This window comes from Marinobacterium weihaiense, assembly GCF_019061305.1.
GTDB lineage: Bacteria > Pseudomonadota > Gammaproteobacteria > Pseudomonadales > Balneatricaceae > Marinobacterium > Marinobacterium weihaiense.
The window spans coordinates 57,672-114,118 of sequence record NZ_JAHQZT010000003.1 but is presented as its reverse complement, the minus strand read 5'-3'; the positions used below and the strand labels follow the sequence as shown (position 1 = coordinate 114,118).

The 56,447-nt window shown below is 61.1% G+C and carries 56 protein-coding genes (1 of these 56 only partly in view); 20 read left to right on the top strand and 36 right to left on the bottom strand.

The window, feature by feature from the left end:
• From KTN04_RS03330 to KTN04_RS03290, 9 genes are all read right to left on the bottom strand, one after another.
• Positions 1-162: the 5' portion of a hypothetical protein gene (locus KTN04_RS03330; protein WP_217333797.1), read on the bottom strand. The gene continues 237 nt to the left of window position 1, outside the view; only the first 162 of its 399 coding nucleotides appear in the window; its start codon is at positions 160-162; the stop codon falls past the left edge of the window.
• Positions 159-632, bottom strand: coding sequence for a hypothetical protein (locus KTN04_RS03325; protein WP_217333796.1), 474 nt, complete (start codon positions 630-632; stop codon positions 159-161). The genes KTN04_RS03330 and KTN04_RS03325 overlap by 4 nt, the downstream gene beginning before the upstream one ends.
• Positions 632-961 (bottom strand): hypothetical protein, encoded by a 330-nt coding sequence (locus tag KTN04_RS03320; protein ID WP_217333795.1) that lies wholly within the window; start codon positions 959-961, stop codon positions 632-634. Before KTN04_RS03320 ends, KTN04_RS03325 begins: the two co-directional genes overlap by 1 nt.
• The gene (locus KTN04_RS03315; RefSeq protein ID WP_217333794.1) at positions 958-1,143 is read right to left on the bottom strand and encodes a helix-turn-helix transcriptional regulator; all 186 of its coding nucleotides are present in this window, start codon (positions 1,141-1,143) and stop codon (positions 958-960) included. Before KTN04_RS03315 ends, KTN04_RS03320 begins: the two co-directional genes overlap by 4 nt.
• A 96-nt stretch (positions 1,144-1,239) precedes the next feature.
• Positions 1,240-1,965, bottom strand: a complete 726-nt coding sequence (locus KTN04_RS03310) for a hypothetical protein (RefSeq protein WP_217333793.1) — start codon at positions 1,963-1,965, stop codon at positions 1,240-1,242.
• A complete protein-coding gene (locus tag KTN04_RS03305; protein ID WP_217333792.1) occupies positions 1,962-3,200 on the bottom strand; it encodes a tyrosine-type recombinase/integrase in 1,239 nt (412 codons plus the stop codon). Before KTN04_RS03305 ends, KTN04_RS03310 begins: the two co-directional genes overlap by 4 nt.
• Before the next feature lie 320 nt (positions 3,201-3,520).
• The gene (locus KTN04_RS03300; protein ID WP_217333791.1) at positions 3,521-4,246 is read right to left on the bottom strand and encodes an anaerobic ribonucleoside-triphosphate reductase activating protein; all 726 of its coding nucleotides are present in this window, start codon (positions 4,244-4,246) and stop codon (positions 3,521-3,523) included.
• A complete protein-coding gene (gene nrdD / locus KTN04_RS03295; RefSeq protein WP_217333790.1) occupies positions 4,243-4,395 on the bottom strand; it encodes an anaerobic ribonucleoside-triphosphate reductase in 153 nt (50 codons plus the stop codon). The genes KTN04_RS03300 and nrdD overlap by 4 nt, the downstream gene beginning before the upstream one ends.
• Positions 4,396-4,422: 27 nt before the next feature.
• Positions 4,423-6,150, bottom strand: a complete 1,728-nt coding sequence (locus KTN04_RS03290) for a ribonucleoside triphosphate reductase (RefSeq protein ID WP_217333789.1) — start codon at positions 6,148-6,150, stop codon at positions 4,423-4,425.
• 193 nt (positions 6,151-6,343) lie between these two features.
• Here KTN04_RS03290 and KTN04_RS03285 point away from each other — a divergent pair, with 193 nt between their 5' ends.
• The 3 genes from KTN04_RS03285 to KTN04_RS17180 all read left to right on the top strand — a co-directional run bounded on the left by KTN04_RS03285 (position 6,344) and on the right by KTN04_RS17180 (position 9,263).
• On the top strand, positions 6,344-7,189 hold the full coding sequence (locus KTN04_RS03285) for an SDR family oxidoreductase (protein WP_217333788.1): 846 nt from the start codon (positions 6,344-6,346) through the stop codon (positions 7,187-7,189).
• 59 nt (positions 7,190-7,248) lie between these two features.
• On the top strand, positions 7,249-7,782 hold the full coding sequence (locus tag KTN04_RS03280; RefSeq protein WP_217333787.1) for a DUF3750 domain-containing protein: 534 nt from the start codon (positions 7,249-7,251) through the stop codon (positions 7,780-7,782).
• A gap of 164 nt (positions 7,783-7,946) precedes the next feature.
• The gene (locus KTN04_RS17180; RefSeq protein WP_217333786.1) at positions 7,947-9,263 is read left to right on the top strand and encodes a methyl-accepting chemotaxis protein; all 1,317 of its coding nucleotides are present in this window, start codon (positions 7,947-7,949) and stop codon (positions 9,261-9,263) included.
• A gap of 4 nt (positions 9,264-9,267) precedes the next feature.
• Here the strand turns inward: KTN04_RS17180 and KTN04_RS03270 are convergent, their stop codons facing one another.
• Positions 9,268-12,168: a transporter substrate-binding domain-containing protein gene (locus KTN04_RS03270; protein WP_217333785.1), complete on the bottom strand. Its 2,901-nt coding sequence runs from the start codon at positions 12,166-12,168 to the stop codon at positions 9,268-9,270.
• Positions 12,169-12,297: 129 nt separating this feature from the next.
• Positions 12,298-13,650 carry an NADP-specific glutamate dehydrogenase gene (gene gdhA, locus KTN04_RS03265; RefSeq protein ID WP_217333784.1) on the bottom strand — a complete coding sequence of 451 codons (1,353 nt, stop codon included), beginning with the start codon at positions 13,648-13,650 and terminating at the stop codon, positions 12,298-12,300.
• A gap of 318 nt (positions 13,651-13,968) precedes the next feature.
• On the opposite strand from gdhA, the gene KTN04_RS03260 reads away from it, so the two are divergent.
• The 3 genes from KTN04_RS03260 (at position 13,969) to KTN04_RS03250 (ending at position 15,204) form a co-directional block, all read left to right on the top strand.
• Positions 13,969-14,484, top strand: a complete 516-nt coding sequence (locus KTN04_RS03260; protein ID WP_217333783.1) for a disulfide bond formation protein B — start codon at positions 13,969-13,971, stop codon at positions 14,482-14,484.
• Positions 14,485-14,544: 60 nt separating this feature from the next.
• Complete coding sequence (locus tag KTN04_RS03255; protein WP_217333782.1) at positions 14,545-14,751, top strand: hypothetical protein; 207 nt, start codon at positions 14,545-14,547, stop codon at positions 14,749-14,751.
• A 147-nt stretch (positions 14,752-14,898) separates the two neighbouring features.
• The gene (locus KTN04_RS03250) at positions 14,899-15,204 is read left to right on the top strand and encodes a c-type cytochrome (protein ID WP_217333781.1); all 306 of its coding nucleotides are present in this window, start codon (positions 14,899-14,901) and stop codon (positions 15,202-15,204) included.
• 71 nt (positions 15,205-15,275) lie between these two features.
• Here the strand turns inward: KTN04_RS03250 and KTN04_RS03245 are convergent, their stop codons facing one another.
• The gene (locus KTN04_RS03245) at positions 15,276-16,205 is read right to left on the bottom strand and encodes a flagellar motor protein MotB (protein ID WP_217333780.1); all 930 of its coding nucleotides are present in this window, start codon (positions 16,203-16,205) and stop codon (positions 15,276-15,278) included.
• Positions 16,206-16,216: 11 nt separating this feature from the next.
• Positions 16,217-16,975 carry a flagellar motor protein PomA gene (gene pomA, locus KTN04_RS03240; RefSeq protein WP_217333779.1) on the bottom strand — a complete coding sequence of 253 codons (759 nt, stop codon included), beginning with the start codon at positions 16,973-16,975 and terminating at the stop codon, positions 16,217-16,219.
• Between the two features lie 81 nt (positions 16,976-17,056).
• On the opposite strand from pomA, the gene KTN04_RS03235 reads away from it, so the two are divergent.
• Genes KTN04_RS03235 through dxs form a run of 4 tightly spaced genes read left to right on the top strand, consistent with a single transcriptional unit; the run spans position 17,057 to position 20,085 of the window.
• Positions 17,057-17,194: a hypothetical protein gene (locus KTN04_RS03235; protein ID WP_217333778.1), complete on the top strand. Its 138-nt coding sequence runs from the start codon at positions 17,057-17,059 to the stop codon at positions 17,192-17,194.
• Positions 17,163-17,411: an exodeoxyribonuclease VII small subunit gene (locus tag KTN04_RS03230; RefSeq protein ID WP_217333777.1), complete on the top strand. Its 249-nt coding sequence runs from the start codon at positions 17,163-17,165 to the stop codon at positions 17,409-17,411. Before KTN04_RS03235 ends, KTN04_RS03230 begins: the two co-directional genes overlap by 32 nt.
• Positions 17,408-18,304, top strand: a complete 897-nt coding sequence (locus KTN04_RS03225; protein ID WP_217333776.1) for a polyprenyl synthetase family protein — start codon at positions 17,408-17,410, stop codon at positions 18,302-18,304. The genes KTN04_RS03230 and KTN04_RS03225 overlap by 4 nt, the downstream gene beginning before the upstream one ends.
• Entirely contained in the window at positions 18,304-20,085 is a 1,782-nt protein-coding gene (dxs, locus tag KTN04_RS03220) for a 1-deoxy-D-xylulose-5-phosphate synthase (RefSeq protein ID WP_254262347.1), read from the top strand. Before KTN04_RS03225 ends, dxs begins: the two co-directional genes overlap by 1 nt.
• Positions 20,086-20,089: 4 nt before the next feature.
• On the opposite strand, the gene ribA is transcribed toward dxs, so the two are convergent.
• The 17 genes from ribA to KTN04_RS03135 form a co-directional block, all read right to left on the bottom strand.
• A complete protein-coding gene (gene ribA / locus KTN04_RS03215) occupies positions 20,090-20,704 on the bottom strand; it encodes a GTP cyclohydrolase II (protein ID WP_217333775.1) in 615 nt (204 codons plus the stop codon).
• 48 nt (positions 20,705-20,752) lie between these two features.
• A complete protein-coding gene (locus KTN04_RS03210; RefSeq protein WP_217333774.1) occupies positions 20,753-21,229 on the bottom strand; it encodes a phosphatidylglycerophosphatase A family protein in 477 nt (158 codons plus the stop codon).
• The gene (gene thiL, locus KTN04_RS03205) at positions 21,226-22,191 is read right to left on the bottom strand and encodes a thiamine-phosphate kinase (RefSeq protein WP_217333773.1); all 966 of its coding nucleotides are present in this window, start codon (positions 22,189-22,191) and stop codon (positions 21,226-21,228) included. The genes KTN04_RS03210 and thiL overlap by 4 nt, the downstream gene beginning before the upstream one ends.
• Positions 22,192-22,208: 17 nt before the next feature.
• A complete protein-coding gene (gene nusB, locus KTN04_RS03200) occupies positions 22,209-22,685 on the bottom strand; it encodes a transcription antitermination factor NusB (protein WP_217333772.1) in 477 nt (158 codons plus the stop codon).
• Positions 22,686-22,687: 2 nt separating this feature from the next.
• The gene (gene ribH, locus KTN04_RS03195) at positions 22,688-23,161 is read right to left on the bottom strand and encodes a 6,7-dimethyl-8-ribityllumazine synthase (RefSeq protein WP_217333771.1); all 474 of its coding nucleotides are present in this window, start codon (positions 23,159-23,161) and stop codon (positions 22,688-22,690) included.
• Between the two features lie 11 nt (positions 23,162-23,172).
• Positions 23,173-24,291, bottom strand: coding sequence for a bifunctional 3,4-dihydroxy-2-butanone-4-phosphate synthase/GTP cyclohydrolase II (gene ribBA, locus KTN04_RS03190; RefSeq protein WP_217333770.1), 1,119 nt, complete (start codon positions 24,289-24,291; stop codon positions 23,173-23,175).
• 17 nt (positions 24,292-24,308) lie between these two features.
• A complete protein-coding gene (locus KTN04_RS03185) occupies positions 24,309-24,980 on the bottom strand; it encodes a riboflavin synthase (RefSeq protein WP_217333769.1) in 672 nt (223 codons plus the stop codon).
• Positions 24,980-26,125, bottom strand: a complete 1,146-nt coding sequence (ribD, locus tag KTN04_RS03180; protein ID WP_217333768.1) for a bifunctional diaminohydroxyphosphoribosylaminopyrimidine deaminase/5-amino-6-(5-phosphoribosylamino)uracil reductase RibD — start codon at positions 26,123-26,125, stop codon at positions 24,980-24,982. Before ribD ends, KTN04_RS03185 begins: the two co-directional genes overlap by 1 nt.
• Entirely contained in the window at positions 26,122-26,607 is a 486-nt protein-coding gene (gene nrdR, locus KTN04_RS03175) for a transcriptional regulator NrdR (RefSeq protein ID WP_217333767.1), read from the bottom strand. Before nrdR ends, ribD begins: the two co-directional genes overlap by 4 nt.
• 96 nt (positions 26,608-26,703) lie before the next feature.
• Positions 26,704-27,960, bottom strand: a complete 1,257-nt coding sequence (glyA, locus tag KTN04_RS03170; protein WP_217333766.1) for a serine hydroxymethyltransferase — start codon at positions 27,958-27,960, stop codon at positions 26,704-26,706.
• A gap of 264 nt (positions 27,961-28,224) precedes the next feature.
• A complete protein-coding gene (locus tag KTN04_RS03165) occupies positions 28,225-29,571 on the bottom strand; it encodes a DUF58 domain-containing protein (protein ID WP_217333765.1) in 1,347 nt (448 codons plus the stop codon).
• On the bottom strand, positions 29,568-30,551 hold the full coding sequence (locus KTN04_RS03160) for an AAA family ATPase (RefSeq protein WP_254262346.1): 984 nt from the start codon (positions 30,549-30,551) through the stop codon (positions 29,568-29,570). Before KTN04_RS03160 ends, KTN04_RS03165 begins: the two co-directional genes overlap by 4 nt.
• Positions 30,548-31,840: a DUF4350 domain-containing protein gene (locus tag KTN04_RS03155; RefSeq protein WP_217333764.1), complete on the bottom strand. Its 1,293-nt coding sequence runs from the start codon at positions 31,838-31,840 to the stop codon at positions 30,548-30,550. The genes KTN04_RS03160 and KTN04_RS03155 overlap by 4 nt, the downstream gene beginning before the upstream one ends.
• Positions 31,837-33,351: a DUF4129 domain-containing protein gene (locus tag KTN04_RS17260; RefSeq protein WP_217333763.1), complete on the bottom strand. Its 1,515-nt coding sequence runs from the start codon at positions 33,349-33,351 to the stop codon at positions 31,837-31,839. Before KTN04_RS17260 ends, KTN04_RS03155 begins: the two co-directional genes overlap by 4 nt.
• Entirely contained in the window at positions 33,338-34,306 is a 969-nt protein-coding gene (locus KTN04_RS03145) for a stage II sporulation protein M (RefSeq protein ID WP_217333762.1), read from the bottom strand. The genes KTN04_RS17260 and KTN04_RS03145 overlap by 14 nt, the downstream gene beginning before the upstream one ends.
• A gap of 12 nt (positions 34,307-34,318) precedes the next feature.
• The gene (locus tag KTN04_RS03140) at positions 34,319-35,014 is read right to left on the bottom strand and encodes an RDD family protein (protein ID WP_217333761.1); all 696 of its coding nucleotides are present in this window, start codon (positions 35,012-35,014) and stop codon (positions 34,319-34,321) included.
• A gap of 19 nt (positions 35,015-35,033) precedes the next feature.
• Positions 35,034-35,537 carry a DUF4234 domain-containing protein gene (locus tag KTN04_RS03135; RefSeq protein ID WP_217333760.1) on the bottom strand — a complete coding sequence of 168 codons (504 nt, stop codon included), beginning with the start codon at positions 35,535-35,537 and terminating at the stop codon, positions 35,034-35,036.
• 189 nt (positions 35,538-35,726) lie between these two features.
• On the opposite strand from KTN04_RS03135, the gene ettA reads away from it, so the two are divergent.
• The gene (ettA, locus tag KTN04_RS03130) at positions 35,727-37,385 is read left to right on the top strand and encodes an energy-dependent translational throttle protein EttA (protein ID WP_217333759.1); all 1,659 of its coding nucleotides are present in this window, start codon (positions 35,727-35,729) and stop codon (positions 37,383-37,385) included.
• A 115-nt stretch (positions 37,386-37,500) separates the two neighbouring features.
• Here the strand turns inward: ettA and KTN04_RS03125 are convergent, their stop codons facing one another.
• Positions 37,501-38,595: a GGDEF domain-containing protein gene (locus KTN04_RS03125; RefSeq protein ID WP_254262345.1), complete on the bottom strand. Its 1,095-nt coding sequence runs from the start codon at positions 38,593-38,595 to the stop codon at positions 37,501-37,503.
• 167 nt (positions 38,596-38,762) lie between these two features.
• Here KTN04_RS03125 and KTN04_RS03120 point away from each other — a divergent pair, with 167 nt between their 5' ends.
• On the top strand, positions 38,763-39,134 hold the full coding sequence (locus KTN04_RS03120) for a PilZ domain-containing protein (protein ID WP_217333757.1): 372 nt from the start codon (positions 38,763-38,765) through the stop codon (positions 39,132-39,134).
• Positions 39,135-39,138: 4 nt separating this feature from the next.
• On the opposite strand, the gene radA is transcribed toward KTN04_RS03120, so the two are convergent.
• Complete coding sequence (gene radA, locus KTN04_RS03115; protein WP_217333756.1) at positions 39,139-40,521, bottom strand: DNA repair protein RadA; 1,383 nt, start codon at positions 40,519-40,521, stop codon at positions 39,139-39,141.
• Positions 40,522-40,705: 184 nt separating this feature from the next.
• Between radA and cysC the strand changes: the two genes are divergently transcribed.
• Both cysC and KTN04_RS03105 read left to right on the top strand, forming a co-directional pair.
• The gene (gene cysC / locus KTN04_RS03110; RefSeq protein ID WP_217333755.1) at positions 40,706-41,263 is read left to right on the top strand and encodes an adenylyl-sulfate kinase; all 558 of its coding nucleotides are present in this window, start codon (positions 40,706-40,708) and stop codon (positions 41,261-41,263) included.
• 152 nt (positions 41,264-41,415) lie between these two features.
• A complete protein-coding gene (locus KTN04_RS03105) occupies positions 41,416-42,693 on the top strand; it encodes an O-acetylhomoserine aminocarboxypropyltransferase/cysteine synthase family protein (protein ID WP_217333754.1) in 1,278 nt (425 codons plus the stop codon).
• A 3-nt stretch (positions 42,694-42,696) separates the two neighbouring features.
• Here KTN04_RS03105 and KTN04_RS03100 read toward each other — a convergent pair whose 3' ends face one another.
• The gene (locus tag KTN04_RS03100; RefSeq protein ID WP_217333753.1) at positions 42,697-43,536 is read right to left on the bottom strand and encodes a LysR family transcriptional regulator; all 840 of its coding nucleotides are present in this window, start codon (positions 43,534-43,536) and stop codon (positions 42,697-42,699) included.
• Positions 43,537-43,645: 109 nt separating this feature from the next.
• On the opposite strand from KTN04_RS03100, the gene KTN04_RS03095 reads away from it, so the two are divergent.
• On the top strand, positions 43,646-44,680 hold the full coding sequence (locus tag KTN04_RS03095; protein ID WP_217333752.1) for a YeiH family protein: 1,035 nt from the start codon (positions 43,646-43,648) through the stop codon (positions 44,678-44,680).
• Positions 44,681-44,743: 63 nt separating this feature from the next.
• Here the strand turns inward: KTN04_RS03095 and can are convergent, their stop codons facing one another.
• Together can and hemE are read right to left on the bottom strand one after the other, a co-directional pair.
• Positions 44,744-45,406 carry a carbonate dehydratase gene (can, locus tag KTN04_RS03090; protein WP_217333751.1) on the bottom strand — a complete coding sequence of 221 codons (663 nt, stop codon included), beginning with the start codon at positions 45,404-45,406 and terminating at the stop codon, positions 44,744-44,746.
• Positions 45,407-45,539: 133 nt separating this feature from the next.
• Positions 45,540-46,604 carry a uroporphyrinogen decarboxylase gene (gene hemE / locus KTN04_RS03085; protein WP_217333750.1) on the bottom strand — a complete coding sequence of 355 codons (1,065 nt, stop codon included), beginning with the start codon at positions 46,602-46,604 and terminating at the stop codon, positions 45,540-45,542.
• Between the two features lie 157 nt (positions 46,605-46,761).
• Between hemE and KTN04_RS03080 the strand changes: the two genes are divergently transcribed.
• From KTN04_RS03080 to putP, 4 genes are all read left to right on the top strand, one after another.
• The gene (locus KTN04_RS03080; RefSeq protein ID WP_217333749.1) at positions 46,762-47,553 is read left to right on the top strand and encodes an AraC family transcriptional regulator; all 792 of its coding nucleotides are present in this window, start codon (positions 46,762-46,764) and stop codon (positions 47,551-47,553) included.
• Positions 47,554-47,696: 143 nt separating this feature from the next.
• On the top strand, positions 47,697-50,846 hold the full coding sequence (gene putA / locus KTN04_RS03075; protein WP_217333748.1) for a bifunctional proline dehydrogenase/L-glutamate gamma-semialdehyde dehydrogenase PutA: 3,150 nt from the start codon (positions 47,697-47,699) through the stop codon (positions 50,844-50,846).
• A gap of 2 nt (positions 50,847-50,848) precedes the next feature.
• Positions 50,849-51,550, top strand: a complete 702-nt coding sequence (locus tag KTN04_RS03070; RefSeq protein WP_217333747.1) for a hypothetical protein — start codon at positions 50,849-50,851, stop codon at positions 51,548-51,550.
• Between the two features lie 121 nt (positions 51,551-51,671).
• Entirely contained in the window at positions 51,672-53,162 is a 1,491-nt protein-coding gene (putP, locus tag KTN04_RS03065) for a sodium/proline symporter PutP (RefSeq protein ID WP_217333746.1), read from the top strand.
• A gap of 71 nt (positions 53,163-53,233) precedes the next feature.
• Here putP and KTN04_RS03060 read toward each other — a convergent pair whose 3' ends face one another.
• The gene (locus tag KTN04_RS03060; protein WP_217333745.1) at positions 53,234-53,896 is read right to left on the bottom strand and encodes a DUF4214 domain-containing protein; all 663 of its coding nucleotides are present in this window, start codon (positions 53,894-53,896) and stop codon (positions 53,234-53,236) included.
• A gap of 188 nt (positions 53,897-54,084) precedes the next feature.
• Between KTN04_RS03060 and KTN04_RS03055 the strand changes: the two genes are divergently transcribed.
• Positions 54,085-56,439, top strand: a complete 2,355-nt coding sequence (locus KTN04_RS03055; protein ID WP_217333744.1) for a 5'-nucleotidase C-terminal domain-containing protein — start codon at positions 54,085-54,087, stop codon at positions 56,437-56,439.
• Positions 56,440-56,447: the final 8 nt, after the last annotated feature.

The following is a 56,447-nucleotide window of genomic DNA, read 5'->3' as shown; positions in this document are numbered from 1 at the left end:
GCCGGACATCAAACCGGCTAGGGTGCGGTCATTGAAAGGCGAGGGCTGCTCGTCGTGATCAGCTATGCGGCGTTGCTCATGGATGGCTATGATTGCCAAGATGAACTCTCCTGCTTCGATCATCAGGCGGGCCTGCTGCTGTGTAGTCGCTTGGGCGTTCATGAAAACACCTCCTGCGCTGCAGCAAGTGACAGGGCCGGTGTACGGCAGGTAATCGCAGCATCAGCCGGCAGCAGCGCACGAGCGCATGCAAAGCTATTTGCTATAACGGTGAATGTGCTGCGGGTACGAATCGAAACGGCGCGGTACCGCTTCAGAGAAGATGCGTTCATGGTGAAAGTCCTTGTAAGGTTACCTTTCCACTCACCAACGCCAATATGGTGAGCGGAACCGTGCGGGTTGGCGTACCGGTACAAGGAACCGGTGTGCCCGAAGGCACCCACACACGGCCCGCTCATAACAGGCATGCCATGCTTTAGACACAAAAAAACCGCACTGATAGCGGTGTGTCCGCCTTGTATTCCAGGACGCCAATCCCAGGCTGCTGATTTTGCAGCAGCGGCTAAACGATAACCACGCACCACCAAGGTGTCAATCATTCCTTCAGTTTGAAAAAAGCTCTGATCTGGCATCACTCACCCCACACAATCGCTTTTGCGGCGTCCATCGAGCTTTCGGCCACTGAGTACTGTTTGTATGAGGTCATGACTCCACCAAAACCCGAGTGCTTAACCAGAACGGAATTAATCACTAGGCCATGACGCCTGATCAGCTCACAGGAGACGGTGCTTGGAAGACAGTGATCGAAGACTGGAGGCTTTTCGGCTTGTAGGCGAGTAATCGAGCCATGCTCCAGCATGAAGCGCAGCACACGTTTATACTTGGCCGCGAGCTTTCTGTTATGCTCACTTTGTGTACTTCGGGTAGTGGCCTCTGTGGCGGGGGCTGCTTCCTTCCTCATGCTGCAGCTCTCCTTTCAGTTTCCCAGGCTTCCACATCAGGCAAACGCCAGCGAGTGCACCCAGGTGACAATTTGACCGGCTTCGGGAATCGGCCTTTCTCGACCCAACGCCAAACAGTGGACTTGTTGATAGTAAAACGGGCGGCAACCTGCTTATCGGTAAGGTATGTATTGGTTTCCATCTTTGGCACCTCGTGCTTATTGATCGCAACGGGGCCAGTATGGAAAGGCGGGACTGTTGGCCACTATCAGGCATGGCCAACCTTTTGAAGGCGGCGCTATTCAGCAATGATCCTGCGTAACTGCCGGACCGATAATCTAAAATCAGGGTGCTTTTCTGCTATCCATCGTGCGGCCTCATTTTCGCTATCCCTGCCCACTCTGCGCATATAGTCACCAGCCAGGATTTTAATATCTCTGTTTCTCTGCTCGTTATCAGCACGTCTACGGCCATTGGGTGAATCAACTGGCGTCCCCTGGTTTGACTCGATCAGGCGGCGCTCTGCATTGTGGTGGATCGCTGCATTTTTTTCGTATGGCTCAACCGTGGCGGCCACGACCTCAGTTCCAAGCGAAATAGACGCCTCGATCAGCGGGAACACTTGCTCCAGACGGTCAGCCAAAGGGCGGACGGCTTCCTGTACCCGTGAAAGCCTCAACAACACCTCAGACGCTCGCTGTTCGCTTGATGTCAGGTTGCACCCTTCTGGCGGGGCATGTTTGGGTAGCCCTTGAGCAACAAGGCAAATCAAATGCCAGGCATGTTCCGGGTATTCAGGATCAACCCATTCAGGCACTGCTGGTTGCTCTCCAGCCCATCTCGGATAAACCTCATCATTGCCTGATAACACGTTCCGAGCATGCGCAGCCCAGCCGTAAAAGCAATCTGCAACACGGGCCCCCGTTGCGCTGGCGCTGGTGAAGGCAGCAACCTCTGCCTTAATTGCTGGTGTGGTGGTTTTATCAAAGAACAGACTCTGCTTGCGCACCTTCTCCCGGCTCATCCCTGCACCTCCCCCCTGATCGGCACAACCTCCCCATTCAGCGTTGATTCGCTCAGGAATTTTGCCCAGTCGGCCATCATGCGGGTACGTTGCGGCAACAGCTCATCACGGGCATAGGCCGCTCGGGTGGCATCGCTGTTGACGTGGGCCAGTGCCAACTCTGAAACCTCATCGGGGTAAGCGGTGCGACTCCGTGCCCAGTCCTTGAAGCACGATCGGAACCCGTGGGGTGTTGCATCCACTTCCATGCGCTTGCAGACAGCAGAAATACTCATATCTGACAGAGGGTTCCCACGGGGAGCGGTGAATAGCAGTTTGCTGCCTTCCATGCGCGGTGTTCTCTGCAGTAGCTCAATAGCAGATTCGGACAGTGGAACTCGGTGATCCTTACGTGCTTTCATGCGCTCAGCTGGTACTGTCCATATCTTGGCGGCCAGGTCGATCTCATCCCAGGTAGCAAAGCGCACTTCACCAGACCTGGCAGCGGTCAAAAGGATGAACTCCAGGGCACGAGCACCCATACCATCACGCTGCCGCAAATCAGCCCAAAAAGCCGGCACCTCCTGCCAGGGCAATGCCTTGTGGTGTTTCACCTTTCTGATTTTGGAAGGTGTCGGCAACAACTGGTCTAGGTTATCCGGCCAACGGGCCGGATTCTCACCAATACGGTGCCCGGATACGGTGGCCCAGCTCAGTACCGATTCAACACGCTGTCGCACCCTGGTGGCGGTTTCAGTTTTGGCCTTCCAGATCGGCTCAAGCACCTTGAGAACATGCGGCAGCTCGATAGCATCAACTGGCAGCTCCCCCAGCTCTGGGAACGCATGACGCTCAAGCGAGTTGATCCAGTCTTGCCGATGCTTCGGGTTGCTGAACTCATCCTTTCGGGCATCATGACAACGGCGGGCCGCCTCTTCAAAGCTCAGGGCCTTAGCCTGCGCAGCCCGTATAGCATCCCTGTGGGCCTTTCGCTCTGCCACCGGATCAATCCCTGCCATGATCTGCTCTTTCACGTCACGCGCTTTCTGACGCGCTCCGGCCAGGGTCACATCAGGAAAACCACCCAGACCGATATCACGGCGCTTGTCCCCTACCTTGGTTCGCAACAACCACGAGCGGGCACCAGTCGAGGTAACCTGTAGTAGCAAGCCTGCCACCCCACCAACCGGATACCGTCCAGGCTCCACCAAACGGCGCACTTCAGTGGCACTCAGTTCCCTTGCTTTCCTAGGCATGGCGCGGCCTCCACCATAATTGAAAATCGAACTCGGAAAACGGCCAGAATACGACCCCTCCAAATACCCCACATAAAACCATATCATTGGGTGCGATTTGGTGCTATTGATTGCGACAACCGAGAGAGGAGAAAAGAATTTAACCCTTTGAAATTAATATAAAAATAAGACTAATTGCGACTTTCTAAACCGGACTGAGACTCCGAATAGGTGGACGCTACCTCCACCAAATTGCATACGCTAAGCGCCTGTTTTTACAGGCGTTTTTCGTTTATAGCTTCCGACCCTAGCGCGCTTCCCTGATCACACCGCCCACATTGCTATCCTTCCCTCCACTCAAACACCGGAAACAACTTTTGCATGGTTTGCTGCAAGGCTGTCAGTTGTCCTCCGGGCAGGATGACGGGCTGTTCCAGTTCCGGGTCCAGGCATTGGCGGCCCTGATTGATCTGGATGGCGTAGCGAGTCACGCCCAGGTCAGCCAGTTCCTGCGCCAACTGGCAGGTTTCTTCGGCGGAAAACAGCCGCCAATCCAGGGTGGTGCGACATTCAAAAGCCACACCGGAATCCAGCAGCAGTTGCAGGCTGTGGCGGTTGGTCCGAGCCTGGTGGCGGCGACCGGTGACCTGTTGATAACGGTGCGCAGGCGCTTTGACATCCAGCCCGACCCAGTCCACCAGTGGCAGCACCGACGCCAGCCGTCCCGGGCTGACACCGGCCGTGTGCAGGCCAACCTTGAAGCCCCGCGCCTTGACCGCAGACATGGCCTCGGCCAGGGCCGGCTGCAGGCAGGGTTCGCCGCCGCTGAAGACCACCGCTTCCAACAAGCCCTGACGCCGCTGCAAAAAATGGTCAATCTCCTCCCATGCCAGCCCCGGGTCTGCCGTCGCGGTCGGAATCAGCTGTGGGTTGTGGCAGTAGCGACAGCGCAGTGAACATCCCTGGGTGTAGAGCACACAGGCCAGGTGGTCGGGGAAGTCGATAGTGGTCAGCGGCGTCATACCACTGACCACCAGTGTCGGTGCGGCGACGCCGATGGCGTTCATCGACGTGGCTCGACAAAGGGACGGCGCTCCTTGTGCTCTTCGCGCTTGCCGGCGTTGAACTGGGCAACCGGTCGATGGTAGCCCATGACACGGGTCCAGACTTCACAGCGCTGACGCTCTTCGGGCTTCAACAAGTGTTCGGCTTTCATGTGATGCTCCTCGGGTAGGACAATGGGTCAGGCGTCGGCAGTGGCCGCTGCGCCCAAAGACAGCTTCTGCTGCAGGCGTTCTTCATCGCAGCGCGGGCAGTACTCGTGCTCCCCCGCCAGGTAGCCGTGATGCGGGCAGATCGAGAACGTGGGGGTCACGGTCAGATACGGCAGCGCAAAGCGGCTCAGAGCCTGCTTCACCAGCTGCTTGCAGGCGCGCACGCTGGAGATCCGCTCCTGCATATACAGATGCAGAACGGTGCCGCCGGTATAACGGGTCTGCAGCGCCTCCTGCTGCTCCAGCGCCAAAAAGGGATCATCGGTGTAGCCTACCGGCAGCTGGCTGGAGTTGGTGTAATACGGGTGCTCGCGGCTGCCCGCTTGCAGGATGTCGGGCCAGCGCTTGCGATCTTCACGGGCGAAGCGATAGGTCGTGCCCTCGCCCGGTGTCGCCTCCAGGTTGTACAGATGGCCGGTCTGTTCCTGAAATGCCACCAGGCGCGCATTGATGTGCTCCAGCAGTTTCAACGCCTCGGCCTGCCCTGCAGCCTGAGTGATATCCAGCTGGTCGTGGCTGAAGTTGCGCAGCATCTCGTTCAGGCCGTTTACGCCAATGGTCGAAAAGTGGTTGCGCAGCGTGCCCAGATAACGACGGGTATAGGGGAAAAGCCCTTCATCCATCAGTTGCTGGATACGGCTACGCTTCAGTTCCAGCGACTCCTTGGCCAGCAGCAGCAGGTGATCCAGCTGCCGGTACAGCCCTTCCCAGTCACCGGCATGCTGATACCCCAAGCGGGCACAGTTGATCGTGACCACGCCGATGGAGCCGGTCTGCTCGGCCGAGCCGAACAGGCCGTTGCCGCGCTTGAGCAGTTCACGCAGATCCAGCCGCAACCGGCAGCACATGGAGCGCACCATGTTGGGCTGCAGGTCGGAGCGGATAAAGTTCTGGAAATAGGGCAACCCGTATTTGGCCGTCAGGGCGAACAAACGCTCGCTGTTGGGGCTATCCCAGTCGAAGTCATTGGTGATGTTGTAGGTCGGAATCGGGAAGGTAAAGACTCGCCCCTTGGCGTCACCAGCGGCCATAATGTCCAGATAGGCGCGGTTGATCAGGTCCATCTCGGCCTGTAGTTCACCATAGGTGAAAGGCATCTCCTCCCCACCGATCACCGGCACTTGCTCCTTGAGATCGTCCGGGCAGTGCCAGTCGAAGGTCAGATTGGTAAAGGGGGTTTGCGTGCCCCAGCGCGGAGGCACATTCAGGTTGTAGATCAGCTCCTGCATGCACTGGCGTACCTGAACATAGGTCAGGTTGTCCTTGCGGACGAAGGGCGCCAGGTAGGTATCAAAGGAGCTGAAAGCCTGCGCCCCGGCCCATTCGTTCTGCAAGGTGCCCAGGAAATTGACAATCTGGCCAACGGCGCTGCTCAGGTGCTGGGGCGGGCCGCTCTCAAGACGCCCCGGCACGCCGTTAAGGCCCTCGAACAGCAGCGTACGCAGTGACCAGCCGGCGCAGTAGCCGGACAGCATGTCCAGATCGTGGATATGCAGATCCCCTGCACGGTGCGCCTCGCCAATAACCGGGGTGTAGACCTCGTTTAGCCAGTAATTGGCGATTACTTTGCCGGACACGTTCAGAATCAGGCCGCCCAGCGAATAGCCCTGGTTGGCATTGGCGTTCACCCGCCAATCGCTGCGCTCCAGATATTCATCAATCGTGCTGCTGACTGCCACGCTGGCATGTTTACCCATCTCCGCACCCACTATATATGGAGTTAAAATAAGGCCTAGACCACAATATGTTGTGCATACTAGCCCCAGAGCACACAACATATCCTTGATGCGCATCAATGGAGACCCGCTGGATTTGCAGGCGTGGATATGCAGCTGGTATGTTGCGCAACACTGAAACCTGCCCCTGCCACTGATGAACATGAGGCCCCCGATGACCCCGTCCATTCTGATTACAGGCTGTTCCACCGGTATCGGCCTGCACTGTGCCATGCGCCTGCGTGCTTCCGGCTGGCGTGTGCTCGCCAGCGTGCGCAAGCCGGAAGACGTCGCCAAACTGAATGCTCTGGGGCTGGAAAGCTTCGTGCTGGACTTGGACAGCTCCGAGTCGATTGCCCGCGGTGTGGAGCACGCCCTGGCCCTGACCGACGGACGCCTGGATGCGCTGTTCAACAACGGCGCCTATGGCCAGCCCGGGGCCGTGGAAGATCTCAGCCGCGACACTTTGCGCGCGCAGTTCGAGACCAACCTGTTCGGCTGGGTGGAACTCACCAACCAGGTGATTCCCGTCATGCGCCGTCAGGGCCATGGCCGCATCGTGATGAACTCGTCGGTTCTGGGGCTGGTGGCGATGAAATACCGTGGCGCCTACAACGCCTCCAAGTTTGCGCTGGAAGGGATTACCGATACCTATCGACAGGAACTGCACGGCTCGGGCATCCAGATCAGCCTGATCGAACCGGGTCCGATCAGCAGCGCCTTCCGAGCCAACGCGCTGGCCGCCTTCAAGCGCAATATCGACTATCGCCAGGGCGCGCATGCCGAAATCTATGCCGGCGTGCTCAAGCGCCTGGAAGGCGGAGAAGAGCAGGATTCGAGCTTTACCCTGCCACCGGAGGCCGTCTACAAGGCCCTGCACCACGCCCTGACTCGCCCCCGCGCCAGGGCGCGCTACCCGATCACCGTCCCGACCCGGCTGCTGGGCTGTCTGCGCCGGCTGCTGCCGACCCGCTGGCTGGACCGCCTGCTGATGCGCGCCGCCGATGACGAGAACGGCTGATCCAACCCCGTTGCAGGGCCAGTACTATACTGGTGAATACCCAAGTACGAGGCCTTGCCATGCCTGTTTCGGTACGCGCATTTGTGATCGCTCTGCTGCTGGCACTGACCGGCTGCTCCAGTGATGGCTGGAAAACGGCCAGCCGTGCCAGTGCCGGTATCGCACCGCCTGCCGCCGACCACCCGGAGGCCGTGATCCAGGCCTACGCAGCCGATGCCTGGGGCTGGCGCGGCCTGTTTGCTGTGCACACCTGGATTGCGGTCAAGCCCCGTGACGCTGAGCACTACACCGTATACGAGGTGGTCGGTTGGCGCGAAAAGCAAGGCCTGCCGGTGCTGCGTACGGAGCAGGACATTCCCGATCGCCACTGGTACGGCGCCCGCCCCGAGCTGATTCTGGATCGACGCGGGGCTGATGCCGGTCAATTGATCCAGCGAATCGAGGCCGCCGCGCGTGACTATCCCTGGAAACACGATTACCGTGTTTTTCCCGGCCCCAACAGCAATACCTTTCCTGCCTGGATCGCGCAACAGGTGCCCGAACTGGGCCTTGAACTGCCCCTGCGCGCCATCGGGTCCGGTTGGGCAGATTAATTCAATCGTGCACTGAACCGCTCCAAATCATACTTTCGTATGTTGCATTTCGGATACAATTGAATATCCACAACCCAACAAATGTTATAGTGTGTTCTGTGCATGCTCCCCCACCTTCCCAGCATGTCCAGAAAACCTCTCCAACCGTAAGCGCCGGACTTGCCATGTCTACACGCAAAATCAAGCAGGAATTATCGACATGCAGGGAGCAACTGTCTGAGGCCCAACAGCTGATCAGTGCCGTGCGCAATACCATGGCCATGATCGAGTTCACGCCCGATGGCTATGTCATCAGCGCCAACAGCCTGTTTTCACAGGTCATGGGCTACCGTGAAGAAGAACTGATCGGTCAGCACCACGGTATGCTGTGCGAACCCCCCCTGACCCGAAGTCCGGCCTACAGCCGGTTCTGGCAGGAACTGGCCCGTGGTCGTGGCGTCAGTGAACGCTTCAGCCGCGTGCACAAGGATGGCCGCGTCATCTGGCTCGAAGCCAGTTATATTCCGGTCATGAATAACAGCGGCCAGGTGACTAAAGTGGTCAAGCTGGCTCAGGATGTCAGTGTCGCGGTGGCCCGCGAACAGGAACACAAGAGTTTCCTGGATGCCATCAACCGCTCCATGGCGGTGATCGAATTCAACCTGAACGGTGAGGTGGTGCGCGCCAGCGAGAATTTCGAGGCCACCATGAACTACCAGGAACGCGAGCTCAAAGGCCGACATCACCGCATGTTCTGCCCGCAGCCCTATGCGGACAGTGCCGCGTATGAGCAGTTTTGGCAGCGCCTGAACAAGGGCGAATACATGTCCGGCATGTTCGAGCGGGTCGACCGTCACGGCCGCACCGTCTGGCTCAATGCCACCTACAACCCGCTGTACGATGCCGCCGGTCAGCTGTACGGGGTGATTAAGATTGCCAGCGACATCACCGCCGATATTGAGCGACGCAATGCCGAATCCGAAGCGGCACAGATGGCCTATGAAACGGCACGGGAAACCGACAACAGCGCCGTGCGAGGCGCCACCGCCGTGGACGAAACCGTCAATATGGTCCGCAGCATCGAAACGCGCCTGACCACCATGAGCCAGCAGGTTTCAGCCCTGAACGACCAGTCGGGCAAGATCGAGCGCATTGTCGACGTCATCCAGGAGATCGCTGAACAGACCAACCTACTGGCTCTGAACGCCGCCATCGAAGCAGCGCGAGCCGGCTCCCAGGGGCGCGGGTTTGCCGTAGTGGCCGATGAAGTCCGCAATCTGGCTCAACGCACCAGCCAGGCCACTGATGAAATCAAGCAGGTTGTGGACCAGAACCGCCAGCTGGCATCCTCAGCCGCGGAAGAAGCCAACTGCTGTCAGACCCAGGTGGAACAGGGCGTGGTTTTGGCCAACGAGGCCGGCGCACTCATGCTGGAGATCCGCGAGGAGGCTCAGCGCGTGGTCAGTGCCATTGGCCAGTTTCGGGAACAGGTCCAGGGCTGAGCCTTCACACCGGCGTCCGTTCCCTTGCCTGGTCGCGCACCAAGCCTGAGCCACATACGCCATTGCGACCGGCGCGCTTGACCTGATATACGGCCTGGTCGGCTGCCTTGAGCCAGTTCTCCGAACGGTCCGTTCGACCCGGCGTCTGCAAGCAGTAGCCGATGCTGATGGTCATGCGGATAACGCCCTGATCGGTGGTCACGGTCATCGCCTCGACGGCCGCGCGTAGCCCTTCCAGGGTGTCCGACACGGCTTCGGGCTCGCTGGCGGGGTGAAAGATGACAAACTCCTCCCCGCCAAACCGGATCAGACAGTCGGATTCACGCCGGAAGCAACGGCGCATGCAGGCACTGAGGGCCTGCAGACAACGATCGCCGGCCGCATGGCCGTAAGTGTCATTGATGGCCTTGAACAGATCCACGTCCAGCACCGCCACCATGAAGGGAATACAGTTGCGCTGACAGGCCTGGAAGCAGGCGTCGAACTGCTGTTCATAAAGCACGCGATTGCCCAGTCCGGTCAGTGCATCCGTCGTGCTGACTGCTTCCAGCTGGCGATTGGCCCGCGCCAGCTGCCGATTCAAGGCCCGCAGCTTGCGAATCCAATACACCATAAACGTCACCACAGCCACTGTCGCCAGCAGAATCTGCCACAAATACCGATAGTCCATCGATTGCTTCAGCTCAACAGTGCGCCACTCGCTATCCAGCCGCTGCAGGTCCTGACTGCCAAGACTGGCCACCAGCTTGTCGATCAGCCCGGTCAATTCCGGATCGCGGCCACTGCTGGCCACGGCCAACGCCGTATCCATGGGCACACGCCCCAGCACACGCACGTCGGCATACCCCAGCTCGCGTAACAGCTGGCTGGTGGTGGCCAGGGTGCCGATATAGCCATACAGCTCGCCGCGTTGTACGCGGCGCACGCCCTCTTCCTCCGATGCAACCGGAACCAGATTCAGCCCGGGGTAGCGTCGCTGCAGGCTACCGAGCAGGGCAAAATCCTGCAGGATGCCGATGGGACGCGCCTGGAGTTCATCCAGATGCGTGATGAAGGGAGCCTCAAGCCGCCCCAGTACAATCGTCGGCAATGTGTAGTAGGCGTCGCTGAAGCTCAGCATTCCTTGAGCATCCGGCACTCGACCGGCCATCGGCAGCAGATCACAGTCACCGTTGGCCAGCGCTTGCAGGGCACCGGCCCAGCTGGTCGTTGGATGCAGTTCGAAGTCGGCTTGAATGCGCTCGGCAAACAGTCTCAGCAGACTGGCGGACATGCCCTGGTGCCGGCCCTGCTCATCCAGGCCCTCCAGCGGCATGCGATCGGGGTGAATACAGTAGCGCAACTGTTGCTGGCGACGGCCAAGCCAGCGTTGCTCATCCGTGCTCAGGGTGATCTGCCCGACGTCTCCCTGTGCCAGGAAGTGCGCCCCCAGCCAGCGGTTTTCGATGGCCCGCCGCTCGGCCGGTGTCATCGCGGCCAGTGCCTGATTGAAGATCGGTACCAATGGCGCCAGCTCGGGGCGCAGGCCGAAACGCAGATCCTCCCCTGCCAGCCCGTCCAGGCGCAGTTCACCGGCCACGTAAACGTCGTTCAGCTGCAGTGCGCGAATCCAATGGTTGCCGTTGGGCAGTGACGACAGCACCAGATCTACCTCGCCGTCCGCCAGCGCTTGGAACATGGAGGCCTGGCTATCAAAGCCCGATACCTGATCCCCCAACCGTGCGCGTAGACGGGCCTCATAAAAGATATCGCTGCCCAGCCCCACCCTGAAATGGCCAAAATCATCAACCCGGTTGAAGCGGAACTCCGGCATGCGGCTGAACACCACGACCGGCATTTGATAATAGGGGGCGGTAAAGCGGGTAAAACTGCGTCGATCCGGGTGGTCGGAGATGTTGGCGATAACGTCGATCTCACCGCGTTGCAGCTGTTCCATCAGCACATTCCACTGGTCCACCACCGGGATCGCCTGCAGGCCGGTCATATCCATGATGCGGTGCAGCACATCCACCGAGAGCCCGCGCACGCGGCCGCCATCCTCAAAAGTAATGGGCGCATAATCACGCATCAGCCCGACCCGGATGGGACCCTGCTGGCGCAATGTGGCGCGTTGAGCCGCAGACAGTTTGAACCCCTGGGGTTGCAGCGTCTGCCCGCCATACTCCTGCCAGCGCTCACGCTGGGCGTCGATCCAGTCGGGATCAATGCTGGCCAGAGCATCGTCCAGCCGCTGGTGCAGGTCAGGCCGGTCGATGGACACGGCAATGCGAAAATCTTCGCTTTCCTGCCCCTGAAGAGGTGCTTTTGCCAGCACCTCCAGATTGACGAACCCCTGTTGACGCGCCATGTAGCGCAGTGTCACTTCCGGCCCGACCACCGCATCCACCCAGCCGAACGAGAGCGCACGCACCAGGTCGGACTGGAAGTCGTATTCCACCACTTCCAGACCGGCTTCACGTAGCATGTGGCTGTAATAAATATCGCGCAGCACGCCCACCCGATACCCCTCCAGGTCCATCAGCCGACTGACGGACTCGATGGGCTGGCTGGCATCATGCATGATCACCGTGGTGCGCAAGTGGTAAGGGCGGGTAAACAACATGCGATCAGCCCGATCGGCACGCCAGGAAATTTCGTCAATCGCATCCAAATCGCCCCGCAAAAAGGCAGCATAGATTTCCGACCAGCTGCCGACACGGTATTCAAAGTCCAGGCCGCTGATCCGGCTGAGTTCATCCAGCAGGTCAATCGAGAATCCCTGCAGGCCGTTAGGGCCATAGCTGGAGTAAGGTTCGTTGTTGGCCACAATTCCCACTGACAGCGGTGCTGCAGGAGCCCCGGCCACAGCCATCAGCGGTAGCAGATACAGCAGCATCCCCAAGGTGCGCATGCATGTCAGATTCATCCGACAAATCCATTTGAGAGCAAAGATTTAATGTAGCACAGGGCGACAGCCTGCCCGTAGGGCGCGGCCAAATAGTGGGCATGAAAAAGCCCGCACGCAGCGGGCTTTCTGCACGAGGTGAGGCGACTATCAGACCACACCCTGCTCCAGCATGGCATCGGCCACTCGACGGAAGCCCGCGACGTTGGCACCCAGCACCAGGTTGTGCGGCTGGTCGAATTCCTTCGCGGTTTCGCTGCAGCGGTTGTGGATATCAGCCATGATCGCCTTCAGCTGCTCGTCAACCTGTTCGAAGGTCCAGTGCTGCATGCTGGCGTTCTGGCTCATTTCCAGCTGGCTGGTGGCCACGCCACCGGCGTTGGCCGCCTTGCCCGGGCCATAATGAATACGGTTAGCGATGAACAGTTCAACCGCTTCCGGCGTAGACGGCATGTTGGCGCCTTCGCTGATGCAATTGACACCGTTATCCAACAGCGCGCGCGCGTCGGCTTCGGTCAGTTCGTTCTGAGTTGCACACGGGAAAGCCGCATCGGCCTTGAAGCGCCATACCGCATGACCGTCTTCCGGGTACTCGGAGGTCGGAATGAACTCGGCGTTGGGGTGCTCTTCCAGGTACTCGCGCAGGGAAACACGCTTCTGCTCCTTCAATACCTTCAGCGTTTCCAGATTGATACCGTGGCTGTCGTACAGGGTGCCGCTGGAGTCGGAGCAGGTTACCGGACGCGCACCCAGCTGGTACAGCTTTTCGATGGTGTAGATCGCCACGTTGCCGGCACCGGATACCAGACAGGTTTTGCTCGCCAGCGAATCACCCGCCGCCTTGAGCATGTTGTCGGCAAAGTAGACACAACCGTAGCCAGTGGCTTCCTTGCGCACCAGCGAGCCGCCCCACAGCAGGCCTTTGCCGGTCAGTACACCTTCGTAACGGCCGGTCAGGCGCTTGTACATGCCGAACATGTAACCGATTTCGCGCGCGCCCACACCGATGTCACCGGCCGGTACGTCGGTGGTCGGGCCGATGTGACGGTATAGTTCAGTCATGTAGGACTGGCAGAAACGCATGATTTCCTGGTCGGAACGGCCCTTGGGGTCGAAGTTGGCGCCACCCTTGCCGCCGCCGATCGGCAAACCGGTCAGTGCGTTCTTGAAGATTTGTTCGAAACCGAGGAATTTGATGATGCCGGCGTTGACGGAGGGATGGAAGCGAAGGCCGCCCTTGTAAGGACCCAGGGCTGAATTGAACTCGATGCGGTAACCCTTGTTGACCTGCACCTGGCCCTGATCATCAACCCAGGGGACCCGGAACATGATCTGGCGCTCCGGCTCTACCATGCGCTCGATGATGTGATTCTCGCGGTAGTGCGGGCTCTGTTCCAGCAGGGGTTCCAGAGACTCAAGCACCTCTTCAACCGCTTGATAGAATTCGGTCTGCGCAGGGCTGGAGGCCATCAGGCCGGTGATGGTGTCATGAATGTAGGACATTGAGTACCTCAGACGGTAAAGCGGATATTGGCCAGAACGGAGAGCCGACGGAAGGAAACCATCCATCGCCACGCGTGGACACAGGCGAAAGCTGACGGATGACAGTTGAACCTGGCTGTTCTGACGCGACAAAACTGCGCTAATAATAAAACACTACATTAGTGCATACAATGCACCAAAAGCGCGCTATTCGCAGAAATTGTGCACCATTTTGGTACATAGTGGTTTCGAGAGCACCCCAAAATGCTTCGTCCGCTTGCCCGTTTATCCCCTGTCAGGCTACTCTTGCGACTGCATTTTCAACCAGGACAACACGCTATGGAGCAGATCAAACGGCTGCTGCAATCCCGCCTCTACTGGGGTCTGCTGCTGATGGGCGCCCTGGCCGCCGAGGCGGTCGCACTCTACTTTCAATACGCGCTCGACTACGGCCCCTGCGTGCTCTGCATCCATATTCGACTATGGATGTTTGCCCTGATTCTGGTGGCACTGTTTGCACTGCTGACACCACGCTGCCGCAAGGCGCAGATCGGCTGTCATGGCTTGGCACTGGTAACAGCCCTGGGCCTCGCCGAGCGCAGCTGGCGCACCCTGGCCGTGGAACGCTACTGGATCGAAAGCGCCTGCTCGCTCGACAGCGGCTTCCCCGCCTGGTTTGCGCCCGGTCAATGGTGGCCCTGGCTGTTCGAGATATGGGAATCCTGCGGCTACACCCCCGAGATGGTGGCAGGCTTCACCATGGCTGAGCTGCTGGCGGCCGGCAGCTCTCTGTTCGTAGTGCTGGCTGCCTTGGCCTTCGGCCTGAGCCTTGTCAACAAAACAGCGCAGAACTGACATCGGGTTGTCACATCTGCAGCCGCATAATGGTGCCATGACAATAAAGAGGATAACGACATGAGCGCCATTCATCTGACTGCCCAGCTGAGACAGCTGCTGGAGCGTGGCTACTCCATCGAGGACGTACGCAACCTGGTCGCCGCCCCGCATGACATTCTGGAACAGGCTATCCGCGAACATCGCCTGCAGGAGCGCAGCCGCCGTCACGACCGCCTGATACAGGGTCAGGCCGACTTCGCCATGCGCCTGGGTCGCCCCCGCTGAACCGAACTGCACGCGTTTCCTGCACGTAATACTGACATGCGGCATCATGCCGCACTTTTGATCTATTTACATTTGGCTCAGGCCAAACCTAAACTCGATTCTTTGAGTATAATGGTTCAGAGACCGACCAAATAAAGGAAACCTGCAATGAAAAAATCACTGCTGATCGCCGCTAGCGCCCTTTTGCTGACCCCGGCAGCCGCCATGGCTGAACGCTCCGGCGAAGAGCTGTACAACACCAAATGCTCTGTTTGCCACGCGGCGGGCGTTGCGGGCGCACCCAAGTTCGGTGACGCTGCTGCCTGGGCACCGCGTGCCGAAAAGGGCATTGATGCGCTGCTGGCTACATCCATTACCGGCATCAACGCCATGCCGCCGAAAGGCACCTGCATGGACTGCACCGACAGCGAACTGAAAGCAGCCATCCAGTACATGCTGGACGCCGCCAAGTAATCATCTCGGTTGTTACCGCATGAAAAAACCGCCCTCGGGCGGTTTTTTTGTATCTGCAGGCAAGCCGTCGATCAGAACAGGCTGCCCGGCTCCAGCGGTTCGCCTTCGGTATCGCCATCAGGGCGTGACTGCAGCCGCTCCAGCGATTCCTCCGGGTTGCTTTTCTGAATCACGATTTCGACACGGCGGTTGCGGGCACGCAGCGCTGCCGAGCTGTTCGGGCCCAGTGGCCGCGTATCCGCATACCCGGTAACACTGAAGCGGGACTGGCGAATGCGCCGGTCGGCAAACAGCTCATGCGCTACGGCCAGAGCGCGCGCCGATGACAGATCCCAGTTGGATTCGAAGCGACGGCCATTGTAGGGAATGTTATCCGTGTGCCCCTCGATGGCGACCTTGCCACCAATATCCAGCAGCAAATCACGAATTTTGGCCACCACCGGAATATAATCGAACTTGAGCTCGGCTGAGCCGGAGTCAAAAGAACCTCTTTCCTTGACCCGAATAATAATGCGTGTGCCTTCAGTTTCCACCTCGATGCTGCCTTCACCAATCTCGGCCGACAGCGCCTCGGCCACGGCAATGGCCTGCTCTTTCGCCTCCGCTTCCTGCTGACGACGCAGCTCCTCCAGCCCTTGCAGGCGGTCCTCCACCTGAGATTCACCCTCGACCGAGCGCACATCGAGGGTGTTCATGTCGTTATTGACGGTAATCTGGCGCACTTCGTTCAGTGGCGTCGGCTCGGGCCGTCCGGGGCTGAACTCCTGTGCAATGATGGAGGTACCCTTGGGAATATCCTCGACCTTGATCTGAGCCTGGACCCCGAAGGCCTCACGCATGGAACCTGCCAGCTGCTTGAACTTGAGCACGTCCATCTCGGAAAATGACAGTAGCAGGACGAAGAAGCACATCAGCAGCGACATCAGATCGGCAAAAGTCGCCATCCACATCGGCGACCCGGCCGGGGGACATTTGCACTTTTCTTCGCTCTCGTCACTCATGGCCGACTCCCTCAGCTCTCGGCAACCGCACGCTTGCCTTCAGGCAAGTAACTGCGCAGCATCTGATCGATTACCCGCGGGTTCTGTCCAGCCTGAATCGCCAGCAGGCCATCGATGACCAAGGCCTGGTTCAAGGCCTCCTCATCACGACGCACTTCCAGCTTGTCAGCCACCGGCAATGCGAACATGTTGGCAATCATGGCACCGTATAGAGTGGTCAGCAGCGCCACCGCCATCGCCGGGCCGATCGACTTGGGGTCGGACATGTTGGACAGCATCTGTACCAGGCCCACCAGCGTACCGATCATGCCCATGGCCGGGGCCACATCCCCCATCGCCTTGAATATCTTGGAGCCAAAATCATGCCGATCATAGGTCAGGCTGGCCTCTTTTCTCAGCAGCTGCTTGACCACCTCCGGGTCGTGGCCATCGACCAGCAGCTGAATACCGCGCTGCATGAAGTCGGACGATACCTGTTTCTCTTCCAGCGACAGCAGCCCGCCCTTGCGCGCGGCATCCGCCAGATCAACGGTCTCAGAAATGATGTCTTCAGGATTGACCGACTTGAACATGAAGGCCTTGGCCATCACCTTGCCGGCACCGAGAAACTGGGCCAGGGTGAATTTCATCAGCACCACCAGCAGGGTGCCGCCAAGGACGATCAGAATCGAAGGGGGGTTGACGAAAATACCGATATCGCCACCCAGCACCATCGCCGCGATGATGATACCGAAAGAACCGATGAGACCAACGAGTGTAGCCAGATCCACTGATCGCTCCTGAATATAGATGTCCGACCGAAAGAAAGCGGCCGACAAAGGGGTACATCGGCCCGCCACGATGATACCAGAATGGAACAGCTGTTCACCCTGTTTACCGGGGTTTTTCCCGATGCCGGATTGACCGTTATCATGCGGTTGGTTAACGTGAGCGACCCAGAGGAGACAATGAACCGCCATGCCACGCAAACCCAAGACACCGGACTTTGAACAGGCCCTGCAGCAGCTGGAAGGGCTGGTCGAGCAACTGGAGCAGGGCGACCTGCCAATCGAGGACGCCCTCAAGGCCTTCGAGGAAGGCATCCGTCTGACCCGTGACTGCCAGGGCATCCTGCAACAGGCCGAACAGAAGGTGCAGTTGCTGACCGAGCAGGACGGCGACATTGTCGCCAGCGACTTCGGCGCTACCGAGGAGCCGACCCCATGACCGCGCTCGCCCGGCTGCTGCAGCACTATCGCCAACGGGTTGAACAGCAGCTGGATCAGCTGATTACACCGGATCAGCAACTGGAACCACGACTGCAGCAGACCATGCGCCACGGGCTGCTCAATGGCGGCAAGCGCCTGCGCCCGGCCCTGGTTTACCTCAGCCATCAATTGTGCAGCGGTCGCGAGCCCGGTGTGCTGACCGATCGCGCCGCCGTGGCCATCGAATGCATTCATAGCTATTCACTGGTGCACGACGACCTGCCGGCCATGGATGACGATGATCTGCGCCGTGGCCAGCCCACTTGCCACATCGCCTTTGACGAGGCCAGCGCCATCCTCGCCGGTGACGCCCTGCAATGCCTGGCGTTCGAACATCTGAGCGCCCCGCTGGACGGCGTGGAGGCCGCCTTGCAGCTGCGCATGCTCAACACTCTGGCCCGGGCCAGCGGCGAGCGCGGCATGGTGGCCGGTCAGGCCTTTGACCTGGCCCATGTAGACAAACCGCTGACACTGGACCAGCTGCAGGCCATGCACGCCTGCAAGACTGGTGCTCTGATCACGGCAGCCGTGGAGCTGGGTGCTCTGTCCACCGGCAACGTCGGTGCCGACACCCTGGCCGACCTGCGCCACTATGGCGACCTCATCGGCCTGGCATTCCAGATTCAGGATGACCTGCTCGATATCGAAGGCGATACCGCCACGCTGGGCAAGCCGCAGGGCTCCGACCTGGCCCAGAACAAGCCGACCTACCCCGCCCTGCTGGGTCTGGACGGTGCCCACCGGCGCCTGGAGCAACTGCATGAAGAAGCGGTTGCCGTGCTGAGTGCCTACGGTGAGGATGCACAGGATCTGATCGCCCTGACCGATTACATCGTACACCGTGATCACTGATGATATTCGACCAGATTCCACACACTCGCCCCTCCACCCCTCTGCTGGACCGGGTCGAGACGCCCGTTGAGCTGCGCCGGCTGCCGCCGTCGCAGCTGCCACAGCTGGCGCGTGAATTACGTGCCTTCCTGCTGTATTGCGTAGGCCAGACCGGTGGCCACTTCGGGGCCGGCCTGGGCGTGGTCGAACTGACCATCGCCCTGCACTACCTGCTGCAGACGCCGGACGATGAGCTGATCTGGGACGTGGGCCATCAAAGTTATCCACACAAGATTCTGACCGGGCGCCGGGAGCAAATGCTGTCCATGCGCCAGCAGGGCGGCCTGTCGCCCTTCCCCAAGCGTGAGGAGAGCCCCTGGGACTGCTTTGGCACCGGTCACTCCAGCACCTCCATCTCGGCCGTGCTGGGCATGGCGCTGGCCCACCGGTTGCAGGGACAGGAGCGCCACAGCGTGGCTGTCATCGGCGATGGCGCCATGACCGCCGGCATGGCCTTCGAGGCCCTCAACCACGCCGCCCACACCGGCGTCAATCTGCTGGTGATTCTGAATGACAACGACATGTCGATCTCGCGCAATGAGGGTGGGCTGGCCAGCTATCTGGCACGCAACCTGAAACAGAAGATCGATGGACCGGTCACCGCAACCCTGTTCGAGGCCCTGGACTTTCACTACAGCGGCCCGGTAGACGGGCATGACTTCAGCCTGCTGCTGCCGGCGCTGCAGCAGGCCCTGGACCGCTCGGGGCCCCAGTTTCTGCATGTGATTACCCGCAAGGGCAAGGGCTTTGCCCCAGCCGAGGCCGACCCGGTCGGCTACCACGCCCTGACCAAGATCGACCCGGTCACGCCCGCGGCAGCGCCCACAGCCAAGCGCCCCAAGTACTGCAATGTCTTCGGCCGCTGGCTGTGTGACACCGCCGCCCGAGATACCCGTCTAGTGGGCATAACTCCCGCCATGCGAGAAGGCTCCGACCTGATCGCCTTCTCCGAGCAGTACCCCGAGCGCTATTTCGATGTCGCCATCGCCGAGCAACACGCCGCCACGCTGGCCGCGGGCCTAGCCTGTCGCGGCATGAAGCCGGTACTGGCGATCTATTCCACCTTCCTGCAGCGCGCCTACGACCAGCTGGTGCATGATATCGCCATCCAACAGCTGGACGTGCTGATTGCCATCGACCGGGCCGGTCTGGTGGGTGAGGACGGTGCCACCCATGCCGGTTGCTTCGACATCGCTTTTCTGCGCTGCCTGCCGGATCTGGTGCTGATGACACCGGCCGACGAGGCCGAACTGCAGGCCATGCTGACCCTGGGGCATAAGCACCCCGGCCCGGCGGCGGTACGCTACCCGCGCGGTGCGGCCGCACAGCCACAGCCGCACGCGACGCCGCTACACCTGGGACAGGCGCGACGGCTGCGTCAGGGCCGGCGTGTAGCCTTGCTCAATTTCGGCGCCCTGCTGGCATCGGCACACGAAGCCGCCGAGGCACTGAACGCCACGCTGGTGGACATGCGCTTCGTCAAGCCGCTGGACGGGGCGATGCTGACACGCCTGGCAGCGGAGCATGAGCTGCTGGTCAGTATTGAAGATCACGCCCGGCAGGGCGGGGCCGGATCGGCCGTGGCGGAATATCTGCAGGCACAAGCACTGGCAACGCCGCTGCTGATGCTGGGAATCGAGGATCGCTGGATCGCACACGCCAGCCGTGCAGAACAGCTGTCCGCATGCGGGCTGGATGCTGCCGGCATCGAGGCCTCGATCCGGCAGCGGCTGCAAGACTGATGACTTACTCGTCGTCCTGCTTGAAGTGGTGCTCGGTCATCATGTGACCGAGCTTGCCCATTTTGGTCTGCAGGTAATCTTCATTGTGGCGGTTCTTACCCACCTGCAGCGGCACCCGCGCGGCGACGTTAACACCGTATTTTTCCAGTGCCGCCACCTTGCGCGGGTTGTTGGTCATCAGCTTGACCGCCTTGATGCCCAGATGTTCCAGCATCGGCTCGCACATGCTGTAATCGCGCATGTCGGCAGCAAAGCCCAGACGCTCGTTGGCTTCAACGGTATCGGCACCGCCATCCTGCAGATGGTAGGCCTTGATCTTGTTGAGCAGACCGATGCCACGCCCCTCCTGACGCAGGTAGAGCAGTACGCCCTTGCCCTCTTCAGCGATGCGCTTGAGCGCTTCCTGTAGCTGGAAACCACAATCACAACGCAAACTGAACAGCGCGTCACCGGTCAGGCACTCCGAATGGATACGGGCCAGTACCGGTTCATCACCGGCCACTTCACCGAACACCAGCGCGACGTGCTCCTTGCCGGTAGCGGGATCTTCGAACCCCACCATGGTAAAGACCCCCCAGGGGGTCGGCAGCCGCGAATCGGCTACATACTGTACTGACACCTTGGTTGTTCCTCTGTCACAGATTCATTTCACACGCGTCCGGGGCCATCAGCCCCAGATCCACAGCAGCCCCTGCAGCACCAGCGCGGCAAACACACCGGCCAGCACATCGTCCAGCATAATTCCCAGACCGCCATGTACCCGGCGATCCACCGGCCGAATCGGCCAGGGCTTCCAGATATCAAACAGGCGGAACAGGATAAAACCGAGCAGCGCCCAGATCCAGTCGACCGGCACCGCAATCATGGTGATCCAGTAGCCGACGAACTCGTCCCAAACAATGCCGCCATGGTCATGGACGCCCAAATCGCGAGATGTACGCCCGCACAGCCAGATACCGATCACAAACGCGATCAGCGTCAGCAGCAAATAGACCGTCAGGCCGGTCTGCGCGAGCAAATACCATAATGGCACAGCGGCCAGCGTACCCATCGTCCCCGGCGCCCAGGGCGAGGCGCCACTGCCGAGCCCAAAGGCCAGAAAGTGGACCGGGTTGCGCCAGACCGACGCCGGTGCCTTGTTCATGCATGCTCCTTGAAGTGATCATAACCCTGATGCAGGCCTTCCAGCAGCCGGCCATCGGCCCCCCGTACCCGCAGGCCCTCCCGGGTCTGGAACTCACCCACATCCGTCAACGGCACGCCCAGGCGCTGTGCCTCGGCCTGACAGGCGGTCACCTGGTCCGGAGCGACAGCCAGGCACAACTCAAAGTCCTCACCTCCGGACAGCGCCCACGCTTCGGCTTGATCGGGAAAGATGCGCTGCAGCGCCGGCGACAGCGGCAGACGAGCACAGTCCACCGTTGCGCCCAGGCCGGACGCATTCAACAGATGGGTGAGATCGGCCAGCAGGCCGTCGGAAATATCCAGCCCGGCCTGCAGCCGGGGGCGCAGGTGCCGTGCCAGTTCAAGACGGGGTTCGGGCCGAAAAAAGCGCTGCTGCAGCCAGGCACGGTCGGCATCGACAGCCTGAGGCTTCAGCAGGGTCTCGAGCCCTGCACGGCTGTCCCCGAGGGTACCGCTGACCAGAATGCGATCCCCGGCACGGGCACCGCAGCGCAGCAGGGCCTGGCCCTGCTCCACCAGTCCATGCACCTGTGCACTCAGGGTCAGGGTGGCACCGCGGGTCGTGTCACCGCCCACCAGGCTGATGCCCAGTTCGGCGGCTCTTTGCGCCAGTGCCGCCGCAAAGGGCTCCAGCCAGTCGGCATCACCGCTGGGCAGCGTGAGCGCCAGGGTCAGCCAGGCCGGTGTCGCGGCGGTGGCGGCCAGATCGCTGACCGCCGCCCCCAGCAGGCGGGTGGCCAGCCGCGACGGCTCGGTGCCGGGAAGAAAGTGCACCCCTTCCACCAGGGTATCGATGGAGACCACCAGCTGCTGCCCGGGCGGCACCTGCAGCACGGCACAGTCATCGCCGATACCGGTCACCACGCCTGGGCCCTGGCGGGCCTGCAGAAAGCAGCGGCGGATCAGCTCGAATTCGCCCACGCAGCCTCGCTTAATGCTTACTGGCCGGAACGTCGTGCGCGAATCTCGGCGGCACGGACGCGCTGCGCCAGCTTGTCGAGAATGCCGTTGACGTACTTGTGGCTTTCGGTGGCCCCGAACACTTTGGCCAGCTCAACGCTCTCGTTGATCGCCACGCGGTAGGGTACCTGCAGACGGTGCACCAGTTCATAGGCCCCGATGCGCAGCACGCTCAGCTCTACCGGGTCCAGATCGTCAACAGGACGGTCCAGGAAAGGACGGTAGGCCTCGTCCAAGTCCGTGGCGGCACCGGTCACACCGCGCAGCAGTTCACCGAACAGCTGGGTATCGGTGTTGCTCATGTCGTTGTCGACGCGGAACTGGGCTTCGATTTCGTGGATCGGCTGTCCGGCGATTGACCACTGGTACAGCGCCTGCAACGCAAAGCTGCGGGCGTTGCGACGCATTTCGGTCAGGTTGGGCTTGCCCTTTTTACGCGGAGTGGTGTCGCTCATGCTCAGACCTCAAGCTGACGCAGCAGGCTGACCATTTCCAGTGCAGACAGTGCGGCTTCGGCGCCCTTGTTACCGGCCTTGGTACCTGAGCGTTCAATGGCTTGTTCGATGGAATTGACGGTCAGAATGCCGTTGGCCACCGGGATGTCGAAATCCATGGAGACCTGGGCCACGCCCTTGGAGCTCTCGGCCGACACGTATTCAAAGTGCGGGGTGCCGCCACGGATCACCGCGCCCAGGGTGATGATGGCATCATCCTGTTGCTGCTGGGCCACACGCTTGACCGCCAGCGGGATTTCGAATGCCCCCGGCACGCGGATCACGCGGATGTTTTCTTCCGCCACGCCATGGCGGGTCAGGGCGTCGATGGCGCCGTCCAGCAGGCTTTCAACCACGAACGCGTTGAAGCGGCCGACGACGATGGCGTATTTGCCGTTGGCGCTGACGAAGTCGCCTTCAAAAACTTGTACTGTCATAGTGTTGTCCATCAATCCTCGTAGGGGATGTACTCTTCGATTTCCAGGTCAAAGCCGGAGATCGCATTGAATTTCATCGGTGAACTGAGCAGGCGCATCTTGCGCACGCCCAGATCGCGCAGAATCTGCGAGCCGGTGCCCACGGTCAGGTAGGCGCCGGATGCGCTGACATTGACCTTGGAGCGGCTGCGGTCGGCATTGAGCAGGCTGTCGATGGCATCGCCCAGATCCACCCGGCGGCCAGAATCGAGCAGCAGCACCACGCCCTTGCCTTCCTCGGCGACGCGCTTGAGGGCGCGACGCATGGTCCATTTCATCTGGTCACCCGGACGTACCCCGACCACGTCACGCAGCACTTCGTTGCGCACGTGTACACGCACCAGGGTGGAATCGTCCGGGTCCACATCACCCTTGGTCAGGGCCAGGTGGGTACAGCCCTGAATCTCGTCACGGTAGGTGACATAGTTGAACTCGCCGTACTCGGTCTGCAGCGTGCCTTCATCGGCCCGCTCCACCGTGTGCTCGTTCATGGTGCGGTAGTGGATCAGATCGGCGATGGTGCCGATCTTGATGCCGTGCTTGGCGGCGAACTTTTCCAGGTCCGGGCGGCGCGCCATGCTGCCGTCTTCGTTGATGATCTCGACGATCACCGACGCCGGCATGAATCCGGCCATGCGGGCAATGTCGCACCCGGCTTCGGTATGCCCGGCGCGGCTGAGCACACCGCCCGGCTGTGCCATCAGCGGGAAGATGTGGCCCGGCTGGACAATATCTTCCGGCTTGGCATCGGCCTTGACCGCGGCGTGCACCGTGGTCGCCCGGTCGGCGGCTGAAATGCCGGTCGTCACGCCCTTGGCGGCCTCGATCGACAACGTGAAGTTAGTCGAGAAGGCCGCGCCGTTGCTCTGTACCATCAGCGGCAGGTTGAGCTGCTCGCAGCGCTCGCGGGACAGGGTCAGACAGACCAGGCCACGGGCGTGGGTAATCATGAAATTGATATCTTCCGGGCGGACGCACTGAGCCGCGATCACCAGATCGCCCTCGTTCTCGCGGTCCTCGTCATCCATGAGGATGACCATCTTGCCCTGACGGATATCGTCGATCAGTTCTTCAGTGGTGTTCAGCTGCATAGTCCTCTCCCGCCGCCTCAGCGACGCATGAATCCGTGGTTAGCCAGCAACGCCAGCGTCACGCCGCCGGCGTCGCCGTCGGTCGTCTGCTCGGCCTGCGCTGCACCCATCAGACGCTCCAGGTAGCGGGCTATGATATCCACTTCCAGGTGCACCTGACGACCGGCTGTGTAACTGTCGATAAGGGTTTCCTGTGCCGTGTGCGGCACGATGTTCAGTTCCAGGCAGTCGCCATCCAGCGCGTTCACCGTCAGGCTGACGCCATCCACGGTGATCGAGCCCTTGGCGGCCACGTAACGCTGGATCGAGGCCGGCATGCGCACGCTCAGGCGGACCGAGCGGGCATCGTCGTGACGCATCACTACCGTACCCAGTGCATCCACATGCCCGGTGACGATATGGCCGCCGAAACGGGTATCGGCACGCATCGCCTTTTCCAGGTTGACGGCTTCGCCCACCGCCAGCGATTCAAACCGGGTGTGCGCCAGCGTTTCCAACGACACATCGGCGACAAAGCCGTCACCGGGCAACTCAACCGCGGTCAGACAGGCGCCGTTGGTGGCAATGCTGTCGCCGAGCTTGACGTCACTCAGGTCCAGGCTGCCGGTGCGCACATACAGCCGCATGTCGCCGCCGATCATGCGGATATCGGCGATTTCGCCCACCGCCTCAATGATTCCGGTAAACATCAGTTGTCGTCCTGGCGGCAGCTCAGGGTCAGACGCAGGTCATCCCCCAGCTGGCGCGTATCGGTTAGTTGCAGACGGTACTGCTGTGCCATCTGCTCCAGCGGCAGATTGAACAGCGGCCGCGCGGCACTGCCCAGCAGGGTCGGTGCCATGTACAGCACCAGTTCGTCCACCAGACCGGCCCGCAGCGCCGACCCGGCCAGGGTGGCGCCACACTCGATCAGCAGCTCGTTGCACTGGGCATGCTGTGCCAGCCAGGGCAGCAACGCGGCCAGATCCACGCGCCCATCCGCCCCCGGCAGCGACAGTACCTGTACGCCGGCGGCGCTCAACGCGATTGCCGCCGGTGCATTGTCCGGCATGGCGGTGGCGACCAGAGTACTGCCCGACAGGTTGAGCATGGGCGTCGAAACCGGCAGGCGCAGGTGGCTGTCGACCACCACCCGCAGCGGCTGACGCTGGGCCGCCCGCTGCGCTTCGGCGTCCGGCAGGCCCAACTCGGCGGCCCGTACCGTCAGGGACGCTTTGTCGATCAGCACGGTCTCCACGCCGGTCAACACGGCCGAACTGCGCGCTCTCAGGCGCTGCACGTCGGCCCGCGCGGCCGCTCCGGTAATCCATTGTGATTCACCGCTCTGCATGGCGGTACGACCATCCAGACTAGAGGCCAGTTTGAGACGGGTAAAGGGGCGGCCGCGTTCCATACGGCTTATGAAACCCGGATTGAGCGCACGGGCTTCAGGCTCAAGCACCCCGGCAGCCGTGGCAATGCCCGCCGCCCGCAGGCGGGCCAGGCCCTGCCCGGCCACCAGCGGATTGGGGTCCTGCATGGCACAGACCACGCGGCCCACGCCGGCCCGCACCAGGGCTTCGGCACAGGGTGGGGTCTTGCCATGGTGGCTGCAGGGCTCAAGGGTGACATAGGCGGTTGCGCCCCGGGCTCGCTCGCCGGCCGCACGCAGCGCATGCACTTCGGCATGTGGCTCGCCAGCGCGCAGGTGGGCACCTTCGCCTACCAACAGGCCGTCGCGCACAATCACGCAGCCGACACGGGGGTTGGGATCAGTGGTATACAGGCCCTGCCGTGCCAGCTGAATGGCACGCGCCATCCATTGGTGGTCAGCAGCGCCCAACGGTATGTTCATGGACAGCTGTCCTCCTCGTCACGGTCGTCGGCCGCATTTGAAAGACGCTCGATCTCATCACGAAATTCGCGAATATCCTGAAAACTGCGGTACACGGACGCAAAACGGACATAAGCCACTTCGTCCAGCTTGCGCAGCTCGGCCATCACGGCCTCACCGACCTCGCGCGACGGCAGCTCACGTTCGCCGGTGGCGCGCAGGCGCTGCTTGATGCGGGTGATGCAGGCTTCGACTTCTTCGACACTGACCGGCCGCTTTTCCAGGGCACGCTGAATGCCCGCACGCAGCTTGTCTTCGTCGAAGGGCTGGCGGCTGCCGTCTGTCTTGATGACGCGCGGCATCAGCAGCTCGGCGGTTTCATAGGTGGTAAAACGCTCCTGACAACTGATGCATTGACGCCGCCGACGAATCTGCTGACCTTCAGCCACCAGCCGGGAGTCGACAACTTTGGTTTCATGGGTGCCACAAAACGGACAGTGCATGCGTGCCTCGGGTTAAAGAGCGTTTCCATAAGGAATTCAGGGCCGGAAGCCCCAATAAAAAAGGGCGGCCACAGCCGCCCCCGCTATTCTACCGGCTTACTTGTAAACCGGGAAGCGTGCGCAGATCTCTTTCACCTGCTCTTTCACGCGCGCAATGGTATCTTCATTGCTGATATCGTCGAGGATATCGCAGATCCAGTTCGCCAGCTGCGCCACTTCCTCTTCCTTGAAGCCGCGACGGGTCACGGCCGGCGTACCGATACGCAGACCGGAGGTCACGAACGGAGAACGCGGATCATTGGGTACGGAGTTCTTGTTCACGGTGATGTTGGCGCGACCCAGGGCAGCGTCCGCATCCTTGCCGGTGATGTCCTTGTTGATCAGGTCAACCAGGAACAGGTGGTCTTCGGTGCCACCGGACACGATGTTGATGCCGCGCTGAATGAAGACTTCAGCCATGGCCTTGGCGTTCTTTACCACCTGTGCCTGGTATTCCTTCCACTCGGGCTCCATCGCTTCCTTGAAGCAGACGGCTTTGGCTGCGATGACGTGCATCAACGGGCCGCCCTGGGATTCCGGGAATACCGCGAAGTTCAGCTTCTTCTGCAGATCTTCATCAGCGTTGGCCGACAGGATCAGACCGCCACGCGGGCCACCCAGGGTTTTGTGCGTGGTGGTGGTGACAACATCGGCGAACGGCAGCGGTGTCGGGTATGCACCTGCGGCAACCAGGCCAGCGATGTGCGCCATGTCGACGAACAGGTAAGCGCCAACCTTGTCGGCGATTTCGCGGAAACGCGCCCAGTCCACGATCTGAGAGTAGGCGGAGAAGCCGGCCACGATCATTTTCGGCTTGTTCTCAATGGCCAGACGCTCAACTTCGTCGTAGTCGATGGCGCCGGTTTCCGTATTCAGGCCGTACTGAACCGCCTTGTAGATACGACCGGAGAAGGATACGGCAGCACCATGGGTCAGGTGACCGCCGTGTGCCAGGCTCATGCCCAGTACGGTATCGCCCGGCTGGCACAGCGCCATGTAAACGGCCGCATTGGCCTGGGAACCGGAGTGCGGCTGAACGTTGGCGTACGTGGCGCCAAACAGCTCCTTGGCACGCTCAATCGCCAGCTCTTCAACCACGTCAACGTACTCGCAGCCACCGTAGTAACGCTTGTGCGGGTAGCCTTCAGCGTACTTGTTGGTCAGTACGGAACCCTGGGCTTCCATGACACGCGGGCTGGTGTAGTTTTCTGACGCGATCAGTTCGATGTGCTCTTCCTGACGGACGGCCTCGGACTGCATTGCAGACCACAGATCCGCATCATAACTGGCGATTGACATATCTTTGCTAAACATTGCTGTCCCCTGTAATTGCAAATATGGCTGCAAAGTCGGCGCAGGTAGTGACGGACTGACCTGAAGCTGCCTCTGAAAAGAGGCACATTATAGTCCAAAATTCATACGGAAGGCACATGAAAAGGGGTCAGTCCATTACGCAAAAGATTCATTCTGGCGCGCTGGAACGATGCAACAGCCCGGAGTACTGCACAGGTATGGCATGCCCCCTGCCCGACAGCACGCCTCGAATACCCTGTATCATCAGGGGCAGAGCCAGCGCTGTCAAAGCCGGCCCGCACGCTTGAGTACTAGATACTGCTCGATGAGGGCGACATGCAGCTGCTGCGGCACAGCATCCACGGTCATCACGCCCACCCCCTGCAGCCGCCGAATCAGCTGCTCGCGCTGCTCCCGGTACAGGGTACGGGCACAGAAGTCGAGGGTTTCGTGCACGTCGGCGTCTTCGCTCAGCGTTTGCTCCAGACAGCTTTCGCGCAGGCAGGCCACCATCACCAGATGCTTGCGCGACAGCAGCCGCACCGCCGCCTGCAGGTCGTCGCTGTCATCATCCCGCAGGTTGGTCACCAGAATCACCAGTGCCCGCTTGTGCTGACGCTGCATCAGCGCACCCGCCGCCTGCACCACGTCACTGGCCTCAGTGCTGCTGTGGACATCGTACAGACTGTTAAGCAGCACGTTGACGCCCTGGCGACCTTTGACCGGCCGCACCCAGCGGCTGCTACCGGCATAGCCGAGCACACCCACGGCATCGCCGGCTCCCAGAGCAATATAGGCGGTCAGCAGGAGTGCGTTGAGCGAATGATCGAAATGGCTCAGCTCACCGTCCATGGCACGCATGCGGCGCCCGGTATCAAGCATGAACAGCACGTCCTGATCCCGTTCGTCCTGGTATTCACGCGATACCAGCCGCTGCTGGCGGGCGGTTGCCTTCCAGTCGATCTGGCGGATTTCATCGCCACGTTGATATTCCCGCAGCTGCTTGAATTCCTGCCCCGAACCGCGACGCTGGCTCAGGTGTGCACCGATATGGGAGAGGCGCTGTTCGTAATCCAGAAAGTTCAGGTTGGCCAGTGCCATGAAGTTGGGGTAAACCTTGACCGCCTGCTCGGCCGCCACGGCACGCTGCAGCTGCCACAGCCCCAGTGGCGACCGGATGCGCAGGCGGATGTCTCCAAAACGCGCCGTGCCGCGCCGCACTGGGCGCGCGCTGTACTCGACGACCTGGCGCTCGCCGGGCGGCAACTCCAGCGCCACCGGTAATTGTTCGGTGGTCACCGCAGCCGGGTAGTCATCCATGCAGCTGAACCTAAGCCTGCGCGCCCCCGGGTTGTCAAAACGCAGGCGAATACGGGCGTTGGCCCCCAGTGCCAGATTGCCGGGCAGCTGCCGCTGGGCCACCGGGCCCGGCAGGGCACAGATGCGCAGCGCATCCACCAGCGCGACCAGCGCCCCCAGTCCCAGCGCGCTCCACCAGAGCCCGCTGGGCCACGCCATGTCCAGCGGGATCAGGACGCGCAGCCCGACCAGTACCAGCGCCGCCCCGAGCAGGATCAGCAGGTACTTGAACATCGCTCGGTCCGGCATCAGTCCCGGCAGTGCCCTGATCATGTGCGTGGCGCGTCCACGGTCTGCACCAACTGCTGCAGTACCCGGTCCGGCGTGAAGCCATCAATTTCGCTTTCCGGCGCCAGCAGGATACGGTGGCGCAGCACTGGCAGGGCCACCTGCTTAATATCGTCCGGCAGCACGAAATCGCGCCGATTCATCAATGCCCAGGCTTTGGCCGCACTGACCAGACCGATGCTGGCACGCGGCCCGGCGCCCTTGAGAATACTGCTGGCGTTGCGGGTTGCCTGTACCAGACGCACGGCATACCCAAGTACTTCGTCGTCCAGCGTCACCTGCTCCGCCGCCTGTTGCAACGCCAATATATCCGCCGGTGTCAGCGCTTCGGACAGCCGCTCGCTGATCGCGGCCATGCTCAAGCTCCCTCCCGTCACCTGGCGCACCAAGCGGGTTTCATCCTCGAACGCCGGGTAATCGATGAACACCTTCATCAAGAAGCGGTCGAGTTCGGCTTCCGGCAGCGGATAGGTGCCCTCCTGCTCGATCGGGTTCTGGGTCGCCAGCACCATGAACGGCGGTGACAGGGCATGCGGCTTGCCCTCGATGGTCACCTGCTGTTCCTGCATCACTTCCAGCAATGCCGCCTGCGTCTTGGCCGGGGAACGGTTGATTTCATCCGCCAGCAGCAGATTGGTGAATACCGGGCCACGGCGAACATGGAAGCGCCCTTCCTTCATGTCGTAGATGGCATGCCCGGTCATATCGGCCGGCATCAAATCGGGGGTAAATTGAATGCGGCGGAAATGCCCACTGAAACAGGTCGCCAGCGCCCGCACCAGCAGAGTCTTGCCCAGCCCCGGCACACCTTCCAGCAATACATGCCCGCGACACAGCAGCGTCACCAGCACCTGATCAATGACATCTTCTTGACCGATCAGCACCGAACCGATGCTGGCGCGCAGAAAATCGATCTGCTCGTGGGTACCGGTATTCAGCGGGGGGGCTTCCATTTCAATGGTCATAATCGATTCCTGATTCTGAGAAGCAGCTGCACGGTCTCGACCAGTTCAGCCGAAGTGTAATGTTCCTGTGGTGTCATCGCTTGGCTGACCGCTGTGGCCGGCAGTTGTGCCTGCTCGGCCACAGCTGCCTGCTGCTGAGCAGTGGTCAGTTGCTCCAGCCCCACCTGAAGGCGCGCGGCCCGATTCAGCACCTGGCGACGCAACGGCGCCAGCAAGTGATTCAGGTGGCCTTGACGGTAGTGGAAACGCGCGACTGCATCGATGTGCTCGTTCAAGGTTCGCCGCTGTTGATGCGACGGCTGCAGTACCGGCCCAAAGCGGCGACCGCGATACAGCAGCCAGGCCAGCAGCAGACACAGATCGATGACCAGCATCTCCGGGGCATACGCAACCAGCAACTGTGACAGCGGCGGCCAGTCGCTGTAACGTTGAACATGCACCACCGGATGATCGCGGTTGAGCCAAAGCAACAGGTAGGCATGATCAAACAGGCCAATACGGCTATTGCTCCAGATGCCGATATCCTGCAGTACGGTTACACGCCCGCTGCCCAGCCTCAGCATCAACAAGGCGGCGCGTTCAGACGGCTGTGACCGGGCCTCCAAAGTCAGGTTCGCGCTGATTGAAGTATCGGACTGCCACTCCAGTGCCGATGAAGCAAAACTGTAAAAGCGTGCACGGTCGGCGGCAGCCAGATAGTTCAGCTCGGATGGCGCAACCCCCGCTTCTTTACGGTGAATATTCTCCCGCACCCGCTCCGACGGCCTGAGTTCGGGGGTGTCCTCGGTATGTTTTTCGGCCGCCTCCAAGTGCTCGAGCAAGGCTTCCACATCGACCTCTTCATCGGCCGTGCGACTGGCCTTGTCCCGGTGCGCCTGTTTGTCTTCAGCGTGGTGACGCCGGCTCACGCCGAGCGCCTGGGCCAGCGGGTGTGATGTTTGTGTCGGCGAATAGTGCCAGAGCAGATGTCCACCGGACTCGACCCATTCCAGCAGTGCGGCCACCCGCACCGGGTCGTCCATCAAATAATCGGCATCGGTCAACAACAGGCTGTCGCGCGGCCCCAGTTGATCCACCGCCACCGGATAACGGCTGTGTACGACACGCTGCCCCTGCTGCTCCAGCAACTGCCCTGCCGCCAGATATTGATTGCGCCGCACCTCGACGCTGGGGCCACGGTCCACCACACGGCCGACCGTCTCCAGCCCGTTCATCAGTACGTAGCCCAGCAACACCAACAGCACCAGTGCCGCCAGCGGCAAGACCCGGAACATAAATAGCCGCATCATGCCCACTCCCGCTGCACGGCCTGAAGCAGCTGTTCGACACGCTGGCGCGGCGGGAGCTGATGGGCATAGGCCAGGTGCAGCCAGACCCGGGTCAAATCCTCGAACAGCTGACTGCCGGCGAGATCCGGGTGACGACGTGCGGCCGCGGCACACTCCAGTTCGGTATGCCAGGGCTCCACCGGTACCCGGTGTCGATGCACCAGCTGATGCAGAGCCTGGCGATACAGCAGGGACATGGCTTGACGCACATCACCCGCCTCAAGCGCTTCATGCACGGCACGATTGAGATCGGCTGGCAGGCTGTCGGCGCCAATTGCCAGGCCCATCAGCACGCGCGGGGCGCTGGCCTCGGCCGGCAGTACGGGAGGCTGGGAGGCAGGCTGCCCCAGGTGTCGCCACAGCGACCGTGCCAGCAGGATCAGCAGCACCCCGGCACCAATCCAGAGCAGCACTTCCAGCAGACGAAATACCCCTTCGCCGACCCCATCCGACGCCGATGTCTGAGCATCAAGCCAGGACTCCAGCCAGGACAGATCTGCATCACTCTTGCTCGACTCGGTCGATTCTTTCCAGCGCCATTCGGTCACCTCTTCCTCGATCACGTAGGGTGGTGCCGACAGCAGCTCCAGCGCCGCCTCCTGAGCCGCTGCGGGCGATGTCTGGATATTCATCTGCTCTGCCGCCTCCACGGGCGCCGTACCCAGACCGACCAGCACCAGCGAGGCTGCCAGCACCAGCCCTGCCAGCGTCGCCGCCTGTGGCTGCGTCCGGGGCGCCTCACGAGCCTGGGCGAGCTGACGAAACAGCAGTTCCAGGTCCCAGGCTTCGAGCTCGATACGACGGTTGATGTACAGCGCAAACCCGCAGGCAACGTAAAAAGGGGCCACCAGCGACATGCAGAGCAGGGTCAGCACGTTGCTCAGGTGTGCCAGCACGCCGGCGTCACTGCCGAACAGCCACAACAGATCCAGTTCAAGGAAATCACCGACCATCGCCAGTACCGTGACCGGTACCGCCAGCATCAACAGCATTTCCACGTGGGCCAGTACGATAGTCAACCAGGAGGCCGCTTTGCCGCTGCCATAGGCAAGGGTGCGGTGGCGACTGGAACGCGCCCGTCCCTTCTGTTTTTCCAGCACGGTGACCGCTTGCAAAAATGAACGCCGAGGGTCAAAACGGCGCCACAGCAGCGCCCCCGGAGCACCCACCAGCCAGGTTCCGACCAACTGCCGCCAGGTCAGTCCCTTGAGGCTGCGCTCGTTGAACAGATAACGGCTCAACAGCAGCAATGGTACGCGTTCGAACAGCGGCTTGAGCCACCAGATCACCAGCGTCACCACCCAGGGATCATCGGCAAATCCCAGGCTCAACAGGGTAAAGACAATGCCGGCAGGCAACAGCCAGGCCAGCCAGAGCGGTCGAAACCAGCGCCGGGCCATCAACACGCCAAGATCCAGTGCCTGCCAGGGCGTACGCACCTGCGCACGAATCTGCAAGTCAGCGAGATTCACGGCGTGCCTCCAGTGATGAAAAAAAGCAGAACCAGAGCACAAACAGCCACAGCAGTGCTCCCACGCTCAGTTTGACGGCCACCGGCAACTGTGAACTGGATGACCAGAAGGCTTCGACAAAAGCGGCGACAAACAGCATGAAGGTGGCACCATACATCAGCTTGACCGCTTCGGCAGCCGCCTGCCGCAGGGCTTCCAACCGCCGCCAGCGACCGGGATGAATCAGGGAGTGGCCGATCATCAGCCCGGCCGCACCGCAAATCACGATGGCCGTTAGCTCGAAGGCACCATGACCGATCACGAACGGATAGAAGGTAATGCCCAGTCCGGCGCGGGTCAGGTAGCCGGTGACGGCACCCAGGTAAAGACCGTTGAACAGCACCACCGCCACCGTGCCCAGTCCGAGAAATACGCCGCCTGCAAAGGCCTTGAAGGCGATGCCAATATTATGGCTGATATAGAAGCCGAACATGGCCAGGTCGGTTTCAGAGTCACGCTCGGCCCCAAGCCGGTCATTGCCCGGGTCATACATGGACTCTAGTTCGGCCGCCTGTGCCGGAGACAATATGCTGTAGGCAAAACTTTCACTGAGCCAGGCGCCTACCCCCATGACCAGTGCCGGCACCACGAACAACAGTGCCGAGCAGATGACATAACGCCGCTGACGGCGCACGGCGGTCACGAAGGCGGCAAGCGCCTCGGCCAGCCGCTGCAGCGAGGCGCGGGAGTCACGCTGGTACAGTCGATGATGCCCCAGCATGACCAAGCGATTGAGACGGTTTACCAGTGCGTCGGAGTAGTCCCGCTGGCGGGCCGTGGAGAGATGACCACACACCTGGCGATAGTGTTCGGGAAAACGTTCATCCGGGGGCGGCACTTTACCCCCTGCATCCAGCACGGCTTCCAGCCGCTGCCAGAGCGCTGCGTAGCGTTGTTCAAAGTCCGCTTCCTTCATCGCATCCCCGCTTTATTTGCGGCCCAGCAGCCAGGCACCCATGCCTCTGAGCCGCGCCAGTCCTTCGCTGCCTGTACTCCCGGTCACCGGCGCCATCAGATCTGCCAGCTCCTGTTGCCGAGGCTCGCTGATGGTGCGGCTGCGTACCGTCAGGCTGATGATGCCCTGACGTTCGGCCCGGCTCAGGGCCTGTTGCGGCATCCGCGGCTGAATCGTTTCGTCCAGCCGTGGCGCCTGCTGGCGGTCCACATGCACGACCAATGTGCCGGCCGCCAAATCACCCAGACGCTGAAAGCGGCGCGACAGCACCATGCTGAGCAGCCCGGCGACATAGAACAGCGGAAAGAAATCGGCCGTACGCAGCAGGTTGCGAATCACCGACCCGCCCCAGCCGACCGGCGTGAAATCTTCATTGACGACCCTGAGTCCCATCGTTTTCTTGCCCGGCGTCTGGCCCTGGCGGAAAACTTCAAAGAACACCGGATAGAACCACTCCAGCAGAAAGGTCAGGATCAGGAATAGGCCCAGACCGAACCCGCCCAGAAAACCGGCCAACATGCCCAAAGCGGCATAGATCAACCCGCGCCAGCCCAGATCGATCAGGAATGCCAGAATACGCACCACCGGACCGGCCATTGCCTGACTGAAGTCGATCCCCTCAGGGGTTTCGACGCTGCAGTGATTATCGAGCAGCCTGGATGCCTGCATGGGGATCACCCTGCGGTTATCAGCGGCTGGCGCGGATGTCGAGGTGCTGGTTTACCTTGTAGCTCAGGTAGAACACGCTAAAGAAGAAGGTCAGGATAGGACCGGCCCAGGTCGGCTTGCCCCGGCTGTCCGTGACACGGTTGAGGCGGTTGCGGAACTTGAAGGCCCACACCAGCATCAGGATCCAGCTTGCCAGCCCCAACAGGCCATCAATCAATACCATGGTACCGGACAGGGCGGAAGCATCTGTCAACCCCATCATGATGGAGGACACACCACTGGCGATATAAACGCCGACAGCCGCGCCAACAAAGCCGTTCGAGATACGGTCTTCGGTAATACTGTTCAGATGACGGGTACGGCTATACATCCAATACACGGCATAGATGCCCAGGGTAATGATGGTCAGGCCAAACACGGCCCAGGTGGTAAAACGCGGAAAAACGGAGAGATCACCGGCTTCGTGCTGGACTTCCAGCTCGGCTTCCGGCGCGACATAGGGGTTGTCGGCAACTTGATTCATTTTCTTGTCCTTGAAGGGGTACAGTTTTAAATACACTGCGAGCAGCATCCAGGCTGAGGCAATGAGGGTACCTCAGGCACCCCCGCCTTGCCAACCACTCGTCTGCCCGCCACCCTGGCAACATGGCTTTCCCCCGACGCCGCAGGTAGAATCTGGCTGTTTTTTAACCCTAAACCTACAGGCATATTGATGGCTCAGTACGTTTACACGATGAACCGCGTGGGCAAGGTGGTACCGCCCAAGCGTGAAATCCTCAAGGATATTTCCCTGTCGTTCTTCCCCGGCGCCAAGATCGGTGTGCTGGGTCTGAACGGTGCCGGTAAGTCCACTCTGCTGCGGATCATGGCCGGCGTCGACACCGAATACACCGGTGAAGCCCGCCCCATGCCCAACATGAAGGTCGGGTACCTGCCGCAGGAGCCGGAGCTGGATGACAGCAAAACCGTCCGTGAAGTGGTTGAGGAGGCGGTTGCCGACGTCAAGGACGCCCTGGCCGAGCTGGACCAGGTCTACGCCGCCTATGCCGACCCGGACGCTGATTTCGATGAACTGGCCAAGAAACAGGCCGAGCTGGAAAACCTGATCACCGCCAAGGATGGGCACAACCTGGACCAGGCGCTGGAGCGCGCCGCCGATGCCATGCGCCTGCCGCCCTGGGACGCCGAAGTGAAAAACCTGTCCGGTGGTGAGCGCCGCCGTGTTGCCCTGTGCCGCCTGCTGCTGGATCACCCGGACATGCTGCTGCTGGACGAGCCGACCAACCACCTGGATGCCGAGTCCATCGCCTGGATCGAGCGCTTCCTGCAGGAATACACCGGTACCGTGGTCGCGATTACCCACGACCGCTACTTCCTCGATAACGCCGCCGGCTGGATTCTGGAACTGGACCGCGGCCACGGCATCCCCTGGGAGGGCAACTACTCCAGCTGGCTGGAGCAGAAGGAAGCCCGCCTGGAGCAGGAAGCCAAGTCCGAAGCGTCTCATCGCAAGGCCATGAAGGCTGAGCTGGAATGGGTGCGCCAAGGTGCCAAGGGTCGTCAGACCAAATCCAAGGCCCGTCTGAAGGCATTTGAAGAGATGAACTCGCGCGAGTTCCAGCAGCGCAACGAGACCCAGGAAATCTACATTCCACCGGGCCCGCGTCTGGGCGATAAGGTCATCGAACTGCACGACGTCACCAAATCCTACGGTGACAAGCTGCTGTTCGAAAACCTGAACTTCGCCATCCCGCCGGGTGCGATCGTCGGCATCATCGGCCCCAACGGCGCCGGTAAATCCACCCTGTTCCGCATGCTCAGCGGCGAAGAACAACCCGATTCCGGCGAGATCGAGATCGGCTCCACCGTACAGCTGGCTTACGTGAACCAGTCACGCGAGCTGAACGGCGACAACACCGTGTTCCAGGAGATCTCCGACGGCCAGGACATCATCACCGTAGGCAACTTCCAGACCCCGGCCCGCGCCTACTGCGGTCGCTTCAACTTCAAGGGCTCCGACCAGCAGAAGTTCGTCAAGGATCTGTCCGGCGGTGAACGCAACCGTCTGCACATGGCGAAGCTGTTGAAGGAAGGCGGCAACGTGCTGCTGCTCGACGAACCGACCAACGACCTGGATATCGAAACCCTGCGCGCACTGGAAGAAGCACTGCTGGCCTTCCCGGGCTGCGCCGTGGTGATCTCGCATGACCGCTGGTTCCTCGACCGTATCTGTACCCACATCATTGCGTACGAAGGCGACTCCAATGTGGAGTTCTTCGAAGGCAACTACAGCGAGTACGCCGAGGACTACAAACGCCGCTACGGCAAAGATCATCAGCCGGAACGGATCAAGTATCGCCGCATGAGCTGATGGCAGGCGGGCCTGCCCCGCACTGACCTTCAGCAGGGCCACCTTCGGGTGGCCCTTTTTATTACCGGATGGAGAGGTTGCCCGTGATGGGGAGACCCGGGCCAGCAAGGGCCGATCAGGCCGCCTGCTGCATCACCGCCAGGCAGTAACGATCCCGACCGCTGTCCTTGGCCTGGTACAGGGCTTCATCCGCCCGCTGAAGCACAGTGGAGCGATCTTCACCCGGCTGTAGAATGGCGATACCAATACTGGTGCTGAAGCTGACTTCATCCCCGGTCGGCACCTTCACCCGAGCCGCATGGCAGGCTTCACGAATGGCATCGGCCAGAGCCCCCGCCTGAGCTGCATCCATATCCGGCAGAATCATCAGAAACTCCTCACCCCCGAAACGTCCCGCCAGGTCAGCCTTGCGGCGGGCGTGCTCACGCAGAATACGGGCAAACCGCTTCAACACCAGATCGCCGGCGGCGTGGCCGTAGTGGTCGTTGAAGCTCTTGAACTTGTCCAGATCGAACATCATCACCGCCAGCTGGCTGCCACTTTCCTGCGCCTGCACCACCTCTTCATCCAGCTGCTCCATCACCTGACGGCGGTTGGCCAGCCCGGTGAGCGGGTCGCGGGTGGCCTGACGGTACAGCACCAACAACATGCTGAGCTGGTTGACCGAGGCCCAACCGGCAATGCCGCCCAGCAGCGCCAGCAGCCAAAGATCATTGATGCCCGCAACCTGACCAAAGCTGCCCAGCCACAGTTGCGTCACCAGTTCCACCAGCACCACGAACAGGGTGAAGCCGGCCACTTCGAACAGGGTCAGCGGGAAAATCGCCAGCATGGTAATGATCATGAACGGGAAAAACGCATATCCGGCCACACTGCTCTGCATGCCGTGCTGCTGCAGAATCACGGTACTGGCAGTCTGGAACAGGATCAGCACCAGTACCAGCAGCAACAGCCGCACCATCGACAGCTCCAGCCGATAGGGCTGAGCAAACCAAAGCCCCAGGCCCAGACAGGCGGCGCTGGAAGCCAGGCGCGCATAGGCGATACCCGTACTGGCCGCCTCAGGCAGCAACCACCAGTCGATCAGAATCCAGCCGCTCTGCAGTACCATCAACAGCCACGCCAACATCCGCACCCGTGTGAACAGATGATAACTGCGTGTATGGTTGAAATAGCGCGAATGCCGCCGAGCGGCCAGCAGATCACTCATCACGTCCCACATGTACTACCTCACCCTCATTCCATTGTTATCAGCCTAAAGCAACCGGTTTGACCATGTGTTGATCTGCCGCACCCGCGACAGCAAATCAGTCTCCACAAGGCGACTCCAGTGTAATAACATGCCTAGAGATTACTTTCATCATCAGGAGTCCGAGCGTGAATAACAACCAGGAACGCCGCCGCTTTACCCGCATCCCTTTTGATGCCGAGTGTGAACTGCACACGGACAAGGGTGCCGCGGTGGTTCAGCTGATCGATATTTCACTGCGCGGCACTCTGGTCGAGTCGGAACGCCCGCTGCCCATCACCCTTGGCGAACAGGCCCGCCTGCACCTGTACCTGGCCAACGATATCCTGATTGAAATCCCCGCCACACTCAGCCATGCCGAGCCACCGCAATACGGTTTTGTAGCCGAGGGCATGGAGATCGACAGTATCACCCACCTGCGCCGGCTGGTTGAGCTCAACCTGGGTGACGAAACGCTGTTGGAGCGAGAGCTGGAGCAGCTGCTCAACCCCAATCACTGATCGCTCAGATCGCGTCCAGCGCTTCGGCCAAGGTTTTAACCCCCACCACCTCCATCCCCGGCATGGGTTCACGCGGGACATTGGCAATGGGCACGATGGCGCGCTGAAAACCATGTTTGGCAGCTTCGCGGATGCGCTCCTGGCCGTTGGGAACAGGGCGAATCTCGCCAGACAGCCCCACCTCGCCAATCACCATCAACTGCTGCGACAGGGCCATATTGCGAAAGCTGGACACCACCGCCAGCAGCAGCGCCAGGTCGGCACTGGTTTCCAGCACCTTGACGCCACCGACCACATTGACGAATACATCCTGATCACCGGTCATCAACCCGCCGTGACGGTTCAACACCGCCAGCAACATCGCCAGCCGGTTCTGCTCCAGCCCCACTGCCACACGGCGCGGATTGGACAGGTGCGACTCATCTACCAGTGCCTGCAACTCAACCAACAACGGCCGGGTGCCTTCCCACACCACCATCACCACGCTGCCGGGGCTGGGCTCGCTGCCACGGCTGAGGAAGATAGAGCTGGGGTTTTTGACCTCCTTAAGGCCGTTTTCCAACATGGCAAACACGCCCAATTCGTTGACCGCGCCAAAGCGGTTCTTGTGGCTGCGCAGGGTACGAAAGCGGCTGTCGGAAGACCCCTCCAGCTGCAGCGAACAGTCAATCATGTGCTCCAGCACCTTGGGCCCGGCCAGGCTGCCGTCCTTGGTGACATGGCCGACCAGGAACAGCACCGTGCCGGTCTGCTTGGCAAAACGGGTCAGGAAGGCGGCACTCTCGCGCACCTGCGACACCGAACCCGGCGCCGACTGCACATCGGCCACATGCATCACCTGAATGGAGTCGATCACGATCACCTTGGGCCGCAGCTCATTGGCCAGATCGCAAATGGTCTCGACCGAGGTTTCCGACAGCATCTGCAACTGATCCGCCTTGAGCCCCAGCCGCGACGCACGCATGGCGACCTGCTGCAGCGACTCCTCACCGGTGATATACAGCGCCGGCATATCGGCGGCCAGATGACACATGGTTTGCAACAACAAGGTACTCTTGCCCGCCCCGGGATGACCGCCGATCAACACCGCAGACCCCGGCACCAGGCCTCCGCCCAACACCCGGTCCAGTTCGGCGCTGCCACTGGTAAACCGCGGCATCTCCTCCAACGCCACTTCGCTGAGCGTAACCACCTTTTTCTGCGCGCCGGCGCCACCCGCACCACCGGCATAGCCGTCAAAGCGGGCACTGCGCACGCCCCCGGCATCCGATCCCAGGCGCACCTCGGTAATCGTATTCCAGGCCCCGCAGGCACTGCACTGCCCCTGCCACTTGCGGTAATCGGCACCGCAATCATTGCAGACAAAGGCGGTTTTGGTTTTGGCCATGGGGAGTCTCCGATGCTGGTAAAACGCTTATGAATAAAGCGGATTGTACCAAGCCACATGAAAACGCACAGTCCGTCGCCCAGACAGTGCGCCTGCACACGAGGTCATGGACAGCACGTCCTCAACCAGCTAACGTCAGCGGCCTGACATCCATCCTTAATTGTGCATTGCCAGGGAGGGAGCCTTGGTCCATACCCCCCATGTCATCTGGTTTACCGGCCTCAGCGGCAGTGGCAAGACCACACTGGCGTTCGCCCTTAAAGAGGCGCTGGCAGCCTCGGGCATTGAAAGAATTTATCATCTGGATGGCGATCACCTGCGCCAGGGCATCAACGCGGACCTCGGCTTCAGCCTGCAGGACCGCGATGAGAACCTGCGCCGAGCGGCTCATATCGCCAATCTGTTCTGGCAAGAAGGGTATTGGGTGTTGGCCTCGTTCATCACGCCCCTGAACAGCCAGCAGGCGATGATTCGTCGCGTCTTTCCCGCAGAGCGCTTTCTGGAAGTCCACCTCAATACGCCGCTGGCCACCTGTCAGCAACGCGACCCCAAACACCTTTATGCCAAAACCACGGCCGGGGAAATCTTCCAGATGACGGGCGTACAATCCCCCTACGAGCCACCGCTTGCGCCTGAACTGAGGCTGGATACCACGGTGCTGGACGTTGAAGCCGCCTTGGAAAGGCTGCTGACAGGCATTAGTGATTATCAGCTGCGATGCCCCACGAGCCCAGCAGGGTAGACGCGAGTTTTACTTCGTTGACCAGAAGGAGGCCGCAAACCGGGCGACATTATGCCACCTTGATTTGACATGTCTTCCCTTCTGGGGTTTCTCTATACCCCGTTGCGAATACAGACATCACTCGACACGTTCAGTATTGAAAAGGATTGCTCATGAAACTGGAAACCCTGGCCTTGCATGCCGGATACGAAACCGACCCAACAACCAAATCCGCCGCCGTCCCGATTTACCAGACCACCTCCTACGCCTTCGACGATGCCCAGCACGGCGCCGACCTGTTCGACCTCAAGGTGCCGGGCAACATCTACACCCGCATCATGAACCCGACCAACGATGTGCTGGAAAAGCGCGTGGCGGCGCTGGAAGGCGGTGTGGCCGCCCTGGCGGTGGCGTCCGGCATGGCGGCGATCACTTACACTGTTCAGACGCTGGCCGAGGCCGGTGACAACATCATCTCCACCAGCGAACTCTACGGTGGCACTTACAACCTGTTCGCCCACACCCTGCCGCGCCAGGGGCTGGAAGTGCGTTTCGTGCAGAAGGACGACTTCGCCGCGCTGGAAAGCAAGATCGATGCGCGCACCAAGGCGATCTACTGCGAATCCGTGGGCAACCCCTCCGGCGGCATTGCCGACATCGAGAAGCTGGCCGAAATTGCCCACCGTCACGGCGTGCCGCTGGTGGTGGACAACACTGTCCCCAGCCCGTCCCTGTGGCGCCCGATCGAGCAGGGTGCCGACATCGTGGTCACCGCCGCCACCAAATACATCGGTGGTCACGGCACGACCATCGGCGGCGTGATTGTCGACTCCGGCAACTTCCCCTGGGCCGAAAACAAAGCGCGCTTCCCGCTACTGAACGAGCCGGACGTGTCCTACCACGGCGTGGTCTACACCGAAGCCTTTGGCCCGGCGGCCTTTATCGGCCGTGCCCGGGTGGTGCCGCTGCGCAACATGGGCGCGGCCCTGTCGCCCATGAACGCCTTCATGCTGCTGCAGGGTCTGGAAACCCTGTCCCTGCGCATGGAGCGCATCTGCGACAACACGCAGAAGATTGCCGAATATCTGGAAAACCACGACGAAGTGGTCTGGGTCAACTACGCCGGCCTGGAAAGCCACAAGGATCACGCCCTGGCGCAGAAGTACATGGGCGGCAAGGCCTCCGGTATTCTGAGTTTCGGCCTCAAGTCCGGCCGCGAGGGCACGCGCAAGTTCTACGATGCGCTGCAGATATTCCTGCGCCTGGTGAACATCGGTGACTGCAAGTCGCTGGCCTCCATCCCGGCCGAAACCACCCACCGCCAGCTCAACGACGACGAGCTGAAATCGGCTGGCGTATCGCCGGAGATGGTGCGCCTGTCGATCGGCATCGAGCATATCGACGACCTGATTGCCGACCTGGATCAAGCGCTGGCAACCAGCACCCGCTAAGCTTCAGTTTTCCGGCGGACACATCGCCAGAAAACGCGCCACCGCGGCGGTGTCCGGCCGCTGGCGGTGGCGCAGCAGATACAGCGGGCGGCGGATGCTCAACTCCGGTGCCCGCACCTCCAGTTCGCCATTGTGCAGCGACTGCTGCACCACATGACGGGACAGACAGCTGATGCCCAGCCCCGCCCGTACCGCGTTGTGAATCGCCTCGGAGCTGCCCAGCTCCAGCAATGGCACCACCCCAGTCAATACCTCTGACAACTCCTGCTCCACCACGCTGCGTGTACCCGAGCCGGGCTCGCGCATGATCCAGGGCAGGCAGTGAAGCGGCTCGCCCGGCAGAAAAGGCGCAGCCACGATCACCATTTCGTCCCGGCGCCAGGGCGTCAGCACCAGATCCGGATGCCGGGTTTGCCCTTCGACCAGCCCCAGATCCAGTTCAAAGCGCAGCATGCGCTCGGCAATGTCGTCGGTATTGGCAATCTCGATACGCTCACAGGGAAGCGGCTCCTGCGCGGCGCCCAGCAGCCGCGGCAGCAAATAGTTGCCGATGGTGGTACTGGCGCCCAGCTTGAGCTGGCCGCCGCCGCTGCGAAACAGGCTTTCCGCATCCCGCGCCTGCGCCAGCAGCGCCCGCGCCCGTGGCTGCAGGGCGCGACCGCTGGCATTGAGTACCAGACGTTTGCCGACGCGATCAAACAGTTTTTCACCGAGTCGGGATTCCAGTTCGGTGAGGGCATTGCTGGCCGCCGACTGAGACAGGGCCACGGCATCGGCGGCCCGAGTCGTGGAGCCGGTTTCGATCACCGCCAGAAAGACTTCCAGCTGTCGCAGAGAAAGCATGGGACACCCAATTTACCTAAAAAACAGGTTGATTATACCAAATCAATCCGTTTTAAACTTATAACCGTTGGCATTAAAGTGCCCCCATCGATTTCGAGGGAGGTGCCCCATGACCACTTTGCCGCGTTTCAACCCAACCCCCTTACTGACCGGACTGACACTGACCCTGGGACTGAGCCTGACGGCCTTGGCGCTGGTACAACTCCCCCTGCCCGGCATCGGCGTGCTTGGCCCCCTGACGTTGGCGATGCTGCTGGGCATCCTCGCCGGCCACTTTGCCGGCGAACGCCTGGAGCAGCGCAGCGAAGCCGGTCTGCAGTTCAGCCGTCATTACCTGTTGCGCGCCGGCATCATTCTGTACGGCTTTCGCATCAGCCTGGCCGACCTCCAGGCCGCCGGCCTGAACGCCCTGCTGATTGATCTGGTGATCGTGATCGGCATTCTGGCCAGTGCCGCCTGGGTCGGTACCCGCTGGCTCAAGCTGGATGCCCGTACCGCAGTGCTGATCGGTGCCGGCAGCGCCATCTGCGGCGCCGCGGCCGTACTGGCCAGCGCCCCGACTATCCGCGCCCGCCAGCAGGCCGTCCCGGTCGCCATTGCCACCGTGGTGCTGTTCGGCAGTGCCGCCATGCTGCTCTACCCCTGGCTGTTCGCGCAGGAATGGGTACAGGTACTGTTCGCACAGGGCGATGCCGCCTTTGGTCGTCTGGTCGGCGCCACCACCCATGAAGTGGCACAGGTGACAGCTGTGGCGGCCACCCTGCCGATGGAGGCCGCCCATACGGCGGTGGTCACCAAACTGATGCGGGTGATGCTGCTGGTGCCGGTACTGCTGGTGCTGAGCCAGCTGTTTGCCCGCGATGAAGCGGCGGGCGAACAACCGCGTAAACTGCCGGTACCCTGGTTCGCGCTGGTGTTCATGCTGCTGCCGCTGATCAATAGCTTCGACCTGCTGCCGAGCGCCATACTCAACCTGCTGCACCAGCTGGACCAGCTGTGCCTGGCCATGGCCATGGCGGCACTGGGCTTTGCCACCCGCCTGAGCGCCATCCGCGCCGCCGGCTGGAAACCCATGGCCCTGGGCGCGCTGCTGTTCGTGCTGCTGCTGATCGGCGGCACCGCCATGACCCTGCTGCTGGGCTGAGGGCCGGACACAAAAAAGCCCTCGCCATGGCGAGGGCTTTTTGCATGCCGATACCGGCTCGTTTCAGCTGAAGGCGCGGGTCGATTCGACGCGGGCAATGGCCTGGTGCAATTCGGCCTCGGCATTCTCGGGCCCATCGGCACAGAATTCCAGGTCGGTCAGGCGGCCGTTTTTCAGGCTGTAGACCCAGCCGTGGATGCTCAGCTCCTGGCCCCGCGCCCAGGCATCCTGCACGATGGTGGTGTTGCAGACATTGTAGGCCTGCTCCACCGCATTGAGTTCGCACATCATGTCGACCTGCGGCGGGGTATCCTTCCAGGGACCGACCAGCGCACGGTGCTTGTAATAGACATCGCGGATGTTGCGCAGCCAGTTGTCGATCAGGCCATGAGACTGCTGATCCAGCGCCGCACGCACTCCCCCGCAGCCGTAGTGCCCAACCACCATCACGTGCTTCACCTTGAGCACTTCCACCGCATACTGCAACACCGACAGACAGTTCATGTCAGTGTGCACCACGATATTGGAGACGTTGCGGTGAACGAACAGCTCGCCCGGCAGCAAGTCAACGATCTCGTTGGCCGGCACCCGGCTGTCGGAACAGCCAATCCAGAGATATTCCGGCGCCTGCTGGCCTGCCAGGGTGGGAAAGAATTCGGGATCCTGCTCACGCAGGCGGTCCGACCAGCTGCGGTTGTTGGCAAAGAGATTGGACAGTTTTTTCATGGTGTTTCCGTCAACATAAACAACACAGGCAGCGATGGATCACATCGCTGCCTGTCAGACACATCTGATTCTGCAAGTAACTTAGCACGCGCAACGGGCTTTCGCCTTGTGGGCCGTCAGCATGTGCACGCGATCAGCGGTGGTACTGAGCGCTCAGCTCATGCACCGCATCGACGAAGACCTTGGCGCTTTCCGGATCCACGAACTGGTGAATGCCGTGACCCAGGTTGAACACATGGCCGTTACCGGTGCCGAAGCGCTGCAGGATATCGGCCACTTCGGCACGGATGCGATCCGCCGGTGCGTACAGCACGCTCGGGTCCATGTTGCCCTGCAGGGCAACACGCTCACCGACGCGACGACGGGCGTCGTCAATATTGGTGGTCCAGTCCAGCCCCAGGGCATCGGCACCGGCATCCGCCATCACTTCCAGCCACTGGCCGCCGTTTTTGGTGAACATAATCACCGGCACGCGACGACCGTCGTGTTCGCGGATCAGGCCCGCGATGATCTGCTGCATATACTTGAGCGAGAACGCCTGATACATCGGGCCGCTCAACACGCCCCCCCAGGTATCAAAAATCTGTACCGCCTGGGCACCGCTGCGAATCTGCTCGTTCAGATAAGCGGTCACCGATTGCGCCAGCTTGTCCAGCAGGGCATGCATCACCTCGGGGGTGGCATACATCATCTTTTTGATGTGACGGAAGTCCTTGCTGGAGCCGCCTTCAACCATATAGGTCGCCAGCGTCCAGGGGCTGCCGGAGAAGCCGATCAGCGGAACACGGCCGGACAGAGCGCCGCGGATTTCGCTGACGGCGGCCATGACGTAATCCAGATCGCTGGCGGCATCAGGTATCGGCAGGGCATCCACGTCCTGCTCGGTACGGACAACCTTCTCGAATTTGGGCCCTTCGCCCTGTTCGAAATACAGGCCTAGCCCCATGGCATCGGGGATGGTCAGAATATCGGAAAACAGGATGGCCGCATCCAGATCGTAACGCTCAAGCGGCTGCAAGGTCACTTCGCAGGCCAACTCACGGTTTTTGCACAGACTCAGAAAATCACCGGCCTGGGCACGGGTGGCCCGGTATTCCGGCAGGTAACGCCCTGCCTGACGCATCATCCAGACCGGGGTCACATCCACCGGCTCACGCATCAGCGCACGCAGAAAGCGATCGTTTTTCAGTTCAGCCATCTCGCCATCTATCCTGTAGGTAAGGGTTTATTTGCCGCCATTGTACCCGCAAAAGCGGGCAAATGCGCTCCACCTGATCACATCCCCCGGCTTGAACTGTATAATTAACAGACTAAGGTTAACCCAGATAACGACAATCAATGTGGTAACAGGCACCATGACCCGAAGTACCAAAGTTCTCAGCTTGCCCAATGCCGCTGACCAGCATGACCACCACTTTCACCAGCTGGTGTTCGGCTTGGAAGGTGAAACCGCCTTTGAGCTGGCCGGACAGGGTCGCGAGGTGCACATCGGCCACGGCTGCCTGGTCCCCTGTGCAACCGACCATGTGTTCAGCGGCCTGAGCGACAACCGCATTCTGGTGCTGGACCTGCCCACCCACAGCCATGATCGCCTGCAGCAGGAACGCATCGACCGCCTGTTCCAGCAGGCAAGCTATTTTCAGTGCCTGCCCGACCTTCAGCTGCTGCTGCGTTCACTCGGCCGCGAGCTGCAGTACAACCCGCGTGACTCGCTGCTGCAGGAGGCCTGCAGCAATACACTCATCTGTGCCCTGCAGCGCCAGTTGGAGCAAACCCGGCCAACTCGGGTGCAGGGATTGCTCAATCTGGACCTGCTGGATGACTATATCGATACCCACATGGAACGCCGTCTGGCCGTGGATGAGCTGGCCGGCCTGTTTTGCCTGGGCAATAGCCAGTTTTTTGCCCGCTTCCGTGACCAGACCGGCATGACCCCCAGCCAGTATGTCGCCGAACGCCGTCTGCAGGCCGTGCGCCGGGCCCTGGCACAGGCGCCCGACTCCATTGCCCAGATCGCCGACCGGTTCGGTTTCTGCAACCAGAGCGCGCTGACCCGCGCCTTTCGCCGACGCTTTGACCTGTCGCCGGCCCAGTTCCGCCGTCAGCAGGGTGGTCCCGCCCCGGAGGATTGCGCAAAAGATCCGTAGAACCTGACAAGACCACTCCTTAACGGCTGTTATTAAATGCCGGTTCAGTGGGCACTTCCGCTCTCTGAACCGGCAAACACCAAGGGTCTCGCCCTGCCGTGCACCGGCAGCGTGATGCCTGCGGACGAGTTGAGGAAAAGTCTATGTTCAAAGCGATCGATGCACTGCATCCGGGATTGATCGAGCAGCCGCTGACGGCGCTCTGGGAGCAGATCTCCCCGCTTTACGCCATTGACGAGAGCCGCTGGCTCAGGGAACTGATGGCACTGGCAGAACCGAATGGCGAGCAGATCCGTGCCGCCGAAAGCTGCGCCACACGCCTGATCGAACAGGTGCGCGCCGATGATGGCGCCATCCACATGATCGACGCCCTGCTGCTGGAATACAGTCTGGATACCCGCGAAGGCATCCTGCTGATGTGTCTGGCCGAAGCGCTGATGCGTATCCCCGATGCCGATACCGCCGACGCCCTGATCCGCGACAAGCTCAGCGTCGCTGACTGGAAGAGCCACCTGAAAAATTCCGACTCTCTGCTGGTCAACGCCTCTACCTGGGGCCTGTTGCTGACCGGCAAGGTTGTCACCATGGATGAACGTGAGGACGGCACTCCGTCCGGCGTCATCAATCGCCTGGTCAACCGCCTGGGCGAACCCATGATCCGCCGCGTCATGCAGCAAGCGATGAAAATCATGGGACACCAGTTTGTGCTGGGACGCGACATCAATGAAGCGATGAAGCGCGGCAGCGACTCCCGCCAGAAGGGCTATACCTACTCCTTTGACATGCTCGGCGAAGCGGCGCTGACCCGTACCGATGCTGCCAAGTACTTCGACGATTACAGCCGTGCCATCCACTTTGTCGGCAACTTCCGCGACAAGAAGGCCAAGGGCCCCAAGCCCAGCGTGTCCATCAAGCTGTCCGCCCTGCACCCGCGCTATGAGCCGGGCCAGGAGGAGCAGGTCATGGAGCAGCTGTTCGAAACCGTACTCAAGCTGATCCGTCAGGCCCGCGCACTGGACGTCGCCATCACCATCGATGCCGAAGAAGCCGACCGCCTGGAGTTGTCACTGCAGCTGTTCCAGAAATTGTACCAGCACCCGGATTGCAAGGGCTGGGGCGGTTTCGGCCTGGTGGTTCAGGCGTATTCCAAGCGTGCCCTGCCAGTCCTGATCTGGCTGGCCGCCCTGGCTCGCACCCAGGGTGACATTATCCCGCTGCGTCTGGTCAAGGGCGCCTACTGGGACTCCGAGATCAAGCTGTGCCAGCAGAAGGGGCTGGACGGCTACCCCGTGTTTACCCGCAAGGAAGCCACCGATGTGGCCTACCTGGCTTGTGCCCGCTTCCTGCTCAGCAACCATGTGAAGGGGCTGATCTGGCCGCAGTTTGCCAGTCATAACGCGCACACGGTGGCCACTATCATGACCGAAGCGCAGCACGACCAGTTTGAATTCCAGCGTCTGCACGGTATGGGCGATGCCCTCTATGACCGCGTCCTGGAACAGGCCGGCGTGGCCGTACGCATCTATGCACCGGTCGGCAACCACAAGGACCTGTTGCCCTATCTGGTGCGCCGCCTGTTGGAAAACGGTGCCAACAGCTCGTTCGTACACCGACTGGTCGACGCCCGCTGCCCGATCAGCGACCTGATCGAGCATCCCTGGCTGACCCTGAGCAAACGCAACCCGCTGCACAACCCGCACATCCCCCTGCCCCGCGACATCTACGGCAGCCAGCGCCGCAATTCCGGTGGCCCGAACATCGATATCGCCTGCGAATGGGGTCCGTTCAGTGCCAAGGTCAACCAGTGGCTGGAGCATCAGTGGCTGGGCGGTCCGATTATCAATGGCCAGCGCCTCGACACCGAGCTGCGCATCGACGTCAAAGCGCCCTATGATCAGCGTCACCTGACCGGCCACATGCATTTCGCCAATGCCGAGCTGGTGGCCCAGGCGGTACAGGTCGCACATGACGGCTTCGCCGACTGGCATGCCACGCCGGTCGGCATCCGTACCCAGGCCCTGATGCGCCTGGCCGACCTGCTGGAAGACAATCTGGAAGAGCTGGTCGCACTGTGTCATCAGGAAGCAGGCAAGACCATTCAGGATGGCATTGATGAAGTGCGTGAAGCGGTCGACTTCTGCCGCTACTACGCCCTCCAGGCCAACGACCTGTTCAGCGCACCGCTCAACCGTACCCTGGCCGACGGCCAGAGCCACAGCCTGATTCGCGACGGCCGCGGCGTCTTCGTCTGCATCAGCCCGTGGAACTTCCCGCTGGCGATCTTCCTGGGCCAGGTGACGGCCGCACTGGCGGCAGGCAATACGGTGGTAGCCAAGCCGGCCGAGCAGACCAGTCTGATCGCCTGCCGTGCGGTGGAACTGATGTTGGACGCCGGGGTACCCGGCAGTGCCATTCAGCTGCTGCCCGGCCGCGGTGCCGATGTGGGCGCGCCGCTGACCGCCGATGCCCGCATTGCCGGCGTGGCTTTCACCGGCTCCACCGAAACCGCACGCCTGATCAACCGCACCCTGGCTGCACGCGACTGTGCACCAGTGCCGCTGATCGCCGAAACCGGTGGTCAGAACGCCATGATCATCGATTCCACCTCGCTGCCGGAACAGGTGGTGCAGGATGCCGTGCAGTCCGCTTTTGCCTCGGCCGGCCAGCGTTGTTCGGCCCTGCGTGTACTCTGCGTGCAGACTGATATTGCCGACCGCATCATCGATCTGCTCAAGGGCGCCATGGCCGAGCTGAACACCGGCAACCCCTGTCTGCACAGTACCGATGTGGGTCCGGTGATCGACCGTGCCGCCCAGCAGAACCTGCTGCAGTATGTCGAGCAAATGAAGAACACCAGCACCCTGCTGGCGCAGACCGAACTGCATGCAGACGCGGCCCAGGGCACGTTCGTACCGCCTACCGCCTTCGAGATCGACTCCATTGAGCGTCTCGGCCGCGAACAGTTCGGCCCGATCATGCACCTGGTGCGCTACCAGGCCCGGGACCTGGACACGCTGATCGACCAGATCAACCGCTGCGGCTACGGCCTTACACTGGGTATTCATACCCGCAACGAGGGCACGGCGGCGCATATCGAGTCACGTGCTCGCGTGGGCAACACCTACATCAACCGCAACCAGGTCGGTGCCACTGTGGGCGTTCAGCCCTTTGGCGGCCAGGGCCTGTCCGGTACCGGTCCCAAGGCCGGCGGCCCGCACTACCTGCTGCGCTTTACCAAATTAAGCTGCACTCAGCTGGGCGGCACTCAGATTTCAGACAAGGTGGAGGGATAAGCATGTACCACGCTGATACTCAGGACATTCAGGCCGCGGCGGTCTGGGAAGCCTGGAACCGTCGCGGCTTTGCCGATCGCTGCCGCCTGTTGGCCACAGCGGTCGACCACCTGCCGGCCCATGCCGAAGCGGCGCTGACCGAGCGCCTGGCACGTCAGATTCTGGCCGATGCCCTGCCGTTGGGCGAGACGCTGGAAATGCCGGGGCCGACCGGTGAGTCCAACGAACTCTATCTGACCGGTCGCGGCGTGGCGCTGGTATTGGGCACCGCCGACAGCACCGAAACACTGGTGGCCTGTCAGCTGATCGCGGCACTGGCCTGCGGCAATGCCGTCATTCTGCAGTGGCCCGGACAGGAACGCTGGCTGACCGCACTGGTCGAGGCGCTGTACACGGCCGGTGTTCCCCGTGCCATGCTCGCGCTCGACAGCAGCACCGCACCGGCGGAGCTGTTTGGCCTGGCCGATCTGCGCGTGGTGGTGACCAGCTGTACACCGGATCAGGAGATCGCGCTCAACCGCACCCTGGCACAATATGACGGCGTACTGCTGCAGCTGGTCGCGGAAACCGATATCCAGCACTGCCCGCTGCTGACAAGCCCCGACTTTCTGCTGCGACTGGTGACGGAGAAGACCCGCACCATCAACACCACGGCCGTGGGCGGCAATGCGACCCTGCTGGAGCTGGGCAGTCGCACCGTCTAACATATCCGGATGCGGTCTGCGGGCCGCCATCCGCTGTCGACCTGCCCGGCCTATTCAAGCCACGGGCACGGAGCAGGCGCACAATAACAGACCCTCAACGGGCTGCTGAGAGGCTTTTTGCATGATTGAAAACAACTATGCTGTATACGGCACCTTTGTCGTTTACCTCATCATGATGCTGGCGATCGGGGTGATCGCCTATCAACGTACCGCCAATTCATCGGACTACTTCCTGGGTGGCCGTTCACTGGGTCCTTGGCCGGCGGCACTGTCAGCCGGTGCCTCCGACATGTCCGGCTGGCTGCTGCTGGGCCTGCCTGGCTACGCCTTCGGTTCCGGTATGGAAGCAATCTGGCTCGCTGGCGGCCTGCTGCTGGGCACCTGGGGCAACTGGATGTTTACTGCCAAGCGCCTGCGTACCTACAGTATCGAAGCCGGTGACGCACTGACGCTGCCGGAGTACTTTGCCAACCGCTTCCGCGACAACTCGCGTCTGCTGCAAGTCATCTCCGCTTTCTTCATCCTGCTGTTCTTCCTGTTCTATACCAGCTCCGGCCTGGTGGCTGGCGGCAAGCTGTTCGAAACCGTGTTCGGCCTCGAATACACCACGGCCCTGATGATCGGCACCGTCTGCATCGTGTCCTATACCCTGTTCGGTGGCTTCCTGGCGGTCTCCTGGACCGACCTGGTTCAGGGCCTGCTGATGGCTGCCGCTCTGCTGATCGTACCCATCGCCGCCATTCAGGCTGATGGCGGCTTCGGCACCATGTGGAGCGCCATTGAAGCGAAAAACCCGGAACTGCTGACCATCTTCAACAACGTGAACGGTGAACCTCTGGGGTTCATCGCCATCGTTTCGCTGGCCGCCTGGGGTCTGGGCTACTTCGGACAGCCGCACATCCTGGCACGCTTTGCCGCCTGCCGCAGCAATGATGAAATCCCCACCGCACGCCGTATTGCCGTGGGCTGGAGCGGCCTGTCCATGATCGGCGCCATGCTGGTCGGTCTGGCCGGGATGATGTTCGTGGAAACCCAGATGGGCGGACAACTGGAAGACGGCGAAACCATCTTCATGCTGCTGGTCAACGCCATTTTCCACCCAGTGATCGCCGGTATCCTGCTGGCGGCGATCCTGGCGGCTATCATGAGCACGGCCGATTCCCAGCTGCTGGTGTCCTCATCCGCACTGGCGGAAGACTTCTACAAGCAGCTGCTGCGCAAGAACGCCTCCCAGAAAGAGATCGTCATGGTGGGCCGCCTGGCCGTGATCGGCCTGTCGATCATCGCCATGGTGCTGGCCTTCGATCCGGACAGCACAGTGCTGGGGCTGGTGTCCTACGCCTGGGCCGGCTTCGGTGCCGCCTTCGGCCCGGCGCTGCTGATCAGCCTGTACTGGAAGAACATGACCCGCAACGGCGCCCTGGCCGGTATCATCGTCGGTGCCGTGACCGTCGTGGTCTGGAAGCAGCTGTCCGGTGGCATCTACGACATGTACGAGATCGTGCCCGGTATCATCTTTGCGACCATCGCCATTTTCGCGGTCTCCATGATGGGGCGTGCACCGTCCAAGGAGATACATGAACAGCACCAGCGCATGCTGGACAAGTTGTAATCGACGCGGAAGGCCCGGCTCTCTGCCGGGTCTTCCGCCCTCCGTACGCGGATCCTGGATCGCTTGTTGCCTCACCCTATCAACAGATCGGCCATCGGTAACGTCAGCGCATTTCCCTGCAGAAACACCTGTACCTCCTCCGCTGACTCGGCAATGAATTCTTCTGACTGCACAAAGCCAAGCACCACATCCTGACGCGATTGCTGTCCGCTTTCCAACTGCCAAGTCCACCAGTTCTGGCCATCGGCATCCGCCTCACGAGACAGAATATTGTCATACAGGCGAGTGACGAATGCAGCATCCTCTAATCCGGCATAGTCACGCTGAAACTCGGCACTGCGGAGAAAATGATCAGCAACCTGCTCGTACGACATTCCCATGTCGATACGGCCGCTCCAATGATTGAAGCCGGCAGCATCTGGCGTACGATCAAACACCGACAGATACAGACGGACCAAAGCGGCATCATCCTGCCGTGACTGCTCCTCGGTCTGAGCCCCCGGCAGGCTATGGTATTCAGCCACTTCCGCATAAATGCCATCGCCCCGATCACGGTAGATCGACGTTTCGATATAGCCATCATCCCGTTCAGTCTTGACCACTTCCTGGCCATCCAGGTTGTATGCTTCATCCTGATCGATGGTGTCGCGTTCCCAACGCCCATCATCCCACTCGTAGACCGCAACAATTTCACCGCTTTGAATGTCAAAACGTTTCAGATCCAATGACGACATTTTGCCTCCCGCACCACATGTGTTTGTGTCAGTGTAGTCTAGACAGGGCGCCTGAAACCAAACTTAAAAAAGCCCGCATCCACGCACACTGAGTCTCACGCATGTCGTCTGTCTGTCACATGGCTTTAAACTCTGCGGTGGAATATGGGAATAGATTCAGTCCCCCATATACTGACAAGAGGCTCCCGATGTCCAACTACACCCTTCAGATCCTGCATGCATCCGACATGGAAGGTGGCGGCGGTGACCTGCGCAATGCGCCTGCCTTCGTATCCATTGTCGACTACCTGGAAGACCAGGCCGCCAACTCGCTGTTCCTATCCAGCGGCGACCTGATACTGCCGGGCCCCTTCATGTCAGCCGCCGGTGACCGTGGCCTTCGTGATGCCATTCAGCAGGCCAATGAAACACTGCTAGGGCTGGCGCCGGGCACATTAAGCAATCTGCGCGAAGGCGCGGGGCGCATCGATTTGACCCTGGCCCACCTGCTGGAAACCGATGCCATTACCCTTGGCAATCATGAGTTTGACCAGGGTACCAATGCGCTTGCCGGGCTGATTGGTACCGATATCCGCTCCGATGATCTCGATGGCGTGCGCTGGCTCGGTGCCCAATTCCCCTACCTGAGCGCCAACCTCGACCTGTCCGGTGACGATAACCTGTCCGGGCTGTTCAGCGGCGTGATTATGCGTCAGGAGGCGTTTGCATCCTCCATTGACGATCTCGACGCCGCCGCAGCCGCGCCCAAGATTGCACCGGCCACGATTATCGAAGAAGGCGGTGAACGCATCGGCGTCATCGGAGCAACGACCCAGATTCTTGAAAGCATCACCAGCACCGGCGGCGTACAGGTCGAAGGCACCGACCGCAACGACATGGCACTGCTGGCTCAGCAGCTGCAGGTGTATATCGATCAGCTGCGCGATCAGGGCATCAACAAGATCATCCTGATGTCACATCTGCAGCAGATCGCCCTTGAAAAAGAGTTGGCGGGCCTGCTGGATGGCGTCGACATCATCATGGCAGGCGGCTCCAATGCCCTGCTGGCGGATGCCGACGAGACACTGTTTCCGGGCACGGGCCAGCAGCCCTATGAGGCCTACCCGATTCTGACCAAGGATGCCTCCGGCAAGGATGTGGTGCTGATCAATACCGATGGCGGCTGGCGCTATGTCGGCCAGTTGAATGTCGAGTTTGATGCTGAGGGCAATATCATTGCCGACAGCATCAATGATGCGACCTCCACCATACACGCCGCCACCGATGCGGTCGCCGCCAATCTCTGGGGCAGCATGGACGCGGCCTATGCAGAAGGCAGCAAGGGTGACATCGCGCAGGACCTGGTGGACGCCGTGGACAGCCTGGTCACGTCCAAGGACGGTATCACCTACGGCCGCACCGATGTCTATCTACAAGGGGAGCGTGCCTTTGTTCGCACCGAAGAAACCAACTTGGGCAACCTGACCGCTGATGCCAACCTCTGGTATGCACGCCAGGCCGATGAGGGTGTCATGGTGTCGATCAAGAACGGCGGCGGCATTCGTGAGCCGATCGGCACGACCTTTGCCACTGGCGCCGACGGTGATTATGAACTGCGCCCACCTCAGGGCAACCCGGATGCCGGCAAGGCCGCAGGCGAGATCTCACAGCTGGACATTGAGTCCTCTCTGCGTTTCAACAACGACCTCAGCATCCTGACCCTGACCCGTGCCCAGCTGCTGGCCGTGATCGAACATGCCGTGGCCGCCTCCAATGAAAACAGCACACCCGGTCAGTTCGCTCAGGTGGCCGGTATTCACTACAGCTTTGACTGGAACCGTGCGCCCGGTGATCGCATTCAAAGTGCAGCCATCGTCGATGACAATGGGCAGGTTGTGGATATACTGGTGGTCAATGGCGCGTTGGTCGGCGACTACGCCGCCCCGGTAAAGGTCGTGACGCTGGGCTTCATGGCGGATGGCGGGGATGGCTATCCGTTCGGAGAATTCCTGAGCCTGGATGCCGCCGCCATCGCACGGATCGATCTGATGGAGGCCAACCTGGATGAAGGCACAGCCACCGCCGCCGCTGCCGGAACCGAACAGGACGCACTGGCTGAATACATGCAGCATGCCTTTGATGCCCAGCAGGCTTTCGCCCAGCCCGACACCGACAAAAGCGAAGACCAACGCATCCAGAACCTGGCCTTCAAAAGCGATGAGGTGCTGGCCGATAACATCGATGCCGTCATCCGACTTTACGATACGTTGTTCGACCGCGATGCTGACACTGAAGGTCTGGCCTATTGGCATGCGCAACTGCAGCAAGGCATTGGCCTGAACGACGTCACCTCGGCATTCCTGGCATCGGACGAGTACCAGCAACTGTTTGCGGCCGACACTGACACCCACACATGGATTGATACCCTGTATCAACATGCACTGGGGCGCCGTGCTGAAACGGCGGCCCTGGAATACTGGTCGAGCCGCGTGGACGAGAACGGCGCCGTGGATGTCATCACGGCCATTTCCGAATCCCGGGAGCATATTGACCTGCTGCTGTGAATACTAAT

Bases quoted from the DNA above. Each gene is read 5' to 3' on its own strand.
- KTN04_RS03325 (WP_217333796.1), bottom strand. From the start codon at position 632: ATGCCAGATCAGAGCTTTTTTCAAACTGAAGGAATGATTGACACCTTG.
- KTN04_RS03320 (WP_217333795.1), bottom strand. From the start codon at position 961: ATGAGGAAGGAAGCAGCCCCCGCCACAGAGGCCACTACCCGAAGTACA.
- KTN04_RS03315 (WP_217333794.1), bottom strand. From the start codon at position 1,143: ATGGAAACCAATACATACCTTACCGATAAGCAGGTTGCCGCCCGTTTT.
- KTN04_RS03310 (WP_217333793.1), bottom strand. From the start codon at position 1,965: ATGAGCCGGGAGAAGGTGCGCAAGCAGAGTCTGTTCTTTGATAAAACC.
- KTN04_RS03305 (WP_217333792.1), bottom strand. From the start codon at position 3,200: ATGCCTAGGAAAGCAAGGGAACTGAGTGCCACTGAAGTGCGCCGTTTG.
- KTN04_RS03300 (WP_217333791.1), bottom strand. From the start codon at position 4,246: ATGAACGCCATCGGCGTCGCCGCACCGACACTGGTGGTCAGTGGTATG.
- nrdD (WP_217333790.1), bottom strand. From the start codon at position 4,395: ATGAAAGCCGAACACTTGTTGAAGCCCGAAGAGCGTCAGCGCTGTGAA.
- KTN04_RS03290 (WP_217333789.1), bottom strand. From the start codon at position 6,150: ATGGGTAAACATGCCAGCGTGGCAGTCAGCAGCACGATTGATGAATAT.
- KTN04_RS03285 (WP_217333788.1), top strand. From the start codon at position 6,344: ATGACCCCGTCCATTCTGATTACAGGCTGTTCCACCGGTATCGGCCTG.
- KTN04_RS03280 (WP_217333787.1), top strand. From the start codon at position 7,249: ATGCCTGTTTCGGTACGCGCATTTGTGATCGCTCTGCTGCTGGCACTG.
- KTN04_RS17180 (WP_217333786.1), top strand. From the start codon at position 7,947: ATGTCTACACGCAAAATCAAGCAGGAATTATCGACATGCAGGGAGCAA.
- KTN04_RS03270 (WP_217333785.1), bottom strand. From the start codon at position 12,168: ATGAATCTGACATGCATGCGCACCTTGGGGATGCTGCTGTATCTGCTA.
- gdhA (WP_217333784.1), bottom strand. From the start codon at position 13,650: ATGTCCTACATTCATGACACCATCACCGGCCTGATGGCCTCCAGCCCT.
- KTN04_RS03260 (WP_217333783.1), top strand. From the start codon at position 13,969: ATGGAGCAGATCAAACGGCTGCTGCAATCCCGCCTCTACTGGGGTCTG.
- KTN04_RS03255 (WP_217333782.1), top strand. From the start codon at position 14,545: ATGAGCGCCATTCATCTGACTGCCCAGCTGAGACAGCTGCTGGAGCGT.
- KTN04_RS03250 (WP_217333781.1), top strand. From the start codon at position 14,899: ATGAAAAAATCACTGCTGATCGCCGCTAGCGCCCTTTTGCTGACCCCG.
- KTN04_RS03245 (WP_217333780.1), bottom strand. From the start codon at position 16,205: ATGAGTGACGAGAGCGAAGAAAAGTGCAAATGTCCCCCGGCCGGGTCG.
- KTN04_RS03235 (WP_217333778.1), top strand. From the start codon at position 17,057: ATGGAACAGCTGTTCACCCTGTTTACCGGGGTTTTTCCCGATGCCGGA.
- KTN04_RS03230 (WP_217333777.1), top strand. From the start codon at position 17,163: ATGCCACGCAAACCCAAGACACCGGACTTTGAACAGGCCCTGCAGCAG.
- KTN04_RS03225 (WP_217333776.1), top strand. From the start codon at position 17,408: ATGACCGCGCTCGCCCGGCTGCTGCAGCACTATCGCCAACGGGTTGAA.
- dxs (WP_254262347.1), top strand. From the start codon at position 18,304: ATGATATTCGACCAGATTCCACACACTCGCCCCTCCACCCCTCTGCTG.
- KTN04_RS03210 (WP_217333774.1), bottom strand. From the start codon at position 21,229: ATGAACAAGGCACCGGCGTCGGTCTGGCGCAACCCGGTCCACTTTCTG.
- nusB (WP_217333772.1), bottom strand. From the start codon at position 22,685: ATGAGCGACACCACTCCGCGTAAAAAGGGCAAGCCCAACCTGACCGAA.
- ribH (WP_217333771.1), bottom strand. From the start codon at position 23,161: ATGACAGTACAAGTTTTTGAAGGCGACTTCGTCAGCGCCAACGGCAAA.
- ribBA (WP_217333770.1), bottom strand. From the start codon at position 24,291: ATGCAGCTGAACACCACTGAAGAACTGATCGACGATATCCGTCAGGGC.
- KTN04_RS03185 (WP_217333769.1), bottom strand. From the start codon at position 24,980: ATGTTTACCGGAATCATTGAGGCGGTGGGCGAAATCGCCGATATCCGC.
- ribD (WP_217333768.1), bottom strand. From the start codon at position 26,125: ATGAACATACCGTTGGGCGCTGCTGACCACCAATGGATGGCGCGTGCC.
- nrdR (WP_217333767.1), bottom strand. From the start codon at position 26,607: ATGCACTGTCCGTTTTGTGGCACCCATGAAACCAAAGTTGTCGACTCC.
- glyA (WP_217333766.1), bottom strand. From the start codon at position 27,960: ATGTTTAGCAAAGATATGTCAATCGCCAGTTATGATGCGGATCTGTGG.
- KTN04_RS03165 (WP_217333765.1), bottom strand. From the start codon at position 29,571: ATGATCAGGGCACTGCCGGGACTGATGCCGGACCGAGCGATGTTCAAG.
- KTN04_RS03160 (WP_254262346.1), bottom strand. From the start codon at position 30,551: ATGACCATTGAAATGGAAGCCCCCCCGCTGAATACCGGTACCCACGAG.
- KTN04_RS03155 (WP_217333764.1), bottom strand. From the start codon at position 31,840: ATGATGCGGCTATTTATGTTCCGGGTCTTGCCGCTGGCGGCACTGGTG.
- KTN04_RS03145 (WP_217333762.1), bottom strand. From the start codon at position 34,306: ATGAAGGAAGCGGACTTTGAACAACGCTACGCAGCGCTCTGGCAGCGG.
- KTN04_RS03140 (WP_217333761.1), bottom strand. From the start codon at position 35,014: ATGCAGGCATCCAGGCTGCTCGATAATCACTGCAGCGTCGAAACCCCT.
- KTN04_RS03135 (WP_217333760.1), bottom strand. From the start codon at position 35,537: ATGAATCAAGTTGCCGACAACCCCTATGTCGCGCCGGAAGCCGAGCTG.
- ettA (WP_217333759.1), top strand. From the start codon at position 35,727: ATGGCTCAGTACGTTTACACGATGAACCGCGTGGGCAAGGTGGTACCG.
- KTN04_RS03125 (WP_254262345.1), bottom strand. From the start codon at position 38,595: ATGAGTGATCTGCTGGCCGCTCGGCGGCATTCGCGCTATTTCAACCAT.
- radA (WP_217333756.1), bottom strand. From the start codon at position 40,521: ATGGCCAAAACCAAAACCGCCTTTGTCTGCAATGATTGCGGTGCCGAT.
- KTN04_RS03105 (WP_217333754.1), top strand. From the start codon at position 41,416: ATGAAACTGGAAACCCTGGCCTTGCATGCCGGATACGAAACCGACCCA.
- KTN04_RS03100 (WP_217333753.1), bottom strand. From the start codon at position 43,536: ATGCTTTCTCTGCGACAGCTGGAAGTCTTTCTGGCGGTGATCGAAACC.
- KTN04_RS03095 (WP_217333752.1), top strand. From the start codon at position 43,646: ATGACCACTTTGCCGCGTTTCAACCCAACCCCCTTACTGACCGGACTG.
- can (WP_217333751.1), bottom strand. From the start codon at position 45,406: ATGAAAAAACTGTCCAATCTCTTTGCCAACAACCGCAGCTGGTCGGAC.
- hemE (WP_217333750.1), bottom strand. From the start codon at position 46,604: ATGGCTGAACTGAAAAACGATCGCTTTCTGCGTGCGCTGATGCGTGAG.
- KTN04_RS03080 (WP_217333749.1), top strand. From the start codon at position 46,762: ATGACCCGAAGTACCAAAGTTCTCAGCTTGCCCAATGCCGCTGACCAG.
- putA (WP_217333748.1), top strand. From the start codon at position 47,697: ATGTTCAAAGCGATCGATGCACTGCATCCGGGATTGATCGAGCAGCCG.
- KTN04_RS03070 (WP_217333747.1), top strand. From the start codon at position 50,849: ATGTACCACGCTGATACTCAGGACATTCAGGCCGCGGCGGTCTGGGAA.
- putP (WP_217333746.1), top strand. From the start codon at position 51,672: ATGATTGAAAACAACTATGCTGTATACGGCACCTTTGTCGTTTACCTC.
- KTN04_RS03060 (WP_217333745.1), bottom strand. From the start codon at position 53,896: ATGTCGTCATTGGATCTGAAACGTTTTGACATTCAAAGCGGTGAAATT.
- KTN04_RS03055 (WP_217333744.1), top strand. From the start codon at position 54,085: ATGTCCAACTACACCCTTCAGATCCTGCATGCATCCGACATGGAAGGT.